The sequence below is a fragment of the Wandonia haliotis genome (assembly GCF_039523435.1).
Classification (GTDB): domain Bacteria; phylum Bacteroidota; class Bacteroidia; order Flavobacteriales_D; family Crocinitomicaceae; genus Wandonia; species Wandonia haliotis.
Genome location: NZ_BAAAFH010000003.1, coordinates 919138 through 976808 on the forward strand (window position 1 = coordinate 919138; position 57671 = coordinate 976808).

A 57671-nucleotide genomic window follows, 5' to 3' on the forward strand; every position below is an offset into this window, starting at 1 on the left:
CGAAGTACAAAAATATCTGCGAGTATATTCATCTTCCGGTTCAGTCGGGAAGCACGCGTGTTCTGGAGAAAATGAACAGAGGTTACTCCAGAGAATGGTACATTGACCGTATTGATGCTATTCGCAAGTATATGCCGAATTGTGCTATTTCTACAGATATTATTACCGGGTTTTGTACAGAAACAGATGAGGATCACCAGGATACATTATCCCTTATGGATTATGTACAGTACGAGTATGCCTATATGTTCAAATATTCGGAACGTCCTAAAACATTGGCCGAAAGAAAATATGAGGATGATGTTCCTGAAGAGGCTAAACAGAAGCGTTTACTGGAAGTAATTGATAAACAGCAGGCTCACTCCCTGATGCGAAATGAACAAGCTGTAGGTAAAGTATACGAAGTATTGATTGAAGGAACTTCAAAACGTTCTGATGATCAGCTATTCGGTCGTAATTCACAGAATGCGGTAATCATTTTCCCGAAAGGGGATTTGCAGAAAGGGCAATATGTGAATGTGAGAGTTGTGTCGTGTACAGCAGCTACCTTGTTAGGAGAGGTTGTGGTCGATTAATCAAAGAAATTACATGAATTTACAGCAGGTAAAACAACGATTTGGAATTATAGGAAACCACCCTGGTTTAAACAGGGCGTTGGAAGTAGCCATGCAGGTAGCACCTACCGATATCTCGGTTCTGGTAACAGGGGAAAGTGGTACGGGAAAAGAAATTATCCCGCAGGTTATTCACCAGTTAAGTTCACGAAAACACGGTGAATACATCGCTGTTAACTGCGGGGCGATCCCGGAGGGAACAATCGACTCAGAATTGTTTGGTCATGAAAAAGGTTCCTTTACAGGTGCTGCAGGTACCCGAAAAGGGTATTTTGAAGTTGCTGACGGTGGAACTATTTTTCTGGATGAAGTAGCTGAGTTACCTATGCAAACACAGGTTAGGTTGCTACGTGTGCTAGAAACCGGAGAATATATCCGGGTTGGATCTTCAAAGCCACTGAAAACAAATGTCCGTGTTGTTGCGGCTACAAATGAAAATATGATGCAGGCAATCCGCAAGGGGAAATTCCGGGAGGATTTATTGTATCGTTTGAGTACGGTCCCTATTCAGTTGCCCGCACTGCGTGAAAGAAAAGGAGATGTTCATTTGTTATTCCGAAAGTTTGCGAATGATTTTGGAGAGAAATATCGTATGCCTCCTATTCGCCTTACGGATGATGCGGTAGTGGTGCTTGAAAATTATTCATGGCCCGGGAACATTCGTCAGTTGAAGAATATTGTTGAGCAGATTTCTGTTATCGAAGAAAACCGGGATGTGGACGCTCATAAGTTAGTGTCTTACCTTCCGGCAGAGCAGGAAACACTTCCGGGAACGATCAGTACAAATTCAAAAGATGATTTTTCGGAAAGAGAATTGATGTATAAATTTCTCTTTGATATGAAAAATGACCTCAATGAATTGAAAAAGTTGGTGTATGAACTGGCACAGAGTAATGGAGAGGTACATCTTGATCAGGATCAGACGGCAATGCTGAATAAGCTTTATAAAACGATGTCACCGATTGACGAAGGACATATGTTGCAACCCGGAACGTCATATTCTCCTGAAGTTACTTCTTCACGGGATGTGTATTCTGGTAGTGAGGTGGAGGACGTTGAAGAGCATGAAGAGGTAGAAGAGTCTCTTTCGTTGGAAGATCGCGAAAAAGAGCTGATCAAAAAAGCATTGGAGAAACATAGGGGGAAGCGGAAATATGCAGCGAGAGAGTTGGGGATTTCTGAGCGGACTCTGTATCGAAAAATAAAGGAATACGATCTAAATTAACGGATATATGCGTTTTTACCTTAGTCTATTGACTGTTTTTGTTTTGGTAACATCTTGTTATCCTACCAGTATTAGTTTTAAGGATAATTCTATGGATCCGGAATTGAAAACGTTTACGGTGATTAACTTTGAACAATCTGCTCCGAATGCTCCGGTTAACTATCCGATTAGTTTTACGGAATTCCTGAAAGATGGTATACTTGGGAATACGAAATTGAAACTCGATCAATCGGGAACTTCTTCTGCACACCTTATTTTTTCAGGTGTAGTTACTGATTATTCTATTTCTCCGGTTTCTATACAAGGAGATAGTCAGGCTGCACTTACCCGTTTGACTATTTCTATGCGGATTGAAGTGGAGAATACGCTGAAACCGGAGAAAAGCTTTACAGTTAATCCCCGACGATTTGCTGATTTTGATAGTAATCAGGATTTGAATTCAGTAGAGAGCCAATTGTTGGAAGATATAAATCAACAGATTCTTCAGGATATTTTGAATAAATTGCAGTCTGACTGGTAATGAATCTTACAGAGTTAGCACATATTATTAAAGAACCTTTGTTGGTTGGAGGGAGTGTCGTCGCGGATTTAAAAGATTTGTGCGATCGATATCCGTATTGCGGAAGCTTTCATTTGTTGTATCTGAAAAGCCTTGCTGCGGATCAGTCCGTGAAGTTGGAGGAAGAATTACAGCAATATGCTTCTCATGTTTCTGATCGGACTACTCTTTATCAGTTGATTCATTTGTTGGATAATAACAGAAAAGAGGAGGTTATTATTTCTTCTGAGCAGGATGAGAGAACGGAGGGACTCGTTGAAGAAAAACGGGAAGAACCTATTGTCTTTCTTCCTGAGGTGAATTCCATTCAAGAAGAAGAAGAGAGCGGGGCTACTGAGATTGTTCAGGAGAGAGAGTCTGAAGAACAAAATACAGAGAAAGAACCTGAAGTAGAGGAGGGAAGAGAAGTAGAAAACGATCTTCTGGAGGAAGAAGTCCTTAGTACAGCTTTGAATGCTGTATTTGAGCTGAATGTGGATCGGGTTATTCCTGTTCCTGATGAAGAAGCTCCTGTTTCTCCGGATGTTGAAGATCGTAATGAAATATTACCGGTTCCGGAACAGGGGGGAGAAAAGCAAGACACAGGGGAAGCATATACTGATGAGACGGCAGGTGAGCTTACTTTTTCAGGGTGGTTAAAGAAAGGAACTAAGCTATCTTCTTCGTCAGAGCCTGACGAGAATACTGCTTCTGAAGAGGATCGGAAAGACCATGTGAGTAAACTTTTGGATAAGTTTATTGCGGCTGAACCGACGATTTCGAAGCCTCGTAAAGAGTTCTACTCTCCGGTCAGAAATGCCAAAGAAAGTGTCAATGAAGGAAGTGTGCCGGTTAGTGAAACACTGGCACGAATTATCGCATTGCAGGGGAACTATCCGAAAGCAATTGCAATTTATGAGCAATTAATTTTGAAAAATCCGGAAAAAAAGAGTTTCTTTGCAACTCAAATTGCAGAATTAAAGGAAAAGCTTAACAATAAGTAAGATGGAACTATTATTAACACTATTAATTATAATTGCGAGTGTATTGTTAGTCGCAGTAGTCTTGGTACAAAATCCAAAAGGTGGTGGTTTGGCGTCGAATTTTGGTGCTCCCAGCCAGCTTGGAGGTGTGAAAAGAGCAAATGATGTGATTGAGAAGGCTACCTGGACATTAGCAGGAGCAATTGCTGTGTTGACATTGGTTATGGTTATGATGAATAGTGGCGGTAACCCAACAATCCCTTCTAATGATGGTGGAGCAACACAAACAGAAACTCCAGCAGGAGGTCAGCAGCCTCAATAGGAAGAAAAAAATTAGAAAGTAATAAGGAATGCCGATATAGTTAATATATCGGCATTTTTGGTTAGTGATAACAAATATGCTACTACGTAAACATATCCTGCGGATTATAGGTCTTACTCTACTGATTCGGGTCGGGTACGTCGTATTCGCAATTACGGCTCAGAATATTTCGGATGAACTGGCATTTAATCCGACCTTTTCTGAGATCATAGGTCTTTTTAAGCGACACGACTCCTATTGGTACGAGAGAATTCATGACACCGGTTATCCGGAGGTGCATTCTGAAAAAGAATTGGGATGGAATGACGGGGAAAACTTCTATCAGTCTCCGTGGGGATTTATGCCTGGTTATCCGCTGGTTGTTAAAAGTGTTTCATTATTGACCGGATTAGATTTTACTTATTTGGCATTTATTATTTCTATTCTCTTTTCAGCTTTGGCGGCTATTCTTTTGTACTGGTTATCGATGATCTGGTGGCAGGATGCGGAAAAAGCCTATTTGACAACGTTGCTTTTTATTCTGATGCCCTTTCAATATTACTTGTTTATGTTGTATTCGGAATCGGTCTACTTAACCTTTTTATTGGGTGCTTTACTGGCTGTTCATTACCGAAAGTTATGGTTGATGGGGATTTTGCTGTCCGGATTAGTGGTTATGAGAGCCAATGGAATTGTTATGCTGATTCCTGTATTGTTTTACTTGTTGGAAAAGAATGCGCTAAAACTTTCTGATATCGTCTGTTTAAGAAAGGGATCTATTCGATTCCTGATGCCTTTTGTACTACCCCTGCTGACCATGTCTTTCTACCTGTTTTTTCAGTATAAGATGACCGGAGATCCATTTGCTTATTCCACAGCTCAAAAGGCCGGGTGGTACAGAGCGTTTACTTTTCCCTTGTTTTCACTGTTTAACCACGGGAGTTTTACTGTCCAGTTTAATTCTGTATACACGTTGTTATTTTTCTTTATCGCTTTCTTTTACAGGAAACAATTCTCCTTATCGTTTAATCTTATTATCTGGATCAGTTTACTACTTCCTTTGTCAGCAGGGACACCGGTTGCGATGACACGTTATATATCGGTTATTTTCCCTCTGTTTTTCATTTATACGAACTGGATGAAAGACATGCGAAATAAATGGGTCGTGTTCACTCTTGGTTTTGTAGTGCAGTTATGGACATTTTATTACTGGTTAATTTCAGATCCATTCAGTCAGTAAAATGTCAGGATGTCAGAAATGCTGACATTTTTTTACTCCGAATCTGCTTTTTTGGCAAATTTTAGAATTGGCATAAAATTCGTTTAAAGAGTAGCAGTTCAAAATGTAGTTTAAACACAAATAAAAGAGTTATGTCAACAGTATTAAAACCATTAGCCGACAGAGTGTTGGTGGAATCGGCACCGGCTGAAGAAAAAACTGCAAGTGGAATTATTATTCCGGACACAGCAAAGGAGAAACCGTTGAAAGGTACAGTTGTAGCCGCAGGTCCTGGAAAGACAGACGAGCCTATGACGGTCAAAGTTGGAGACTCTGTAATCTACGGACAGTACTCAGGAACGGAAATTAAATTAGATGGAAAGACTTACCTGATTATGCGTGAGTCTGATATTTACGGTATTGTTGAAGGTTAATTAAAAAACGAAAAAAATGGCAAAGGAAATTTTCTTTGATGTAGAAGCACGCGACAAACTGAAAAGAGGTGTTGATGCGTTAGCAGATGCGGTAAAAGTTACGTTGGGACCGAAAGGGAGAAACGTAGTTATTGATAAAAAATTCGGAGCTCCACATATTACCAAAGATGGAGTTTCTGTTGCAAAAGAGGTTGTGTTAAAGGATGTGGTTGAGAACCTGGGAGCGCAAATGGTGAAAGAAGTTGCTTCTAAAACAGCTGATATAGCTGGTGATGGAACAACAACAGCAACGGTTTTAGCTCAGGCGATGATCAATGCCGGGTTAAAAAATGTAGCGTCCGGAGCAAATCCGATGGATCTTAAGCGTGGAATGGACAAAGCAGTTATCGCTGTTGTTGAGAAGCTTAAAGAAATTTCACAAGGTTGTTCGGATAACGATCAGATTAAGCAGGTAGCTTCTATTTCTGCGAATAATGACGAAACTATCGGAGCTTTGATTGCTGAGGCAATGAAGGTGGTTGGTAATGACGGTGTGATCACGGTAGAAGAAGCAAAAGGTACGGAAACAGAAGTTAAAACTGTTGAAGGAATGCAGTTTGACAGAGGATACCTTTCTCCCTACTTTGTGACGAATACCGAGAAGATGATCGCTGAAATGGAGAACCCTTACATTCTGATCACAGATAAAAAGGTTTCTAATATGCGTGAGCTACTTCCTGTTCTTGAGCCTGCGGCTCAGTCCGGACGTCCGATGTTGATTATTGCTGAAGATGTAGATAGCGAAGCATTGGCTACACTTGTCGTAAACAGAATAAGAGGTTCTTTGAAAATTGCTGCTGTTAAAGCTCCCGGATTTGGAGACAGAAGAAAAGCAATGTTGGAAGATATCGCTGTTCTTACCGGTGGACAGGTAATTTCCGAAGAGCGTGGTCTGAAATTAGAAAATGCTACATTGGATATGTTAGGTTCTGCTGAAAAAGTAGAAATTGACAAGGATAATACGATAGTAGTAAACGGTAGCGGTCAGAAAGCTGATATTGATGCTCGGGTAGCACAGATTCGTGCGCAGATTGAAACGACTACTTCAGATTATGATAAGGAAAAACTACAGGAACGTCTGGCTAAATTGGCAGGTGGAGTTGCAGTATTGTATATCGGTGCAGCTACCGAAGTAGAAATGAAGGAGAAAAAAGATCGGGTAGATGATGCACTTGCTGCTACGAGAGCGGCTGTTGAAGAAGGTATCGTACCTGGAGGTGGTGTTGCTCTTATTCGTGCTATCGATATCCTTGAAGGAATGAAGGGCGAGAATGAAGACGAGACAACTGGAATAGCTATCGTAAAACGTGCTATTGAGGAACCGCTTCGCCAAATTATTGCTAATGCAGGTGGGGAAGGTGCAGTTATTGTACAAAAAGTGCGTGAAGGAAAAGATGATTTCGGATACAATGCACGTACGGAAACTTTTGAAAATCTGTTTGCTTCAGGAGTAATCGATCCTACAAAAGTGACGCGTATCGCTATCGAGAATGCATCCTCTATCGCAGGAATGTTGTTAACAACAGAATGTGTGATTGCGGATGAGCCGGAAGAAGCAGGAGCGGGAATGCCGGGTGGTATGCCAGGCGGAATGCCGGGAATGATGTAATCCTAAACAGGCATTTTCAAATCGGTATCCTATTTCCCGACTTGTTTCGGATAATATGGCCGACAATATATAGAGAAGCCGTTCGTCGTAAGATGAACGGCTTTTTCAGTTTTTAATGGGAAGCAAAGATTATCTTTGTACAAAATTTTAACCATGAGCGATAACGTAATCACAGTAACTATAATTGACAGAGAAGGGGCAGCACATCAACTGGAAGGACCTACGGACATGAATATGAATATCATGGAGCTATGCAAAGCTTATGAATTGCCTGTAGAAGGAGCTTGCGGAGGGATGGCAATGTGTGCCACTTGTCAGTGTTATCTTGAATCGGACATAGAACTTCCTGAACAAAGTGATGCTGAATTGGATATGCTGGATCAGGCCTTCTTTGTGAAAGATAATTCGCGTTTGGGATGTCAGATTCAATTAACAGATGAAATCGACGGTATCATTCTTCGATTGGCTCCTGAAGCTTGATTTAGAAAACAAAAACCAATCCCAGACGAAGCGAAAGTATACTGAACATTCCTTCATGTGCCAATGCATCCTGAAAATCTGCGTTCAGTATTCGTTCGGATATCCGTTCCATATCTGAGTTGGTATCAAATAATGTCTCATTAGCCATTCTTTTCCCCCGATTAGGGAAAGCGTAACCAACACGCATGTCGTAACCGAACTCAATCATCATAAAACGAGTGATCGGGTAGTTAATACTTGCTGAATAAAAGAAATCAAGACCCCAGTAGTTATTTTTAAACCCTTCGGGAGCTATAAGCTGATGTGTTTCAAGAGGCCCTGTCGCTCCATATTCTCCTGGAAGTATAGGACTTCCTGCAAAATAATACTCTTTATTCGTATTCATTTGCATTACCGAGAAACCTAGTCCAAATGTATGACTGATTCCCATAGGTAAAAGAGACTTCTTAGGTGATAGTGTAATCACTGGTCGAAGAGAAAATACATTAAACTTAGGTGAGCTAATTCTACTTGGGTTAATCGTATAATTACCATAATTATTCCCATAGTAGTCATAATCACTATAGGAATAATAAGCGGAGCCAAAGACATTACTACTTGCCTGATAAGTTGTGTATTGCCCCATAATACCGATTGCAAGATTCCTTTTAATCAGACGTTTGTAAGAAAAGTTAACATTCCATTTAAACAGATTTTTTTTCTCATCAAAACTATCATCGGATTCATTATACTTATTATAGTTAAGATTGTTAACTTCTCCTACTTCAGGTAAGATAATCGGAAGTACCCGAATTCCTCCTCCTGTGCTGATAGAGAACATATTCTTTTTCCCCAGAAATCCTGAATTTTGTGCATGCGTATTGGCAAGAACAACAAGTAGAAACAGGGATGTTAGCGTGTATTTATTGAAAGTAGTCATTGCTTTTATTGATCTGAGGTTTTATTAATTTGATTAAGGAAGTCATACATAAGTGCTTCCATTTCCATTTTAGAGGTGAATCCTGAAATCTGTTGATTGGTAAAGACGTTGAAAGCATAAGTTTCAAGATCAAAAACAGCCACACCAAAATTTGTGTAGAAAGATTTCATAAAAGTCACCGGTCCGGCGATTAGCCAAACGGGAGGGAAGATACTGTAGAATACAATTTTTCGGGGAGATAAGCGCTGGTGTACTGATTGAATAATAATAAACGCCACTTTTCCGGTACCGAAATCATTTATAATTTCTTTGTTAAGATTGTAATCAACCGGAAAAACACTTACCTCTTCGTATTCGATAAGGTGAGAAAGGCTGTTAACCAAAGCTGCTTTTTGATTGTACATATAGGTTCCGTGTGATTTGTATTCAAGTGATCCAACTTTGTATACACTTACGTTTGAATTTCCATGAAACCTCTCCACTACTTCACGCAGGTCTATTTCCAGTTCTTCTGACTTTTCGATATCGATATCATTCCCTTTTACCTGAATGGCGCGGGGCTCTAACAGGATAATCTCTTCAAGTCCCATCTGGATTTTTTCTTTGTCTTCCTGCTTTTTTAATTGTTTTCTTTCCGAGTAAGCAAGCTGACGTTTTTTCTCTTCCTCTTCTTCTTTCGCTTCCAGATCACTTTTGTGCGAGTCGTAGGATTGTTTGAAATGATCGTCTTTAATGATATCAGATAACGCATATAGATAAAAGTCATCCTCGTCGAATTTATCATCTTTAGAAGTTGCGACTTCTTTTGCCCCGGTACTTCTCTTTATTTTTTCGTATTTAGAGAGTTCTTTTTCCTCTTTTACAACTTCTGTAGTATCAGTGGAAGTAAGACTATCAGCTTTGTTTAACTCATCCAGACTTTTTTGGAAAGCATCGTAAGCTTCCTGAAAGCTAATTTCGTAATAATCACTGATCTTGAAATTCTTTTCACGGGCAAGGTGTTGTACAGCATATTGGTAGATCGCTTCAACTTCACCATCTTCAGGAAATTGTTGCTTTACATCTGCTACTTGTCGGAACGCAACGGTTACAAGTTGCTTCTTGTCCAGTTTTTTCAGGAGTTGATGAAGTTGGTGAGGGTCTCCCTGTACCTTTGACGGAGAAGTCGTTACTGAAGTGTATCGGCCTTCTACTTTAAAAGCAAGTAATCCTGCCCAGGCTTTTGCTTTGCAAACCTGCAGGTACTTATTATTCGGAAACTCCTGCTCAAGTAGGTAAATACTGTAAATAGCATCTCCGTAACGGAATGCGTACAGGTCATTACGAACGGTTTCAAATCTTGCAATGTTTCGTACATGATAAAAATCTTCTTCCGGAAGAAGGAATTGAGCTTCTCCCCAATTGTTAATATTCTCAACAATGTCAAGAATCATTTCACTTCTGGACTGAATGTTGGGGTGAGAACTCTTAGAGTCATCATAATCTTTTTCTACGGAGATGTCCGGAAACTCGGTTTCAAAGTAGCTCTCCGGAATAACCAGTTGATCCGTATTCCAGTAGGTTGAAGGAATAGATTTCAGATCAAAAGGCAAATAGGAGTACAATAATACATCGAATACATCAAAAAGTTCCTCTTTGGAATATCCAGCTGCATTGTATAGCTCAATTCCCACGCCATCCGCTTCGAACTCTTTTTCTTTGGAGTACTGGCTGAGTTGCTTAATCTTACTATCATTATTTACTCTTGATCGTGCAATTTCAACATTTTCCTTATACCCTTCAACAACGTGCTCTTTTTGGTAGTGAGCAATTTCGTGAGCGAGTACAAAAGCAAGTTGTGCTTCGTTGGAAAGCTGTGCTAAAAGTCCCTCTGTTACAAAGATGATTCCCTGTTTGGTTGAAAATGCATTTACTACATTTGAACGAAGAATATAGAAGCGGATATCAGAATTCTTTCCTGTAATTTTCTCTCCGACACGTGTGACATATTCTGTCATCTCATCACCGTAGATAACTCTTCCTGAACGTAGGATTTCATCAATACCATAATGAATTCCCTTGATAAACTCTTTACTTTCTTTCTTCCCCAGACCGTCAATTACGATGTCTTTTTCTTCATTGACTTTTTCGAAGGTCATTAAAGCAAAGTCATCCGGCATATCTCCTCTTGACTGTATCGGAGTGAAATTACTGAAGTCCGTTTTTTGGGCCGTAACAAATAAAGACAGTCCCAGGGTAAACAAAGGGATTAAAGTGAACTTTTTCATTCGAAGGTTATTTGAGTTGTTCCGGGATAAAACATACCGGAATTTCAACCATTTTGTGTTTATTAATAGTGTTGAGTTTTTTGTAGATATTCAGAACTTCTTTTTGTCTTTCTGAAAGGTTCATTGTTTGACCATTTTCGTTGAACTCCATAGCCCATTCCAGTTCCGGGTAGGTAGCTCCGATCTGATCTTCGTCTGTTCTGTCATCTTCCCACAGTCCATCCGTAGGCGGTGAATTGAGTATCGCATCGATAACTCCCATGTGCTCTCCCAGGGTATAAACCTGAGTTTTCATAAGGTCAGCAATAGGAGAAAGGTCGACACCTCCGTCACCATATTTGGTATAAAAGCCTACTCCGAAATCTTCTACTTTATTTCCAGTCCCCGCTACAAGAAGTCGGTTGGTTTGACCGATGGCATACAACGTCATCATTCGCAAGCGGGAGCGGGAGTTGGCCATAGATAATTGATCCGAAGCCACATCCTTTGGAAGTGCGTTTTCAAAGTGAGAAAAAACACTGGATAATTCAATCTCAAAGGAACTTACATTCGGAAATTTTTGTTCAAGATCACTGATGTGAGCAGCAGCTAAACGGTAGTGTTCCCGTTTTTGCCGGATAGGCATATTCAAACAAATTACCGGAGCTCCTGTTTTGGCACAAAGAGTAGAGGTGACTGCTGAGTCAATACCTCCCGATATTCCAATGATGAAACCTTGTAAACCTGATTGATTCAGATAATCTTTAAGCCAAGCGACTATATGCTCTTCAACTCCCTGGTAATTCAAATCGTACTGGTGTTTTTAGTTAGAATAGAATTCCTAATTTGAATTCTATCAGCATTTGACTGGCTTTAAAGGAACGATACGTCTTGGAAAGATCTGAGTTGATATTGTACAAAGAGCTTCCGTTTCTGTCTGACTTTCCGTTTCCGGAAAACAGAGGAGTGAAAGTATAGTAAAATCCGGCTTCAAGGAATAAACTGGTCGTTCCGATAAAGTTCCATTCTGCTCCGGCAGCCATTCCCCCGGCAGAACGGATGAAAAGCAAATCGTTTTTCGCTTTCATCTTTTCAATGGAGGCTCCTGTTTGTGGTAAAATTCCTTCGAAATTAGTTCCTTCATCATTCACTGTCTGATTGATAACAAAACTTGTTCTGAGTCCAAATTTACCATAGTAACGGAAGTAACCAATAAAGTTTGTTCTGAAGATCAACATCGTAGGAATAGTCAGGACAATAGGCTTTTGTTTCCTTGTAGCAATACGAAAAGTACCTTCTGCATTACTCTCGTCATCTTTGTTCAGATAGATTTCCCGATCGCTGTAATCGTAAAAGAAATTGTTTCCGGCAGTCGGAGAATAGGAGAAACTCTGGAAGTTAAATTCGAGCCCTGTATATAATGCGATATGTGGCTTGAAATTATAATGCAACCCCATTCCGACACCGAAAGAACTTCCCAGTCCATCACTTTCGATTTGATTCGTCTTAAAAGAAGTACTCAACATACCTCCATTAAACACAAAACCTGCCTGAACAACTTTTTCTTCAGCATCCTGAGCATGAAGTGAGGATAGACTTAAGGTCGCTCCCAAAAATAAAGAAACTATTCTTTTCATGTTTTGATGTTTCATTCCGTTAATAGGTTGCAAGAACTTTAGACTGCAATATTAGTGATTTTTTACCTTCGACTCTACCCAAAATACGTAAAATCGAGCGATAAATTGGCGCATTTGATGAAAACTGGCTGATCGAAATTGATTAGTTTTGCTAAAAACTGTGCTATGAGGTGGTATAAACAGGTAGGATTTTTGTGTATTTTACTGACAATAACGGCATGTAAATCCGATCGTCTGGACATTACAGTTCCTGAAAAAGAAGTTGCTATTGAGCTGGTTCGAATGGAGCAGGATTTTGTGAAAATTACTTCTGTAGAAGATGCTCAGATGAAACATAGACAATACGAAGGGTCATTTCCTGAGTTGTATGCGTATTATCTGGGAGCATGTCTTCAGGCGGGAAGGATGGAAGATTCTTTGGTGCATGAAAATTTGTATTTGTTTCTCCGGGATACTTTTATGAGCGGACTGAATTCAGAACTGGTGAATAGATTTTCTGATTTTCCTGAGTATGAATTAATAAAAAACGGATTCATGTATTATTCCTATTATTTCCCGGAGAGTACACTTCCTGAAAAGCTTGTGACCTATAATTCGGTGTTTTCGAATAGTGTTATATCCTCCCCGCATGAAATTGGGATTGGTCTGGAGCGCTATTTGGGAGCTGATGATCCTTTTATAAAAAAACTCCCTGAACAGGTATTCTTTCAGTACATAAAAAAGCAAATGGAGCGAAAGTTCATGGTTCGTGATGCAATGATGAGCTGGATAGGAAGTAATCATTTTCCGGAAGTAGATGATAACCTTGTGATAGCAGAGCAACTGGTACATTGGGGGAAGTTATTGTACCTTGTGGAGGCTACGCTTCCGCGTGAATCAAAAGCTGTTCTTCTTAGATATGACGAAGAGGAGTACAAGTGGGCAGAGGAAAATGAAATTGCTTTCTGGAAGTATTTGGTAGAGGAGAATTTCCTGTTTAAAAGAGAGCAAAAAGTAGCCAGAAATATTTTTTCAGATGGTCCCTTTACGCCCGGACTTCCGATTGAAGAAAAAGCGCCACCACGACTGGGGCAGTTTCTTGGTTGGAAAATTGTAAAACAGTACATGGACGAAAATAAGGAAGTAGAGCTGAAGGAAATGATAAGCGTAGATTATAAAACAATTCTAAAAACGTATAAACCGGAGTAAAGATGAGCAATCCTATAAAGAAAAAATCAGTGATAGAAATAGAGGTGGGAATTAATGAAAATAATGTTCCTCAGGAAATTCACTGGAGTGCGGAAGACGGGAAAGTGAACCGAGAAGAAGCCAGAGCTATGTTATTAGCCCTTTGGGATCCCCGTTCGCAAAACACAATGAAAATTGATTTGTGGACGACTGAGATGTCCGTTGAAGAAATGAAGGTATTTTTTCACCAGACCTTACTGACAATGGCTGATTCATTTCAGAAAGCGACAGGAGAACAGGCAATTGTAGAAGATCTTCGGGATTATTGCTATCATTTTGCTGATAAGATGGATATTATGCCGAAATAGAAACAGGAGCGGGCCGGATATTTATCCGGCCTTTTCTTTTGACCTTGCGATCTCAGGTTACAGTTGTGTAGCCTTCCAGGCGCGGTACAGGTCGAAATAACTCTTCGTTTCCATAACGACCACACCGCCTGTTGTATCTCCATATTTAGCCGGAATTCCGCCGGTGTATACTGAAACTCCTCCGATTGCCACTCCGGGTACTTTAGAAATGTCTCTTGTTTTCACTCCGTCAATAAGATAAACCATTTCTCCTTTTCGGGCTCCTCTGAAATATAATTCTCCATCCTCACTTTTCTGAATGTCAGAAGTCATATTTGAAATCAGGTCAGCCGGATTCTGAATGTTAACATTATGTTTCAGATCCAATGGGGTTAAGGTAATCATGTGTTCATTTCCCGGATCAAGCTTTATTTCGTTGGGATTGTTATAGATGAAAATTACAGTTGTTAGCATTTTAGGGTCAAAAATGACATCTGGTACTTTGCAATACCCATTCGGGCTGACGTAGTTATTCTGTAACCTCATGGTATCTCCCAGAAAAGAGATATTTACCTCATACGTTCCCGGAGGGACAGTAGAAATTCTAAAGCGTCCGTTGTGGTCTGAAACAGATCCTAATATAGCGGTTCCTGTATTTACCCACACGCGGGCTCCAATAATTGGTTCTTCCTCCGATTCAATGATTTTACCGACAATTTCACCGTAGTTCTCCTGTGCGTTGGCCATTACTCCCAATGTTAACGCTAAGCCAAAAATAATTCGTTTCATAACTTAGATTTTGGTATTGGGATGTATGGAGAGCCACTATTCCATAAATAAAACGGGAAAAAATAAGAAAAAAGTAATTATCCGTTTTCAGCGACAACTTCTGTGACCTCCGGAAGATGCTGTTTCAGAAGGTTTTCGATTCCCATTTTAAGCGTGGCAGTTGAGCTGGGACAACCGGAACAAGACCCTTTTAAAATTACAGTCACTACCCCGTTATCATACCCTCTGAAGTCAATTGCTCCTCCGTCACCTTCTACAGCAGGTCGTACATATTCATCTAAAAGCGTACGAATAGCATCATCATATTCGGAAGGTGCTATTTCTTTGCGTGGTTCATCTTCTTTCTCTTCTACTTCCCGTGGTGCAGGCATTTGGATAAGAATTTCTTTTCCGTCACCGATAAAATCACGGATAAATTCCCGCAATTCCATGGTTATATAATCCCACCCGATTGTATCCGTTTTAGTAACCGTGATAAAGTTTGCCGCAATAAAAACACTTTTAACGAAAGGAAAGTTGAATAATTCTTCAGCCAAAGGAGAATATCCTTTCGCTTCTGACTGACTCAGAAACTCTGCTGATTCACCTGATAATAGTATGTGTTTATTGGCAACAAATTTCATTGTTGACGGGTTAGGAGTCATTTCTGCATATATTGTTACGGGAACTTTCATTGTATTCAAATTTTATACAAAGTTAAGGATAATACGCTAAAAGATGGATTGATGATGGTAAAGATATAGCTGAAGTAGATTTCCAATAATCTGAATGCTTTTATTTTGAGGAAATCAAAATATTACTGATATTTGCTTTGTGAGAAGAGTGTATGCCATACTTGCGACTTTAATGGTACTTTTTGTTTTTACAGGAAGTATCGGGGTCAACTTATATCGTTCGTATTGCGATATGAGGGGAGAGGTGGAAACGTTTCTTACATCAGGTAATGATCTGTGCCTCATCATGGAGGAGCAAAGCCTTACGTCATGTTGTTCAGAAGTGTCTTCTGTTTGTAAAGTAGAAGAAGGGAAAAAAGGCGGATGTTGTAGTGAAGAAGAAATAACTATTCGGATAGATCTTCCTTTCAGTCAGCAGTATGCTGCTTTTGGCTTTACTGATATTGTATTCGCTCCCGTATCATTACCTGTAGTTGTTTCTTCGGTTACTTTGGCTGACTGTCCGGAGAAAAGTAGTATTCGCGTCAGACCACCCCCCCGCTATTTCGGAAAAAACTTACTTCCTGTAATTTCTGTTTGGAGAATCTAGAATTGACAGAACCTTATTAAGTTCAGTTGATTTTAGTATTTAAAAAACAGTAAAATGAAAAAATATTTTTTTGTACTTCTGTTAGTCTTGGCTTTCGGACAAACATCTTTCGGACAGGTTACCGGGGTGATTTATGGGGAGTCAGATGGCAGTAAAGAAGCATTAGTAGGAGCACAAGCCTACTTCTTAGGGGCTCAGTCAGGAGCCGTAACAGATGTTGAGGGAAAATTCAGTTTAGCTATTCCCAAACAGATCCCTGACACATTGGTATTTCAATTCACAGGTTTTGAAGCTGACACAATGATTATAACTTCGAAAGAGTCGGTTGAAATAGAAGTCACTTTATATTCAAATATATTTCTCAAAGAGATCGTTGCCGAAGGTAGACAGAAGCCTTCCGGAATTTTACGCATGGAGACCCTCCAGATTGAGCAATTGAATGAGGGAGAATTACGAAAAGCAGCTTGTTGTAATATTTCCGAATCTTTTGAGACAAATGCATCAGTAGATGTGAATTTCACGGATGCTGTATCCGGAGCCCGTCGTATACAAATGATGGGACTTGATGGAGTATATACGCAGGTGCAGCTGGAAAATGTGCCGGTATTCCGCGGACTTTCCAATACATTCGGACTAACAAGTATTCCTGGTACATGGGTCGAGTCTATCCAGATTACCAAAGGGACTGGAAGTGTAATGAACGGATATGAGTCGATGGCAGGATTGATTAATGTGGAGTTAAAGAAATCAGAGACAGCTGAGACTTTTTACTTTAACGCCTATGGAAATCGATTCGGAAGGGCAGAAGTAAACTTTCATGGAGGACATTATGTCGGGAAATCTCATAAGTGGTCAACAGGATGGTTTGTACATGGTTCCGGACTTTTTGCGGAGAATGATAACAACAAAGATGGATTCAGAGATATTCCTTTGAGTCAGACCGCCAGTGTCATGAATAGATGGAGTTATTCCGGAGAAAAAATGGAAATGAAGTTTATGATTACCGGTAGTTATGATCAGAAGTACGGTGGTCAGTTAGGTTACTCTCCGGGAAGCAACGACCTTTCCCGATACGGAGTGGATATTCTGAACCGAAATCTGGAAGCGTATTTGAAAACAGGTTTCTTCCTGAAAAAGCGACGCTTTGGTTCGATCGGACTTATTTACAATGCGAAGTTATTCGAAATGAATACGCGATTCGGAAATGAAAGTTATGACGGATTAGAGAAGCGGTTCTATTTTAATGCGATTTACTCAGACATTATTGGTAATACAAACAACACCATTAATGCCGGTTTGAGTTTTGTATATGTGGATATGGATGAAAAGTTTAACCAGGTTCCGATTACTCGTGAGGAAATTGTTCCGGGAGCTTTTGCTGAATATACTTATACCGGACAGCGTATTACAACTGTTTTGGGAGTACGGGGAGATTACCACAATTTATTTGGCTTTCAGACATCTCCCCGCGTTCATCTAAAATGGCGACTTTCGGAACACACAGATCTTCGTGTTACAGGAGGAAGAGGATGGCGTGTCCCGAACTATGTCGCGGATAATGTGTATATGATGGCTACCAACCGAATCTGGGTAAATAATGCAAACCTTCAGCCGGAAATAAGTTGGAATATGGGAGGTTCAGTTGTACAGGGATTCAAATTGTTCGGAAAAACAGCAGGTATAACGGTTGATTACTACCACACACGTTTTGTAGACCAGTTGATTATGGATCTGGAAGATCCGTACACAGTACAGTTTTACAATATGCAGGGGACATCTTATTCTAATACATTGCAGGCGGAATTCAACTATGAACCCTTTAATGGGTTTGATTTCAAAGTGATCTATAAACTTACTGATGTAAAAGCCAATTTTGGGGGAGAGTTCCAACAGAAAATGATGGTACCCGTACACCGTGGAATGGTAAACTTTGCTTACATAACCCGAAATAAAAAATGGGAATTTGATCTAACGGGAACATTGATGGGAATGATGCGTTTGAATCCGGTACCGGATGCCTATGCTGCTGATTTCCCGGAACGATCTGATGTTTTTGGCACGATTAATGCACAAATTACATACGTGTATAAGAAGTGGGATTTTTATCTGGGAGGTGAAAACCTGACCAATTATATTCAGAAGAATGCTATTGTTGGGGCAGACGATCCTTTCGGGAACTATTTTGATGCTACCCGTGTGTATGCTCCGATAGCTGGTGCTAATGTGTATATAGGTGTGCGCTATAAGATTAAAAGAAAAGATAAACATAAATAAGAATGAGAACATTAATGATTGTATTTGGTTTGTTGCTGACATCGTTAGCATACGGACAGGAAAAGAAACCACAGATAGTTATTCAAACATCTGCGGAATGTGGACAGTGTAAAGACAGAGTCGAAGAAAAACTGAATTATACTTCGGGAATTATTTTTGCGGAATTGGATGTGCCAACCAAACAGTTAACGGTTAAGTACAAAGCCAACAAGATTACGGCCGATGAAATCCGTAAAATTCTCTCTGATCTGGGGTACGATGCAGATGGTGTGAAAGCAGATCCGGAAGCGGTAGCCAAACTGCCTCTATGTTGCCAACCGGGAGGAATGGATGGACATGAACATTAATTATTGTTATTCTCCAGAGATAAGGCTTGCTCAACGATAGAGCAGCTGAGTTGATGGTCAAATTTCTGAACCGCGTTCCGGATAACATCTTTCGGAATGCGGTTTTTGTTTTCTAACCACTGTGAAATTGTAGCCGCCAGACTTTCTGCATTCATAGATTCAAACAAATAACCACTTTTTCCATATTCTAACAGCTCAGGGCTTCCACCTGCATTACTGGCAATAACAGGTTTGCCGGATGCCATTGCTTCTATGGTTACCATTCCGAATGTTTCGGCTTTGGATGCCATAACGAGAGCATCTATAGCATGATAGAAAACCTCAACATCTTGTCTGAACGGACGAATGAAAATACGATTCTCCAGATGGTTTTTCCGGATGAATTCGAGAAGTTCTTCATAGTATGTTTTCCCTTCAGATTCTCCATCACCTTTAGTGGGTTCACCTAGCAAACATACATAGAGATTAGGAGTAGATTGTAGCATATTAAAAGCCTTAAGTAAAAGATCTTGCCCTTTCCCCTGATCAAAACGTCCGATCAGGCCTAAGATAGTTCCTTCTGTTGGCAGATCCAGTTGTTTCCGGCAGTTGATCGGATCTTTTTCGATGTAGTCTGATAAAACAATTCCGTCCGGAATAACCTGTATCCGATCATGTGGCATACGAGTCCACACTTTTACCTGATTGGCGAGTCCCTCAAGTGGACATGACCAAAGATCTAATCCTTTGTATCTGATGGTGTGTAGCAAGTCACGTTTCGAAACACCAAGTTGCATAGCCATGAAGTAGGACAGATGAAAAGGACGAAAAGAGAGTCGTTTGGCAAGTACGGAAAGACTAATGTCTCTTGTATCCCTTAGTAATACATGGGTAATGCCCTCTTGCCTGATAATCCTCTTTAAGCGAATGGCAGCAGGAATGTCATAATATTTTTTGTGCTTTTTTATTGGAAGAACTTCAATACCGGCCTTTTTTGCTGTTGTGTACAAAGGAGATCCTTTTCGGCAAAGGATAACAACCGAATGTTGTCTTTCTTGCATCCAAAGTGCGCATTTGAGGTGGTTCATTTCTAATCCCCCCCAACTCATAGATCCGCATAGGTAGGCCAATTTTTGTTTCATACTACGAAGTTACTTTTTTGAATGGTTCCTTTATCTTTGTTTTATGGAAAAAGGATGGATTATTCCCTGTAACGGGAAAACGCCAAAAGTAGGCGAAAATTGCTGGATTGCTCCGAATGCAACCCTTGTTGGTGATTTTGAATGCGGGAGTGAGTGCTCATTTTGGTTCAACGCAGTGGTTCGGGGAGATGTAAACAGTATCCGGTTCGGAAATCGGGTCAACGTTCAGGATGGCGCAGTAATCCATTGTACGTATGAAAAGACGAAAACGATTATTGGAAATAACGTTTCTATCGGGCACAATGCTCTTGTACATGGATGTACAGTTGAAGACAACGTATTGATTGGAATGGGAGCGATTGTTATGGACAATTGTTATATCGAAGAGGGAAGTATTATTGCTGCCGGGGCTGTCTTAACAGAAGGGACTCACGTAAAAGCAGGAAGTTTATATGCAGGAGTTCCGGCAAAGTTCAGAAAAGAAGTGGATGAGCGATTGAGAGAAGGGGAGATAGAACGAATAGCCAGAAATTATGTGAAATATTCGGGGTGGTTTAAATAATCACTAAAGTTGAATCTTTGTCGCATTAATGGAGCAGTCCATGAAAATTTCGGCTTTTTCATCGAAATCCGCGGGGTTTTCTGTGGTGTAGTATTCGGTTTGTCCGGTTTTTCGCAATTTATTCTCCATCCATTGATGGCGATGCAGGTAATCTTTCAGGCTTAATGCAACAATTTCTCCCTGGGGAACCAGTTGAATATCCGGGGAAATAAACGATTCAATAACGGGTTGTACAATAGGATAATGTGTACAGCCTAAAAGTATTGTATCAATAGAAGGATCCTGACTAAGAAGTGTTTCAACATCCTGTTGTATGATCATTCGCCCCGGAACTGATTCGTGCATATTATTTTCAATCAGGGGAACCCAAAGCGGGCAGGCTAACTGCGTAACGGATAAATCGGGGTAGAATTTCTCCAATTCTATTAGATAGGAGCGGGATTTTATGGTTCCTTTAGTTCCTAATATTCCTACATGTCCTGATGAGGTGAATTTTCCTACAACTTCTGTTGTCGGTCGGATAACTCCGAGAACACGTTTGTCCATACCCAAAGTATGTAAATCATTTCGTTGTATAGAACGCAGCGCCTTTGCAGATGCAGTATTACAAGCCAAAATAACCAGATCACAATCCAACTCAAAGAGTTTCTTTACAGCTTCCAGTGTAAACCGGTACACGACTTCGAAGGAACGGTTTCCATAGGGAGTTCGGGCATTATCTCCCAGATAGATGTAATCGTAATCGGGAAGGATACGTTGCAATTCGGAAAGGACTGTCAGACCTCCGTAACCTGAATCAAAAACACCTATTTTTTTCTTCCTTTCCATCTTTTAAAGGTACAAAAAAGGTCTTCGTAACTACGAAGACCTCTCTAAATTATTTATGGAATAACTTATGGTTTTTTTGTCTCAGACTCTTTTTCAAGCTTTAACAATTCGACCATTACTTCGTTTGTGATATCCTCTCCGTTTGCATATAAAGCAGAAGAAACATCCAATACGTAATTCAATTTTTTACGATCAGAAACAATTTTTACAGCTTCCTGTACACGAGCCAGAATAGGCTCGTTGAAACGCTGCTGTAGGATTTGAAGATCCTGTTCAAGTGTCGCCTGACGTTCCTGGTAAGCCTGCTCTTTAGCCTGGATTTTCTTAGCTTTCATTTCAAGCATTAGCGGTGATTCTCCGTTAGTTTGAGCGGTTTCATATTCTTTGTATAGCTTACGAAGTTGCTCTTCCAGTTCCTGAAGTTCAGTCATTCCGTCTTGTTGGAATTTCTGAATCTCTTTTATAGCTTGTTTACGTGAAGGCATAGTATCCAAAAGTTGCTGCGAATTAACATGAGCAATTTTAGACTGAGCATTTACAGCTGTTCCACTGATCACAAGCATTAGGATAAAAAGTAACTTTTTCATTTTTTCTTTCTTTGGTTTTTATACTACTTATTTTGTTGAAATACCCAGTTCTCGAAGAACCCGGTCACTCAAATCATACTTCGAATCCGCGAATATAAGATTTGATTGGTTAGCTTTGTCAAAAACGAAGCTATAATTTCCTTTTGAGGCTACTTTTTCAAGCGCATCATAGATTTGGTCCTGAATTGGTTTGATAAGTTCCTGACGTTTCTGGAACAGTTCTCCTCCTACACCAAAATACCCGCGTTGAAGTGCCATAATCTCCTCTTCCAATACATCTATTTCCTCCTTTCTTTTTTCCCGAACCTCATCCGGAAGCAGTACTTCTTCGCGGGCAAAGGCATCTTTCTTTTTGTTTAGTACCTCGTACCGGTTGTCGATATCCTGTTGCCATCGTTCTGAAAACTTGTTAAGCTTTTCTTTGTTCTCAGCATACTCAGGCAAGTTGTCCAAAATGTATTTGGAATCGATATACCCGTACTTTTGACTAAGTGAAGCAAAAGTGATGCCAAAAATGAAAGTCAGAAATAAAATTGCTTTTTTCATACGATTATAAAGTTGATTATAACTCTCCTAAATTCATACCAATCGTGAAGTGTAATACTCCGTTAAATCCTTTTTGCTTAATTGTAGTATTATGGTTTGAGTAACCATTAGAATGTGGATCCAGTTTGTCAAATCCGAAACCATAATCAAGTCCTAACATACCAAACATAGGCAGGAATATGCGGACTCCCAAACCGGCACTCTTTTTTACACGGAATGGATTAAACTTATTGAATGAGGTATACGTATTACCGGCTTCAACAAAACCAAGAACATAGAATGTAGCACTTGGATTTAAGGAAATAGGATAACGTAACTCCATGGTATATTTCGCTACAATAGGATCTCCTAATGCAGAGGATACTCCCTGATTGTTTTGTGGGTCATTATAGCCTCTGAGCGCGATGATCTCCCGACCATCAAGCTGATTAATCCCCGTAAGACCGGAACCTCCGACATAATATCTCTCGAACGGAGAAATACCTTTCGCCTGGGAGTATGCCCCCATCATTCCAAAACCAAAACGCGGCATAAGTACGAGCTTTTTATCTTTTGAAAGAGGGAAGTAAAATTCTCCGGTAAACTTGATTTTATAATATTCTGTGTACTTAAAGCGCTCCTGAGACGTAAGCGATGAATAGTCATCAATTCCATCAAAGAATGAATACGGAAGCGTAGCTTTAGCGCTAAACGTTAATTTAGAACCTTCTTTCGGATAAATAGGATTGTCAATGGAGTTTCGGGATAACATAAACTTGTAGGCAATATTATTGGAGTATCCATCATCAAAAGCAAAAATGTTGGAGTAATTTTTCACATCATAATACTGATAGGACAATTCATGGTAAGAAGTGAAGTAATCATCCGGCCATTTCAATCTTCTTCCGAATCCTACACCAAAACCACTTATAGACACTCCCTGATAATCCGGATCTTTTCGTTTAAAGTTATTCCCGAACTGTGAGTGATTTAACCAGACAGATAGTGAATTTGGTTTTTTTCCTCCTAACCAGGGTTCTGTGAAAGAGAGGTTATAGGACTGATAAAAACGACCGTTGGTTTGAGCTCGTATTGCCAGTTGTTGTCCATCCCCGGAGGGAAGCGGTTGCCAGGCTCCTTTTTTGAAGAAGTTTTTCGTTGAGAAGTTATTGAAGGAAAGTCCTAATGTACCAATAATTCTCCCGGCTCCATAACCTCCGGATAGTTCGATCTGATCCGATGATTTTTCTTCAACAGTATATTCAATATCAACGGTACCGTCCTGTGGGTTCGGGATAGGGTTCACTTGGAAAGCTTCCGGGTTAAAATATCCCAACTGTGCCAATTCGCGCTGTGTACGAATGATATCATTTCGGTTGAATAAATCCCCCGGTTTGGTACGGATTTCTCTACGGATTACGTGTTCATTCGTTTTTGTATTTCCACGAATAATAATGTTCTTCACACGCGCTTCTTTACCTTCAACAATGCGCATCTGGTAATTGATATGATTGTTTTCGGTAATACTTATCTCAACAGGAGTCAGGTTGAAGAATAAATATCCCCTGTCCATGTATAATGATGTGATATCACGACCGTCTTCGCTCATGAAAAGGCGTTGCTCAAGTAAAGCTTTATTGTAAGGATCTCCTTTTTTTATACCTAAAATTGTATCCAAATAACCGGATCTGAATTTTGTATTACCAACCCATTCGATTTCTCCGAAATAATATTTACTTCCTTCCTCAACAACAATGTCAATTCCAAGATTTTTGTTATTAATCAGGTAAACAGAGTCTCTTACGATACGGGCATCACGGAAACCAAATTCATTGTACTTGTTCAATACATTGTTTTTGTCACGTTTAAATGCCGTACGATTGTATTTTGAATTCTTGAACAGACGCCAGATCGCTTTCGTCTTAGTGTCTTTCATTGCCCGGCGTAGTTTACCTGCTTTTATGGATTCGTTTCCGTAAAAGTTGATATCACGAATACGGACTTTATTTCCTTTGTTTACATCAATAAAAAAGTACTCCGAATTAGCAATTAATGTATCTTCCTTTCGCACAACATTTACAGTTGCGTTGTAGAATCCTTTCTCAATATAAAAAGCACGCACTTTGAATGCAGTGGTGTTTACCAGGTTTTCTGAAATTGTTTTTCCGGAGAAAAGATCAATCTCAGGTCGTATTTTGTCAGCTTCTTTTTTAGATACATTGTCACTGAACGTGAAGAAGGAAAGTTTAGGGCGGGGTTGCAGAGCTATTTTTAAGTAAACTACATCACCGATTATTTTGTCTGCGTAAATCTGAACATCACTAAAAAGTCCTTCCTCCCATAAGTTGCGGATAGCCTGTGTGATTTTTTCCCCGGGAATCATGATCTTATCACCTTGCCTAAGTCCGGCGATAGCTTTAATAGCCTGGGGGTCAAAATTGTCGGCACCATCAATGAAAATAGGTCCTATTTCGTATTCCTGAGGCTTAAGATAATCCTGGCTGAATGAAGTCAGAGTAATTAGTATACCGGCAACTATCAGGATATATTTGTTCAAATTCATTTAACTATTTTAATTGTTCGGATACCATTCCAAAACGACGTTCTCTGTTTTGGAAATTAAGAATGGCACTGTAGAAGTCTTCTTGTTGAAAATCAGGCCAGAGTTTATCACAAAAATAGAACTCCGAATAGGCAATTTGCCAAAGAAGAAAATTACTGATCCGGTGTTCTCCACTTGTCCTGATTAGTAGTTCCGGATCGGGGATTCCTTTTGTGGATAGATAATTTTCAAGGGTCTCTTCGTTAATCTCTTTCGGGGTGATTTTTCCCTCCGCAACGCAACCTGCAATTTCTCTGACGGCTTGTGTTATCTCCCACTTTGCACTGTAATTCAAAGCGAGAACCAGATTGACTTTTGAGTTGTGTGCAGTAGCTTCTTCAGCTTGTCTCAATTCATTCCGGCAGTCTTCGGGTAGTCCCTGAACATTCCCAATGCTCATCAGTTTAACTTCGTCCTTGTTGAGCGCTTCCACTTCGTTGGAAATTGTGCGAACCAACAAATCCATTAATCCATCAACTTCTTCTTTGGGACGACTCCAGTTTTCTGTGGAAAAAGCGTAGAGAGTTAAGTATTTAACACCCAGTTGAGCCGCAGCTTTAAGTGTCTCTCTGACAGCTTCAACACCTACTGCATGACCAAATAGTCTTTCATGACCTTGTTGTCGGGCCCATCTTCCATTCCCATCCATGATAATAGCGACATGGTTAGGAATATTATTCATATTAATTTGACTCAATACACTCATTTTACCTTAGCGGTCGTTCATTGGGGACAGCGAAATTAACACATCAAACGCACTCTTACAATGAATATTATATAAATGATGTTAAAAAAAAGAGGGATATGGCGAACCAAATCCCTCCCGAAACAAATATACAAATTTTTACTCTGCCAGAACAATAATCTTGTTATTCAGCATTTCAACCACTCCCCCTTTGATGTGAACAAGAAGTTGTTTATCTGATCCCGCTTTTTCAACGCGACCATTCGCCGAGTCAAACTTTGCTACAGGGCTTTTCAGATCAATTTTAATTTGTCCTTCAGCCAAAGCAGAAATGATAGGCGCGTGGTTGTTCAATATCTGAAACAGACCATCCTTTCCGGGAAGCTGAACTGCTTCAATTTCTCCGTTAAAGACTTTTGATTCCGGCGTGATTATCTCTAAAATCATTGCTTTTGTTGTTTTAGTCCGGTTAAAGACCGGTTAAAATTTAAGCCTCAGCAAGCATTTTATCTCCCGCTTCGACTACATCCTGAATACCACCTTTCAGGTTGAATGCTGCTTCAGGATACTTATCCAACTCTCCGTCAAGAATCATGTTGAATCCTTTGATCGTATCGTTGATGTCAACCAATACTCCCGGGATTCCCGTAAACTGCTCTGCTACGTGGAACGGCTGAGACAAGAAACGTTGTACACGACGTGCGCGGTGTACGATAAGCTTATCTTCCTCAGAAAGTTCATCCATACCAAGAATAGCAATGATATCCTGAAGTTCTTTATAACGTTGAAGTGTTTCTTTTACGCGTTGTGCACACTTGTAGTGCTCATTTCCTACGATTTCCGGAGTAAGGATTCGTGAAGTAGAATCCAATGGATCTACTGCTGGATAAATACCTAGCTCGGCAATCTTACGAGACAATACAGTTGTTGCATCCAGGTGAGCAAAGGTTGTCGCAGGAGCAGGGTCAGTAAGGTCATCCGCAGGTACATATACTGCCTGAACCGATGTAATCGAACCTCTTTTTGTTGAAGTAATACGTTCCTGCATGGCTCCCATCTCTGTTGCCAGAGTTGGCTGGTAACCTACCGCAGAAGGCATACGTCCAAGAAGTGCTGATACCTCAGAACCAGCCTGTGTGAATCGGAAGATGTTATCCACGAAGAAAAGAATATCTTTTCCTTGTCCATCACCTTCACCGTCACGATAGTACTCTGCCATTGTCAATCCTGAAAGAGCTACACGAGCACGTGCTCCGGGAGGCTCATTCATCTGACCGAATACGAAAGTAGCTTTTGAGTCTTTCAAAGCTGAAGTGTCAACTTTGGAAAGATCCCATCCACCTTCTTCCATAGAATGCATAAAGTCGTCACCATACTTAATAATACCTGACTCAAGCATCTCTCTCAAAAGGTCATTCCCTTCACGAGTTCGCTCACCAACACCGGCAAACACAGAAAGACCTCCGTGACCTTTTGCAATGTTGTTAATCAACTCCTGAATCAATACCGTTTTACCTACACCGGCACCACCGAACAAACCAATTTTACCTCCTTTTGCGTAAGGCTCGATAAGGTCAATTACTTTGATACCTGTAAAAAGAATTTCTGTCGAAGTAGACAGGTCTTCAAATTTAGGTGCTTCACGGTGAATAGGAAGTCCGTTAGCGTTATCAACAACGGATAGACCGTCAATAGATTCACCTACCACATTGAACAAACGACCTTTAATCTGGTCTCCTGTTGGCATTTTTATGGCATTTCCGGTAGCGATTACCTCCATCCCTCTTGTAAATCCGTCGGTAGAGTCCATCGAGATCGCACGAACCGTGTCTTGTCCAACATGCTGTTGAACCTCAAGAACTACACGTGTACCATCTGCTTTGAAAACCTCTAGCGCATCATAAATGTTTGGAAGCTCAACTCCCTTTTCAAAACTAACATCGATCACAGGTCCGATAACCTGTGCAACTTTACCTTTAATATTAGCCATTATGGTGACTTTTTAATATGAAATTCTAAATTCGCGGCAAAGATATACAATAAAATCTATCTGGGAAAAAATTATGTTTCATTCTTTTTGAACAATTTCCTTTCCCGTTGTTGATTTTTCCGCTCTGTTTCGTCCGCGGCGCAATTTTGTTACTTTTGTGTTTCAAAATGTCCGGCTAGTGAAAGTATTTAACGGTCTTGAAAAAGTATATTCGATTCCCAACCCGGTTCTGACAATAGGAACGTTCGACGGGGTTCATCTTGGGCATCAGAAAATTCTTGAAAAGATAAAACGAAGAGCAGAGGAAATTGGTGGAGAAACGGTACTGTTTACTTTTCATCCTCACCCGAGAACGGTTCTCTTTCCTGAACACCATAATTTAAAACTGATCCAGACACAGGAGGAGAAGCTGGATAAACTGCGACGTATCGGAGTGGATAATATTATTGTCTACCCGTTCAGTAAAGAATTTTCCCGTACACCGGCAACTTCATTTGTCAGGGATTATCTTGTTAATAAGATCAAGGTGCATACTATTGTTATTGGTTATGATCACCAGTTTGGGAAGAACCGCGAAGGAAGTCTGGAACACCTTCAGGAACTGGCACCGATGTTTGGGTTCGAAGTGATTGAAATTTCAGCCAGAGAAGTGGACGATGTCAATGTCAGTTCTACCAAGATCAGAAAAGCATTGGAGAGAGGAGATATTCAAACGGCTAATACCTTTCTGGGAGAGCCTTTTCAGTTGACCGGGAAAGTAGTGAAAGGAAAAGGGATAGGAAGAGGTATCGGTTACCCGACCGCTAATATAGAAGTGGCGGATGAACTGAAAATGATTCCTGCCAATGGTGTATATGCTGTGCGTTGTCAGGTGAAAGGTCGTATTGTAAGCGGGATGATGAATATTGGTGTTCGACCTACTTTGGATGATTCCGAGACGAGAACAATAGAAGTGAATCTGTTTGACTTCAGAGAAGATATTTATGATGAAAAAATTCTCGTTGAGGTGATACAATTTCTTCGTTCGGAAAAACGTTTTGAAAGTATAGATGAGCTAATTCTTCAGATACAGCATGATGAAAAAACTACTCGCAATATTTTGTCTGATATTTCTATGGAACTACATAGTTTATAGTCAGGATAACAGGGTTTTTAATCCTGATCTGAATTGGCTAACAATAGAAGAGGCAAGAAATGTGCCTCCGGATAGTGTTTTTCATTTAACACTAAAAAAAGAAAAACTGTCAGGTGAGGAATTACCGGAAGAGATTTTTCAGTACAGGAATCTAAAATCTCTTTCACTAAGAGGGACCAAAATTACTACGCTGGATGAGAAAATCGTTAATTTTACTCAGCTTACTTTTTTGGATCTCGGAAGAAATCGTTTACCGGTCTTTCCTGTAATTATTTGTCGTTTCCAATTTTTGGAAACATTGGTTCTACACCGGAATAGTTTGAATTATATTCCTGCAGCGGTTGAAAATTTACAACACTTAAAACATCTTGATCTTTGGGAGACGCCGGTAATGAATTTACCTGAAGAAATGGAGAAGTTACCGGAACTGGAATATGTCGATATGCGGGGGATCAATATGAACCCCGAAACACAAGAGCAATTAAAAAAGCGATTCCCACAGGTGAAACTGGAGCTGGATCCTCCTTGTAACTGTTTCCGTTGATTTAGGTTAAGTTATCCTGTGATTAACAAAATTTAAGGAAGCTGATATGTAATTTTCGTGGTAGTTTTTGTTATATTGTAAACGCAAAACTATGACACCCATGGAAAAACAGAACCGCAACTTTATTCGTTTCTGGGACAGGATTCGAAGAATCAATAAGTGGAGATTTATTATTCCCGTTGGCTTTTTTTCAGGACTGGGTATTTTCGGATTGTGGCAATTGATACGGATAGGAGAACAGGATATAGCACTGTTTTTACTTGAGTTGGTAGCAGCCATTTTACTGGGGGTATTCTGTTTAGGAAGGCTGGCGTGGTTGTATAACGAAAAGAAATTTATCCGCAAATTACGCCAATTAAATTCACCTCTTTTTAATTAATTTCCAACCCTTTTTTTAGTATTCCCGTCTGTAAAGGATAAAAGGGATGGTCTCCCAATTAATTTATTGTTAATCGGACAGGAATGGGAGTTTTGACTCCCATTTCTTTTAGCGGTTTACCATGTGTTGTGCAACAGCAGGGAAACAGTTATAAAGAGCTGTTTTCAGATCGTCGGAAATTTCTAATGTCTGAATGGCTTCTTTCATACATTTTAACCATTCTTCTTTTGCTTTTTCATCAATAGGATGGGGGAGGTGTCTCATACGCATCCGGGGGTGACCATATTTTTCATTGTAACGGGGAGGCCCACCCAGAAATTGGGATAGAAAACAAAATTGTTTATCCCGGATTCTGTCGAAATCATCTTTGAATAGAGGAGATAGTATAGGGTTCTTCTGGACAAGATCATAAAAATGTGTAACCAATTTCATGAGGTTATCATCTCCTAGGTGATCATATAAGGTTCGTATTTCAGACATAGAACAAAGTTACCAAAACAAAGGCAAACACTTGGAATGATTCTTGCTGTCTTTTTTGAGAAAAGGGAGTTTTTAACATCTGATTAATAAGGCAAATGTTTATATCTTAGTCGCATGAAACCACTTCAACCACCATATAACTTTGTCAACATACTTATGGCCGTATTTTTCGGGATAGTATCTTCTTTTGCTCAGGAAGAACTGCCGGTTGTAAATATTTCACAGGGAACGGCGAAGTGGAAGCTTACTCCGAAGCGTGGGGATGATTTTCTGAGTAATTATAAAGTGTTTGCATCTAACCCTGAGACAAATTCGGCCTGGTTTCTTTATATAGCTCCATTTGATGGAGAGTTTAACATGTCGGTTGATCCTGGAAATGAGAATAGTATTTCTTTTGCTCTGTTCAATGTTGCAGGAGGGGAGTATTCGAAAGATATATACAACGGAAAAGCAGAAATAATCAGGGTGATGGCTCATCCAAAACCCGGGATAACTGGCCTTTCGAAGGGCGATGAGATTGATTCCGGAAATCGACTATATCCGGTACAATTGAAGCAAGGTCAGGAAGTCTTAATCTATCTGAATACGCAAAACCTATCCCTTAGGAGCGTGATGATAAATATCTGGCAATTATCTGATGCACGGGAAAAGGAAGACATTGTCCTGGATAAAAAAGTGATTGATTTGAGAAGGGACGATTTTATGAATCAATTACACCTGGTCGTGAAAGATGCTGAAACAGGATTACCTCTGATTGCTTCGGTCAATATTTCGGGAATGAAAGGAATCAGTAATTACTACGTTGCTTCTGATTTGTTTTTTGATATCGACCGATCGCGAACAATTTCGGTAAAGTGTGATAAAGAAGGTTACTTCTTCTTTTATAAGGATTTTGAAGTGCTAGATGATGTTGATAATGAGATTGTGGTTTTACTTGAGCCCCTTTCAACCGGAAAGAAATTAGGGTTACCCGAAATTCAGTTTGAGATGGGAACTTCCAACCCAACACCAAATGCCTATCAGATTATGAATCGACTGGCAGAATTTTTACTTTCTAATCCTGAAATACGAATCGAAATCGGAGGTCATGTTAATGAAACGGGAGATAATTCGTTTGCTGCCCGGAAAATTTCCGAAGCAAGAGCAAAACGGGTTTATAATTTTTTGATCGAAAAAGGTGTCGAAAAACAACGACTGGAATACAAAGGATACGGCAATACAGAGATGATATACCCCATGCCGAAAAATCACCACGAAGAACAGGCTAACCGGAGAGTGGAGATTACCATTCTCTGATTAGAAAATGATAAGCATTGTAACGGAGTTGGTATAATTTCCCCATTTTTGTACCATGAAGTATATTGTCCATATAGAAACCAGTACAAAGATGTGTTCGGTAGCCCTGTCGGGAAACGGAAAGATTATTGATTACAGAAACTATATGGAGGACGGTTATGCGCATAGTGAGAAATTAACCGTTTTACTGGAGGAGTTACTTTCAGCCTGTAATGTAAAGTTTAAAGAACTTGCTGCAATTAGTATTTCCGGAGGCCCGGGAAGTTATACCGGCTTACGTATTGGAGTTTCGACAGCCAAGGGACTGTGTTATGCTTTGAAAATTCCTTTGTTGGCAATTGACTCTTTGAAATGCCTCGCATTGTGGAGTCAGATGAACGAAGAAACGCGAAAAGCAGACTATATCTGTTCGCTCATTGATGCCAGACGTATGGAAGTTTTTAGTGCTGTCTATGATAAACAATTATCGGTCTTAAAACCCATATCGGCAGATATTATTGAAGAGGACTCTTATAGTGAGCTGTTTGGAGATAAAACTGTTGTGTTATTAGGAGATGGTGCTGAAAAACTGAAGGAGAAGTGGGAAGGGAGAACTAATTTGATTTTTTCCGGTTGGATTGCTGATGCACGGGGACAGGCAGAAGAAGCTTTCAAAATGTTCGAAGCGGGAACATTTTCTGATTTGGCGTATTATGAGCCTTTTTACCTCAAAGACTTTATTGCCGGAAAGAAAAAAGGGTAGCTATGTGCCACCCTTCTAAGAAATTCAAGTTTAACCATGTTGTTAAACCTTCATAATATCAACTTCTTTAAGTTCAATTAATTCATCAACCTTAGAAACAAAAGAGTTTGTAAGATCCTGAATTTTAGCTTCTCCTACTTTTACAATATCCTCAGAGAGCCCATCATTTTTCAAATCCTTCATCATGTCCATTGCTTCCTTTCTGTTGTTTCGAATGGCAACTTTGGCATTTTCTCCTTCGGCTTTTGATTTCTTCACCAATTCCCGTCTTCTTTCTTCTGTAAGCGCAGGAACATTAATAATCAACATTTCTCCGTTATTCTGAGGGGCAAGCCCCAGGTTGGCGTTGATAATTCCTTTTGCTACTTCATCCAGTATATTTCGTTCCCAGGGCTGTACAGTAAGTGTACGTGCATCCATTGTGTTAATATTAGCTACCTGAGCAATCGGGGTAGGAGCTCCATAATAATCAACGGTTACACTGTCAAGCATTGATGGAGTTGCCTTTCCGGCACGAATCTTTTCAAGTTCACTTACCAGGTGAGCAACTGACTTTTCATTTGCTCCCTTGAACTCATCCATGACTAATTGAACTTCTTCTGTCATAATTCTAATTTGTACGCAAATATAAAAAGTTTAACCTTTTACGAGTGTTCCGACCTGATCTCCTTTTATAATTCGTTTAAGATTTCCTTTTGCATTCATATCAAAAACGATAATCGGAAGATCATTCTCTTTACACAGAGTAAAGGCTGTCATATCCATTACATTCAATCCTTTTTCATAGACTTCGTCAAATGAAATCGTCTCGTATTTTTCGGCAGAAGGATCTTTTTCAGGATCGGCCGTATAAATACCATCAACACGTGTCCCTTTAAGAATAACATCTGCATTGATTTCAATGGCTCGAAGTGATGCAGCTGAGTCGGTAGTGAAATAAGGATTTCCTGTTCCGGCTCCGAAAATAACGACGCGTCCTTTTTCGAGGTGACGTACTGCTCTTCTTCTCACAAAAGGCTCTGCTATTTCTTTCATCTCAATAGCTGATTGAAGACGGGTTTTTACACCTTTGGACTCAAGTGAAGCCTGTAAGGCCATACTATTGATCATAGTTGCGAGCATCCCCATATAGTCACCATGTGTACGATCCATTCCGCCTTGCTCTGCCTGAACTCCACGGAAGATATTTCCACCACCGATTACGATTGCAATCTCAACTCCTTTTTCATGGGCTTCTTTAATCTGTTCGGCATATTCGGATAGTCTTGTGTTATCGATCCCGAACTGTTTTTCTCCCATCAGGGCTTCACCACTTAGCTTTAATAAGATTCTTTTGTACTTCACGATGCAAATATTGGGCAAAAAAAAGAGAGAAACTAGTTTCTCTCTTTTTTATTTTTAATTATTTCTTAGCTCAACGCTACTCGTTTAAAATCTGTAACGGTTAATCCGCTTTCAGATTGATTGAGGAACTGCTCAACCGTAAGTTTGTTATCACGTACGAAAGGCTGGCTTAACAATGTATTCTCCTTGAAGAATTTTGCAAGACGACCCTGAGCAATCTTCTCAGCCATATCAGCTGGTTTACCTTCCTGAATAGCCAATTCTTTACCTACTTCGATCTCACGTTGGATAGTATTTTCATCAACACCATCTTTGTTAAGAGCGATAGGATTCATTGCAGCTACCTGCATAGCTACCTGCTTACCTGCGTCAGCAGCAGTATCTCCGGATTTGTTCAATCCTACTAAAGTAGCCAATTGGTTTCCTGGGTGGTTATAAGCTACTACATTCTCTGTACGAACAACTTCATACTTGGAAAGGTCAAGCTTTTCTCCAATTACACCGATTTGCTCAACGATTTTCTCATCAATTGTAAGTTTCTCGTCGTATTTCAAACCTTTCAATTCTTCGATAGAAGCAGGAAGGTTCTCTACAGCGATTTTTACGATTGACTCTACAAAAGCGCGGAAATCATCATTTTTAGCAACGAAGTCAGTTTCACAGTTTAATGCTAAAAGAACACCTGCTTTTCCGTCAGCAGTTGCCTCAGCAAAAACTAATCCTTCTTTTGCTTCGTTATCTCCACGTTTTGCTGCAATTTTTTGACCTTTCTTACGAAGGATGTCAATTGCTTGCTCCATATCTCCGTCCGCTTCAACAAGAGCTTTTTTGCAGTCCATCATTCCTGCTCCTGTTTTCTTGCGTAACTCGTTTACTTGTGCAGCTGTAATTGCCATTGTATTTTGATTCTTTAAGTGATTAATCGTTGTTTTCTACATTCTCCTCAGTAGCTTCAGCTTTTTTTGCTGTCTCTTTTGGAGCTTGTTCTTTCTCGTCCTTTGCTTTGTCTTTAGAAGCTTTACGCTCTTCAAGACCTTCTGCAACCGCAGCAACAACTACATCCATAATCTTAGCGATGGATTTTGTTGCATCGTCGTTAGCCGGGATCGGGAAATCAACTGCGCGAGGGTCAGAGTTTGTATCAACCATCGCAAAAGTTGGTATATTAAGACGTTTTGCTTCTCTTACTGTAATTGACTCTTTCAATACGTCAACTACAAAGATAGCTGCGGGAAGACGTGTCATATCCGCGATAGAACCGAAGTTCTTATCCAATTTTTCACGTTGACGTGTTTTGAAAAGACGCTCACGCTTGTTCAATGTTTCCCAGGTTCCGTCCGTCTTCATTTTATCAATCCCTGTCATTTTACGGATTGATTTACGAGTTGTAGCGAAGTTGGTAAGCATACCACCTGTCCAACGTTCTACTACGTAAGGCATGTTCACTGCTTTAGCACGTTCTGCAACGATTTCTTTTGCTTGCTTCTTAGTTGCAACAAAAAGAATTTTCTTACCGCTTTTTGCGATTTGTTTCATTGCAGCACCTGCTTGCTCAAGATGAGCGATAGTCTTATTTAAGTCAATGATGTGGATGCCTTTCTTCTCATCGAAGATGTAAGGAGCCATATTAGGGTTCCACTTTCTCTTAAGGTGTCCGAAGTGTACACCTGCGTCGAGCAATTCTTGAAAATCTACTTTTGACATTTTTTTTCTTTTTCTTGTTTACCTTCTTTTTAGTTCAGTACATCAGGAGATGTTTATAATTCCTGATAACTTAGATACTAAACAATCGCCAAAAAAGGAATTAACGTTTACTAAACTGGAATTTCTTACGAGCTTTTGGCTGACCTGGTTTCTTACGCTCTACCATTCTTGGGTCACGTGTCATCAAACCTTCTGCTTTCAGAAGAGGCTTGAACTCAGGATCTAACTCAACCAATGCTCTGGAGATACCCAAACGGATTGCTTCTGCCTGTCCGTTGATACCACCTCCATCAACACTTACTTTAATGTCATATTGACCTACAGTATTTGTTAATTCGAATGGCTGCTGGATTTTGGCGTGAAGCACTTCAATCGGGAAGAACTCCTTATAATCTTTCTTGTTCACAACAACTTGTCCCGTACCTTTAGAAAGGTAAACACGGGCAACCGCTGTTTTTCTTCTTCCTAACGCGTTGATTACGTCCATATCGTTATTTAATTGAATCCAAATTAATTACTTGAGGTTTTTGAGCCTCATGCTTGTGTTCTGTACCTACATAAACCTTAAGGTTTGTGTACAATGTTCTTCCAAGACGGTTTTTAGGAAGCATTCCTTTTACAGCCTTTTCAACAAGGCGCTCAGGGTGCTTTTCCATTACCTCTTTGGCAAGGAGTGTACGCTGTCCTCCAGGATAACCTGTGTGGCGGATGTACTCTTTCGTATCCATTTTAGATCCGGAAAGAGCTACTTTTTCAGCGTTGATGACAATAACATTGTCACCGCAGTCAACATGTGGCGTGAAGTTTGGCTTGTGTTTACCACGAATCAACTTCGCCACTTTAGAAGCCAAACGTCCCAACGTTTGCCCTTCTGCGTCTACAATAACCCATTGCTTATCAGCAGTTTCAGAGTTAGCAGACTGTGTTCTGTAACTTAGTGTATTCACGTCATTAACTTTTTTAAATAAGACTATTTTCCCAATTTGGGGTCGCAAAGATAAGGTGTTTAATTTTTATTAACAACATTCTTGTGAAAAAACCTTGATATTTAGCTTGTAGTGTAGTAGGCATGATCAGATGTATTTGGATGCTTCTCGTGCAGCTAACCCTTCGATCTTAAGATCGTGTAATAGTTGACGGACATAATCAGGGTTTGTCTTCGAGTATTCCCGGAGCGACCAGCCAATTGCTTTTTGAATGAAAAACTGCCGGTCATGCATAAGATTCCGGATACAGTTACTAAGTAGCTTTGTGTCGGTTTCTTGTTTGTATTTTAACTGAAATAACAGGGCTGTACGTTGGAGCCATATATTTTCGGAGGTAATCCACTTTTCGGTACAATTTTCCCACAGCTCTCTGTGCGGTTGTAATAGATTTCCAACAATTTTTGCCGCCAGAGCGTCCACGGTATCCCACCAACTTTTGGACAAAATGAGTTCCTCAATGTCGGTAAGATGTTTGTGCTTCAATTTCTTGTTATGTTTATCTAACAGATCAATAGCCGTGTATTGAAACTCTCTTTCTTCTTCCTCGAATAATGAAGCAGATAACGCAATAACTTCATCACCGGATAGTGTTTGGGGGAGTGTCTTGAACCAGTCTCGTTGGATTACTTTTCTGGGAGTAGATTTAACTCCCAGAAAAGTAAACTGGTTTTTCATATAAGTTTCCATCGGAAGAACATCTTCAGAGACAGCTACCTGTTCGAAATACTTTCGAAGCTCTGCGATATGTCCTTTGGAATTCATTTAGTGTTTTTAGTGTCCTGTTAGCTTAACTACAGGGATGTTTATTGTTGAGAGTTCAATGTTCTTTTGGATAGCATTGAATTGTCTGAATTCCTCAATGGCTTCAAGTACGTCGTAATTAATATCCTGACATTTGCTACCGTCAAGAACAACTTTCGAGTTTTCAGGAAGATTGTCGAGTGTCTGAATAATACTTCCCTTGTTTAGGAAGGTTACTTCTTCAGACAGGGAGATGTGTATTACTTCTTTTTCTCCCTCCTGAATCACTTTTCGGTTGTAATCGTTTTTGTAATTTTTTCTGAGAATAAAGAAAATAGCTACGATCATACCTGCACCAATTCCTTTAAGAAGATCAGTCGCTAATACTACTCCGATGGTAACAATAAACGGAAGGAATTGTTCCCAACCCAGTTTATACATGCTTTTGAATAAACTTACTTTGGCTAGTTTGTATCCGACCATAAGTAGGATTGCTCCCAAAGATGCCAGGGGAATCATATTTAGAACTCCGGGTATAAGTAGCACGGATATAATTAGGATAACACCATGTGTGATAGCTGAGAGTTTTGATTTGGCTCCTGAGTTGATATTGGCAGAACTTCTTACAATTACCTGAGTAATAGGAAGTCCTCCGATAAGCCCGGATACCATGTTTCCGACTCCTTGCGCTTTTAGCTCGCGATTGGTTGGGGTAACATTTTTCATCGGGTCAAGCTTATCTGTCGCTTCAACACTTAACAAACTTTCAAGACTTCCTACGATAGCAAGTGTGAAGGCAATGATGTATACGTTAGGGTTGGACAGAAGGCTGAAATCCGGTGTGTTGAAAATGTGGATTACTTCATCAAATGACTTGGCAATCGGGAGTAGTACAAGGTGTTCTCCTGTAAGCTGTAGCTCCGGAGCGTACCATCCGAAAAGTTGATTAATGACAATTCCTGTAACAACCACGAATAGTGCTCCTGGTAAATACTTGAACAAAGCAATTCGTTTCATAAATGGGCGTTCGAACAGGATTAAGATTCCCAAAGAAAGAATACCTATGATAACAGCACCCATCGTAAAGTGTTCGTATGCGTAGAGAATGTCTGAAAAAGTATTGTGTCCGTCAGCATGGTTGATATCCATATCTCCCATAGGTTCTTTGTCATACCCCAGAATGTGCGGGATTTCTTTCAAGATAAGCGTTAAACCAATAGCTGCTAACATTCCTTTGATAACTGACGAGGGAAAGTAATGACCGATTACTCCAAGTTTAAGGTATCCGGCAATAAGCTGAATAAGACCGGAAAGGAAAACGGCAAGAATAAGACCTTCGAAACTACCAAGTGTAGCGAGAGCTCCTGCCACAATAGTGATAAGTCCGGCAGCAGGTCCGGAAACTCCCAGTCTTGAACCACTTAAGGCTCCGACAACAATACCTCCGACAAACCCTGCGATGATACCGGAGAAGATGTTTGGCATACCGTCAACTCCGTCAACATCGGTAGAGGCAAAAGCGACTCCGAGACACAGGGGTAAGGCAACAAGGTAAACAACTAAACTTGCTGGAAGATCGTTCTTCCATGTAGAAAAAATAGATTTCTTTTTCATATTGATTTTGAACATTAAAACATAATAACCTTAAGTGTAGTCAGGTAGAATTATGCTGTATGTTCTGGTGGAGGGACAATTACGTTCTCCTCAATCTGAAAAAGTGAATAGATGTATCGGAACAAAGTGGCGTTTTTTCGTTTGCTTTCAAGAGGTTGGAAGCAAGAAAGAGAAAAATTCACAAAAAGTTTGTGAGGTTCTTCTTCGAAAATATTTGTCCGCCCGGAATTTGGATTTTCCTCCTCAAAAAACTCAACATCTACATTTCCCTGAAGATTTAGGGAATAGCTGATGGTGGTGTTGAAACAAAGCAGCAACATCATGAGTAAGAAAAAATAAATCTGTATGTTTCTTGGCGGGTTCACTCTGCAAAAATACGGAATGTTCACCACTCACTTCTCATATTTTTGTTAAAATATATTTCGGTTTTGTTAAATCAAAACTCTCGTTATGGTGTCCAGTACACCTGTTTTAGGGTGGATAAGGGTTATTTATTGAAATGATTTAAGTGTTTAACAATGAGAGTGTAAATAGTATTTCGAGAGCTATCTTTCTTGATGTTATCTCATATTGATCTTTTTCAACAGGGGTTTTATCAAATTGTTTAGGATCTTCGTAAGGAGTGGAGATTCGAAGATCAGCTCCGGGTACAACGGGGCAGCTTTCGTTGGCTTCTGAACAGGTCATAATTGCGATAAAGCCTTTTTTTGGGTTCTTCTCATGGTTGATAGTTTTGGAGAAGCATGTAACGGATAAATCGTCGGTGTACTTCACTTTGTAAACGGGGTTGTCTCCTGAAAAATCTCCTGAAATAGAATAACCGACGTTTAGTAGTGTTGTGATAGCGGTGGGGTTAATTAATGTGGCTTCTGTTCCGGCAGAGTATGTTTTTATTGATGAAAGTCCGTAAAATTCAGCTGCTACGGCTGCCCATACCTGCCCGAAAAAACTCCTTCGCGAGTTGTGCGTGCAAATATAGACAAGGTGGATATCCTGTTCCTGATTTATCTTATTTGTGATGTGTGAAGCAAGATGTTTTAGTGTTTGTTTGCGTTCTTCCGGTATTTCTGAAAAGTGTGAAGTGAGTTCCTGACAATAATGATAAAGAGACGTGTAGAGCATTTTACTTAGTATTTCCATTTGTTTGCAAGTGACACCAGGGATAGCATGACGGGTACTTCTATTAGTACACCTACTACTGTAGTGAGTGATGCACCTGAATCCAGTCCGAATAAAACAATGGCTACGGCAACAGCAAGTTCAAAGAAATTACTGGCGCCAATCATTGCGGACGGGGCGCAGATGTTATGTGGTAGTTTGAGATATTTACCGGCAATCCAACTCGTAAAAAAGATGATATAAGTTTGGAGGGTTAGTGGAATTGCGATTAGTAAAATGGTGAAAGGCTTTTCAATGATTTTTGTTCCTTGAAAAGCAAACAAGAGAATAAGTGTCGTTAATAAAGCGATGATGGATAGGGGACGGAGTGCTTTTAGGAAAGTGTTTTTAAACCAGATTTCTCCTTTTCGTTTTAGTAAGAAGGTGTTTGAAACATATCCTGCGGCAAGGGGGAGTACTACAAAGGTGACAACAGACGTGAAAAGTGCTTGAAAAGGAATTCCTATTTCCGATTGGTCTCCGACAGTCTGGATGCCAAACAGACTAAACAGCCCTCCTACTATCGGGATAAACAAAACCAGAAGAATCAAGTCGTTCACGGAGACCTGAACCAGAGTGTAGTTGGGGTCACCTTTAGTAAGGTAAGACCAGACAAATACCATGGCGGTACAAGGGGCTGCTCCCAGCAGAATTGCTCCGGCAAGATATTGTTCTGCTTCTTCAGGAGAAAGCCAGGCTTCGTAGATGTGATAGAAAAACAGCCAGGCAAAAAATGCCATGGTAAAAGGTTTAACCAACCAGTTGATAATAACTGTTAGTGTTAGTCCTTTGCTGTTTTTTGAGATAAAGCGAAGGCTGGAGAAGTCTATTTGTACCATCATCGGATAGATCATAAACCAGACGAGCACAGCCACCGGAATATTGACGGTAGAAATACTCCAATTGCTCAAAACTTGTATGGAGTCGCCCAATACATGTCCTAAACCAATTCCGGCAATGATACAAATGAGTACCCAAATGGTAAGGTACCGTTCAAAAAATCCCATGCTTCAGAAGTTGATTTAACAGCAATTTCCTCCCGGAGTGCAGGATGTTCCTTCACCGGATGTAAAATCACTCATCTTAATCTTTGGTTTTTCCTGTGGGATACCACATTTATCTTCTGCTAAACAGGCTGTCTGAGTGTTCAGTAACCGGAACGATTCGCCATCGAACGAAAGAGCATATTTTCCAATGGTTCCTGCCTGGTATTCAACTTCTACTTCCAGGTCGTCCAAATGAAGTTTTTCCTCAGATAGGGAAATGATTTGTAATAGCTTCTGCGGTGCAAGTCGATGATCGAAGTCATTAGCTTCCCATAATTGGAAATTGATAATCTTTTCGATGCGTTCGGTTCCTCCGCAGTCAATAAAATGTCGGGTGATGGCTCCTATTTCAGTTATATGAAAGTGGATAGGAACTAAATTACCATCAGGTAGTACGAAACGAACCTGATTAAGGTTGTGTAAGGCTGTTTTTATTTCTGATAATCTCATCGTGTTTTATTTTAGAATTAACAACAAGTCGAGTTAGTTGTACGGATTTGGTCGGTTATATCAGTGATCAATTCAGATAGCTTATCAAAAGTGGTGAGATCAAGGCAATAACAAATTGAGTTGCCCTCTATACTCCCTTTGATTATCCCTGCGTTTTTCAATTCTTTCAAATGCTGAGATATTGTTGCTTGAGCCAGAGGTAGTTGATCGACAATATCACCACAAATACAGCTTTTGGCTTGCAAAAGATATTCTATGATAGCAATTCTGGCGGGATGTCCCAGTGCTTTGAAGAGCAGAGCGGTCTCGTTCTGTTCGTTCGAAAAGGACGCTGACTTTGTTATTCCCATTTTTGATTTATTTTAATATTGCAATATTACGATAATGTTTTGGATTATGCAACCTTTGTATGTGAAGAGGTAATTAAGCTTCTATTAACTTCTAGTGAATAGGATAGCTGGAGGATAGATATGTGGCATTTTTGTCTGCAAAGAGGCAGGTATGAAGGTTTTTTTTGTTTTTCTATGTTTTTTCAGTTCGGTCGGCTTGCAGGCGCAACATAAAAAAGTCGAGAAAGAATACCCGGTGGCGGAAGAGAGGGTGCCTGAGAATGCGATCGTTTGTCTAAACTATTTCTCAGGTGTTCAATCGGGGAAATGGTTGATTGAGGAGAATGAGACGGGGCAACACTTTGAATTCAAAGGTAGGATCAATAGTCATTTTACCAGTGTGGAATTTACCGGGGAAGGCGATTTTCTGGATGTTGAAGTGGAAGTGAGGCTGAGTGAAATTCCGGATAGCATCGGGATAGCTATTAAAAAGCTGTTAGATGAAAGATATGATAAAATCAGGATTCGTAAGATTCAGATACAGTATTCGGGAAAATGCTCAGAAGTTGCTTTGAAAATAAGAAGGAAGGGGCTTCCTGTTGATTCGGATACGAAGTTTGAAGTGGTTGCCAGGGTGAAGAAAAAAGGAGTGCCAACTGCAGAGTATGAATTTCTTTTTTCGGCAGAAGGAGCGTTGGAAAGGTGCGCTGTTATTGTGCCGCGTAATACTGATATTCTGGATTACTGATATGAGAAGAGAACTGTGTTGGATATTAGTTTTCTGCTCAATTGGTTTTGCAGGAAAAAGTCAGGTTACGTTGGAGTCAGGAGTTTTGCCTGTACTTAATGTTAATTATAAAGTAAATACGAACTGGCGCTTGAATCTAAAGTCAGAGAACAGATTTGCTATCTGGCAGGTAAAACCAACTGCTTTTTCTCCGGCGTATGAATTATCAGATCTTTCTGTTGTGGTATCCCGGAAAGTCGGAGTTACGTCTTCAGCTGTGGGTGGATATTTGTTACGTTACCGTTCCGGTGAATTGTATCATCGATTTATTGTCCAGTTTTCTATAGTTAGAAAGTATCGGGGGATACGTCTTGGGCATCGGGTGAGTATGGATCATACACTGGCTTCCGTCGAGCGGTCAGTTTTTCGGTTGCGTTATCGGCTGACAGGAGAAATTGCATTAGAAGGATATGAGCTGGATCAGAAAGAGTGGTATCTAAAGCCGGGGATTGAATTTCTTCAGTCTCTACAGGCAGGTGGTTATGACCTGGAGGGGCGATTGACAACAAATCTGGGGTATTACTTTTCGGATTCCAATAAACTGGAATTCGGAGTCGATTATCGTTTAGGGGATTGGTTGACTACCGGAGGGCAGAGTCAAAATCTTTGGATAAAACTGGAATGGTATTATCAGTTTGGAAAGCGAAAATGAGATTAGCTTCCCGCAGGGACTACCATAACCGTAAGACGGCCGATACAAACTTTCTTTCCTGTTTCTTTCTCCGTCAGTACAGCATTCCAAACATGGGTTTTTGATCCTTTGTGAATGATCTCCGCACGGGCTACAACCGTTCCGCTTTTCATCCCTCTCAGATGATTGGCGTTGATTTCAAGACCTACAGGGACTTCCTTTTCCAGATCCAGAAGTAGTGCAGAACCTAGTGAACCAATAGATTCTATTAGGGCTGCGCTTGCCCCGCCATGAAGTAATCCAAGGGGTTGATGAGTTCTGTTGTCAACAGGCATTTCTGCTACAAGGTAATTTTCTCCTATTTCTGTAAAAACGATAGCAAGGTGCTCCATCAGGGTTCCCTTGTTCATCTCGTTAATCTTTTCCAGTGGAACTTGTTTTATCATGGTATTACGAAGCATTTTCTACAAATGTAAGGATAAAATCAGGGAGAATTTATGCGTGCATGAATCTAAAGATAGAGGAGGTGAAAAGTGAATTCTGAAAGAAAGAAAAAGAATAGTATTTCCATTCATCTTTTGACGATTCCATTTATCACATTTTTTAACAGGAAAAGTATCCGATTGTTACATTTGCTTTATCAAAACGTAATTAGATGAAACCAAGACATTTCGTTATCATAGGAAGTATTCTTGTTGTATTAGGCCTGATCTTTTTTCGGGTAAATTCAGGAGAGAAAGCCGAAAGTAAAAAAGCTACTGCTTCGAGTATTGTTTACCTGCCCGTTATGGAGGTAAATAATAAAGTGCGAAGCTTTTCGCTTGAAGCCTACGGACAAATTAATTCAAATCTGCAAATAGATCTGGCTTTTGAAGTTTCGGGACGACTGAAAAAAGGAGAAGTACAACTGAAACCAGGAGTTCGTTTTCGGCGTGGTCAGATACTTGCCGCTGTTGATAATAGTGAAACTGTTTTTACTTTAAGTGCCCGAAAAAGTTCATTTTTAACCTTGTTGGCGAATGTCATGGCAGATGTTAAACTGGATTATCCGGAGGAAGTCGGTAAGTGGACAAAATTCATGAATACAATTTCTATTGACAGTTATCTGCCGCCCCTTCCAAAGTTCAATTCAAAAAAGGAAGAGCTTTTTTTCACTACGCGAAACATTATAGCTGAGTTTAATACAATCCGAAGCCAGGAATTAAGACTGGAAAAGTATTTTTTTGTAGCTCCCTTTGATGGAACTATCACAGAAGTAGCAGCAGAACCAGGAGCTATTGTTAATCCGGGTACACCTGTAGCATCCATTATAAAAACCGGAGATTATGAAGTGAAAATTCCGATAATGCTTAAAGATATCACCTTCTTTGAAGAAAAAGGAACCATTGAGGTGACTGATGCTTCAGGAATACAAATCGGTAAGGGTAGACTTAGTCGTATTTCTAATGTAATCAACCGGAATACTCAATCTGTTGATGCTTACTTCAGTATTGAACCTTTACCGGGTAAAAAGATATTCAATGGAATGTACGTAAACGCGAAGATGAACAAAGAATCGATAGCGGAAGCAATGGCAGTACCGTTTTTGTGTGTTAAGGAAAATACAGTGAACATAATAAAAGATAGTGCTATCGTATCGGTTCCGGTCCAGGTATTGGCTTCTGTTCCGGATACACTTCTTGTAGCAGGATTAAAAAACGGGGACTTTGTCATTACCGATCAGGTAGCAAATGTTCCGGATTCAATGCGTATCGTTGGAATCAAAAAAATGTAAGGAATGAAGAATCTAGTTCAGTTTTTTATTAAGCGTCCGATATGGACCAATGCGTTTATTGTAATAACGACGCTTTTTGGTTTGTATACGCTGAGCATTTACAGCAGTTCTTTTTTTCCTGAGCTGGACCCGAAAACGATTACGGTAAATGTTATGTATCCGGGAGCTTCTCCTCTGGAGATGGAAGAAGGTATTACGATTAAGGTGGAGCAGGCTATCAAAGGGCTGAAAGATATTGAGCATATTAATAGCACTTCTTCGGAAAATGTAGCTTCCATTACTATTTCGGCAGAACAGGATGCTGATATGGATGAGTTGCTCTCTGATGTAGAGAATGCTGTAAACTCGATTAACTCATTTCCGCAGGGAGCTGAAAAACCGGTAATCACCCGTTTGAAAACCGGTGGGATGTCCAGTCGTGTTGCTATTGTTGGTATTAGTGCCAAGTCACCGGATATGCCGTTGATGCAACTCCGGGATAAAGCGATACAGGTCGAAAATGATTTATTGGATACCAAAGTAATCACGCAAATAGAGAAAACAGGTTTTCCAACAGCGGAAATCACCGTAAATGTTCGTGAAAATGATTTGTTGCGTTATGGGTTAACGTTTGAACAGATCTCTCTGGCTATTTCGACAAAAAATATTGACATAACGGCAGGACAAATCAGGGGGACAGATAAAGATCTGATTATTCGGAGTCAGAACCGAACCACGAAACCTGCAGAGATTGGCGAAATTATTGTTCGGACTTCACTAACAGGGGAAACGGTATTCTTGCGGGATGTGGCAGATATTTCGTATCAGTTTTCGGAAGATTCGGAACTGGCTAAATTTAACGGACAACCGGCCATTGTCTTAAATATTGATAAAACAACGGATGAGAGTCTGACTGAAATAGCTGAAGCAGTAAAAACATTTCAGAAAAAATTTAATGAAGCCAATCCGGATTATCATTTTCAGATTTTTTACGAATTCAGTGAAATGTTGTCGGCACGGATTGATCTGCTGAGCGAAAATGGAATTTTCGGATTAATCCTTGTACTGGTGGCTCTCGGTTTGTTTTTGAACCTGAAACTGTCCGCCTGGGTAGCCTTCGGAATTCCTTTCTCCTTTCTGGGGATGTTTATTATTGGGTATTGGTACGGAATGTCTATTAATATGATTTCCCTTTTTGGTATGATTCTCGTTGTCGGAATTCTGGTTGATGATGGAATTGTAATTGCGGAAAATATCTACACCCATTTTGAACGGGGGAAAAGTGCTCCAAGAGCGGCTTTGGATGGAACTATGGAAGTATTACCGTCTGTTTTTACGTCTGTTATTACCACAATGGTTGCCTTCTCAATGCTGTTATTCATCGAGGGGATGGAAATGATGCGGGAAATGGCTGTAGTAGTTATTGCCTGTCTTTTATTTTCGCTATTTGAGGCATTTTTTATTCTTCCTTCCCATCTCTCCAGTAAATCTATTTTGTCCGAAGAGAAAAACTATAAACTGAAGGTCTGGCAAGGGATACTCTTTACTATTGCAGGTATAGGGCTTATTTTTATTGCTACCCGTATGTTTGGGGATTATGTCTCGTCATTTATGGCAGCTTTATTCCCTTTTTCGCTACTGGTTGTGGGCGGAGCGATGATCTTTACAGGTTTTTCTGCTTCTCCGGTAGAGCATCATGTACGTAAAGGAGCTGATAAATTCATCGCGTATATCCGGGATAAAGTATTAGAAGATATACTGCGGTTTGCGAATAAAAAATGGAGCTATCGGATCGTAGTATTTGTTCCGTTAGTATTAATCATCTTTACTCGGGAAAGTCTGATTTCCGGTAAGATCGGAGCAACCTTTTTTCCCAATATTGAACCGGATATGTTTTTCGTTGAAGTAGCGTATAAGCCGGGGGAAAATAAACGTTCTGTGGAAGACTTTATTACCGTTGCCACACAAGTTGTAAAGGAAGAAAATCAGCGATTGATTGATGAAACAGGAGACACATTGTTGTCTTATTATTCCAGTAATGTCGGAGCTGCCGGTCAGCTAGGTCAGGTAGGGATGCACACAGGATCCGTGATGGTTTTTTGTGATGCCGAAGATAAAAAAGCATCTGTGGGGGAATTTATGAACCGGGTGCTGAAACGCATGGAAGAGCGCAAAGAAGCGAAACTGGCAAGTGATTTTGTTGTAATCGGGATGAACCGATGGGGAAAACCGGTTGAATTCGGGCTTTCTTCAGCTAACAATGAGTCGTTGGATCAGGCGCGTCTGTTTTTCAAAAATGAGATTGCACTGCTGGATCAGACAAAAAATGTGGTTGATAATATGCCTCCCGGAAAAAATGAGATTTATCTCAATATGCGCCCTCAGGCAGATATGTATAACATTGGTGAAGCAGAAGTGCTGCGACAGGTCCGGCAAGGTTTTTTCGGAGCAGAAGCACAGCGCGTAATCATTGGTACGGATGAGGTGAAAGTCTGGGTTCGTTACCCGAAGGAAGACCGTAATTCTGTCGCGCATCTTCAGAATATGCGGATCAAAACAGTTTCCGGTGCGGAGGTGCCGTTGCACGAGCTGGCTGATTTCACGATTGGAAACGGATACGAGAGTCTGAAACGACGTGACGGAAAGAGACAGGTAGAGGTTGAGGCCGACGTGATCGACCCGGACAAGACAGCAGAAGTAAACGGGAAGATAAGTAAGGAGATTATTCCTAAATTACAAAGTATGTTTCCCGATGTGGAAGTATTTCATCTGGGGCAGGCAGAACGAAGCTCAAAAACGAGTAATTCGATGCAGTACATGACGTTGATTGTATTGGTGGTAATGATAACAATTATTACACTTCATTTCCAGTCGTTGTACCAGGGATTGATGATTATACTTGTTTTACCGGCCGGATTGGCAGGAGCTATTTTAGGACACGGTATTGTCGGTATCCCGGTTTCTTTATTAAGTGTCTTTGGGATGATTGCCCTGATTGGTGTACTGGTAAATGATGCCGTTGTATTCCTGGATCGTTATAACGACCTGATCCGGGAAGGATACTCTTCTTTTGAAGCAGCGGTTGAAGCTTCCCGTTCCCGTTTCCGTCCGATTTTACTCACGACGGTGACAACGGTGGCAGGTTTACTTCCTTTGATTGCCGAAAAATCCATGCAGGCGCAGTTTCTTATTCCTATGGCGGTCTCCATTGCTTTTGGTGTTCTGTTCGGAACCATTATGATCTTACTGTTTTTCCCATCTGCACTGCTCTTTGGAAATGATGTCAAGCGATTCTTTACATGGCTCTGGACCGGGAAAAAACCTTCTCATGCAGAAGTGGAGACAAGTACAAAAATTCAGAAAAAAATTCATGAAGTTGAAAGCACAAATTAAATTCTATTTAGTCTTTGCTGCTGTTCTGATTGCAGTTGGTGGTAATGCACAAAATGAGATTACCGTTAGAGAAGCTATTGAGCTTGCACTGGAACGCAATTTTCAGATCCGGATAGCTGACAAGAATAATGAAATAGCGGAGAAGAATAACACCTGGTCAGAAGCAGGCGCATTTCCGACCCTGTCGGTGAGTCTTACTTCGGCCAATGGTTTACAAGACAACACCAAGAACCCTTTTACTTTTACTCCGGGGATGATTCTCTCGCAAAGTCTGCAACCGGCATTGAGTCTGGACTGGAATATTTTTTCAGGGATGGGGGTAATCATGTCCAAAAGACGATTGGAGCAACTGGAAGAGCAGTCAAAAGGAAATGCGACAGTTATTATTGAAACCACGGTGTCTGACATTATCAAAGGGTATTATTCGGCAGTAATGCACAAGGAACGACTGGAATTGCTTCGTGAGCTGACCGCTTTTTCCCGGGAACAGGTGAAGTACTATGAGTTAAAAGAAGAATATGCGGGAGCCAGTTCGTTGGAGTTGATGCAGTTTAAGAACCAGTACCTTTCGGATTCAACTAATCTGTTAATGCAGGAAATTTCATACAGAAACGCATTGAGAAATCTGAACCTGTTAATGAATTTACCATTGGATAGCCTGTTGAACCCAACAGATCAGTTGGATTTCATTCTTCCGGAGATTAACGGAATTGAAGCAAAACGCCAACTGGTTGAGAATAATAACAACCTGAAAAACCAGATGATTAATATCCGGTTATCAGAAATTCAGACTAAATACCAGCGATCTTTTTTATTCCCGACGTTGACTTTTCAGGGAGGGATTCAACCCGGTTTCTCGTGGATTCGGGAGGTGAAAAATGATCTGTTTGAAGCAGAAACACAGACGCTTATGTATTCGGCTAATTTGACCCTGCGCTACAATGTTTTCAATAACTGGAAATCAAAAAGGGCTGTAGAAGTTTCAAAAATTCAGGAAGAGATCAGCCAGTTGAATTATGACGAAATGAAAAATTCGCTCATGAACAGTATGGAAGGGTTGTTGGAAATGTTCGAAGCCCGGAATCGTTTGGTTGCTGTATCGTCGCAAAATATTGAATACGCAGGACGTGTATGGGAAATCGGACAGGAACGCCTGCGTTTGGGAACGATCAACTCTATAGAACTCCAAACCCTCAGAAATAGCTACATTAATGCTCGTCTGACGCATCTGGACAATCTGTACAATCGGGTAGAGGTATTCTTCGAGATTTTCCGACTCACGGGTAATATTGGTTTGTATCATTCGCAGGTAGTTGAGTAAAGTAAGCGTACGGGAAGGTTTTGTCTTTATTGTCAAGTGGATATCTCCTTTGGAAAAGGTCGTGACGGATGGTGTAAACACATTAAGGATAATTAAAAGTGAGTGACGCAAAGGCAATAACGAAAGATAGTTTTACTATAACCGGTATAGGAATAATCCTTGAATTGCAACATTCAGAAAACGGACTCTTGAAAGATACAAAACTGATCTCTGAAAAATCAGGACGGACCTGGATGGTTATTGCAAGGATACTTTTTGACCACGCAATAGCTGAACAAACAATATTTGACAATGAATCGGTGGAGTATATGCTAATGAGATTTGAGTCTGACCAAAAACGACAAAAATCTATAAACGAGATTAAGGAAAGAGAATCTAATACTATTTTTCAATATATGCTAAAACCCCTCGGACATTCAGAAAAACCAGAAAAGGAAGAAAGATTAAAAATTGACTACCCGCAACAACGCTTGTAATTCAGTAACTTAGTTGCCCAACCATACAACGAAATAATACATGAATCGTTGTTCGGAATTGTAAATAGACTGTAATTCAGAAAATAAGCATGATACAAAAACCAAATCCAGATACCATTTATCCTGTTCCAAATGTCAAGACAGTTACGTATGTGAAACCAACGATTAAATCAAAAAATATTATCGTTGGAGACTTTACTTATTTCAGTGATGTCGACTTTGAAAAACACGTCACACACCATTATGACTTTTATGGAGATAAACTGATAATAGGAAAATTTTGTCAAATCGCTGCCGGTATTGAAATTATCATGAACGGGGCGAATCACCAGATGAATGCCGCTTCGACATTTCCTTTTTATATTTTTGAAGGATGGGAACAGTCTATTCCTCCCATAGAGAAGATGTCAGTAAAAGGAGATACTGTAATCGGGAACGACGTATGGATCGGACAAAATACAACCATTTTGCCGGGAGTACATATTGGAGATGGAGTTATTATCGGTGCAAATAGTGTTGTCGGAAGTACTATTGCGCCATATTCTATAGTAGCAGGAAATCCGGCACGATTGATTAGAAAAAGGTTTGATGATGAGTTAATCTCTCTACTACTCAAATTGAAATGGTGGGACTTACCTACTGAACAGATAAATCAACTTATTCCTATTTTAAGCTGTGATGACTTGGAAAAGACGAAAATTGATTTGAAAAAATGGGTAAAGTGATTGGGAACAATTTGCAAATGAAAGAGTTACAGGGTGAACTGATTGATGAACTTGAGCATTTGATTACTCATTTAAAAAAATATGATGAGGAAAATTGGGCATCTATATTTTCCCAAACGCAAAAAATGATTGATAACGGAGATATTCGCGGACTTGAAGCACTAAAAAAGATGCGAGGAGGAATGGGAAGTTTTATTGATTTAGTAATCTGCCAGATAAATGGACATCGGATTGAAAAAAGTGAAGAGGACTTTGCCAATACTGAATTAATTAGATTAGGAAATTGTGTGTTCGCTGCAGCGGACAAATTAAATCGGGAAATACATAAAGATAGTGTCTGATAAAGTGTGTAAATTGTTGGGTGTAATCGAATAAAATAATTTTTTGGGTAAAGATGAAAAACTGATATTCTCCCATTTAGCAGACAATGACATTTGAAATGATTAAATCCCCACAACATCAAATAAAAAACGTAGAGGTTATATGAAATGGAGGCGAACTAGAATAACCATGAAGAGTATCACTATTCTCATTTGCGGAATTATATTTACAAACTGTAATTACGCGCAAAAGACTGAAACTTTATCTAATTCAGGTAGCACCCAGGTACGGCAGAATACAGAAAATATTTTGGATGCCTATCAATATGTTGATTCTTACAAAGAAGGTTTAGCGACCGTAACCAAAAATAAAAAAAAGGGATTTATCGACAAAAGAGGAAAGGAGGTCATTGCATGTAAGTACGATGTTGCTTATGATTTCAAAAACGGATTTTCTAAAGTAGTACTCCATGATCAACCAGGATACAATGAAAAATACGGAGTGATCAATCGTTCAGGAAAAGAAATCACAGCAATAAAATATGATTTTATTATGGACTTTCAGAATGGATATGCAATGGTCAAACTAGACCGAAAGTGGGGTTTTATCGATACTACGGGAAAAGAGGTGATTCCCCTGCAATATGAAGCAGCTTCAGACTTTGAAGACGATGTAACCACTGTAAAGGAGAACGAACAGTGGTTTATCATTGATAAAATGAATAACAAAAAAACAGCCCTTACAAATGTAGAATCGGCATCTTCTTTTATTGAGGGATTGGCACCTGTTACAATATCCGGAAAGGTAGGTTATATTGACAAACAAGGAAAAGTTGTCGTCGAACCTTTATATGATATCGGATATTATTTCAGAGAAGGTTTAGCACTTGTTGAAATAAATGATAAGTACGGTTTCATCAATAAGCAAGGAAAAGAAGTTATTCCGTTGCAATACGATGGCTATCCGAATTTCAGATGTGGGTTAGCAGCAGTAAAACGAAACGGAAAATATGGTTTTATTGATACTACAGGCAAAGAAGTCATTTCTTTTAAATATAGCAATGTATATGACTTTTGGGATGGAGTTGCAAGAGTCTGTTTAAATTCAGGGTCAAAATGGGGGTGTATAGATACTTCCGGAAAAGAAATAATTCCGGCTATTTATGATGTGATAGGTACCGGAGAAGGGATTTTGAATGTACTGAAGGACGGAAAATGGCAGTTTTTAGATCTCACAGGAAAGGAAGTATTTCCTGAAAAATTTGAGAATGTTTATCCCTTCAGTGACGGTGTAGCACTAGTCAAGAAAGAGGGTAATTGGTTTTTTATCGATAAAGAAGGGAAAAGACTATTTTGAGGATGAGAAAATAATTTGAACAGTTCCTTTGTTTAAACCTTAAACGATAGATACAGAATATATATTAAAAAGAGTGAAAGTCTCACAAGCCTTTCCCATCGTAGCCTATTTTACGACCAATCACATTTTATCAAAGATTTCAGGGCATTAACTAAAACAAATTCGGGTTTGTTTTTTAAAAATGTAACTATCGAAAAAGAAAACGTCTGGTTATTTATCTAGCTGGTTACATTTTTACAATTTTGAATGCAATACCCTTACTACTTTTGCGTAGTGATTTTAAAGTATTTCAAATGAAAAATATATTGTACCTCGTTCTTCTGTTTGCAGTGAATTCATTATTTGGGCAAGATATCTGTAATTGTGACAAGGCTCTAAATAATTTAATTGCTAAAATAGAAAGCGATTATCCCGGGTTTAAAGAAAAAACAAAAGCACATACTGAGTTATACAACCACCAGAAAACAGCTGCTATCACAATCTCCAAAACCGTCAATAACCAGGACTGTATAACTGTATTGAATGGCTATATTTCCTTTTTTAAAGATGAGCATATTTTTATAGAAGCGGTTACTAAAAATGAAGTAGAAGTCACTAACTCGAATAACAAAGAGACTGAACCAGAGGTTGAAGTACGGGTATTAACTCACGATATTTTCTATCTGAAAATTTCCAGTTTCAGGTATGAAAATATTACTCTAGTAAAAGAATTGGTAGAAAAAAACAAAAAGCAGATAGCGAAATCAAAGGCTTTGATTATCGACGTTAGAGATAATTTTGGAGGCACCGATGATGTGTACCAACCTCTATTGCCTTATATCTTAACTAATCCTTTACGGATTATGAATGTTGAATTTTTATCGACGCCTACATTGATAAATGGTTTGCGGGATTATGCTTTGCAAAATGAGCATAAAGACTCGCTAAATGCCATACGTGACATTGAAGAAGGCTTAAAAGAATATAATGAAAACCTGGGTGAATTTGTGCTGTATAATGGGCAAAAGGTAACGATTGATACGATTCCGTTAAACGCAAAAAGCCCGGAACAAATCATTATTTTAGCCAATGAAAATGTTGCCAGTGCGGGCGAAAACTTTTTGTTTTCATCACGTCAGAGTAAAAAAGTGAAGATCCTGGGGACGCCATCTATGGGTGTTTTAGATTATGGTTCCATACGAGAATTTAAGTTTGGCTGCGACAATTTTATATTGTATCTGCCTACATACCGCTCATCAAGACTTCCGCAATATCCTATTGACAACATAGGTATTCAGCCGGATGTTTATTTAGATGAAACAGTTGAAGATTGGTTGGATTTTGCCATAAGATACATCAACGAATAAGACCGTAAAGTGGTTTAATACCAAATCCAGAAGTAAAAATGAAAAAGAGTTCCATCATCATACTGTTAATCAATTTCATTATTGGTACATCACTATCTGCCCAACAACAATTAGACAAGTATTTTGAACATCTTTTCCAGAACAGAAAAATGATGGGAAGTGTTGCCATCTCTTTTAACGATAGCATCATTTATACAAAGACGGTAGGATTAGCTAATGCTGATACAAAAATAGCAATTGATACTGACACAAAAATTCGTATCGGTTCGGTAACGAAAACCTATACAGCTGTTTTAGTTTTGAAAGCCGTAGAAGAAGGAAAGTTAAGGTTGGATGATACATTACATTCCTTTTACCCTCAAATAAAAAATGCAGAAAAAATAAGCATTGAACAATTGCTAAAACACCGTTCGGGGATTATCAATTTCACAGAAATTCCCGGAGAAAACAGCTGGGAACAAGCCTTTCATACAGAAGAAGAATTTATTGAATTTTTTGTTCATGAAAAGAGCAATTTTGAACCCGGCACCGATTTTGAGTACAGTAACACGAACTATGCATTATTAGGCTTCATTCTGGAGAAAGTTTACGATCAATCCTTTGCTGAAATTTTAAAAGAAAAAATATGCCGTCCGCTCAATTTGAAAAATACATATTTCACTACGGAAACAGATGAAACAAAGAAGGAAGCTTTGTCTTATAACATCCAAAATAGATACATCCAAAATGCAAAAGTGAATTTTTCCAATCATCCGGCAAGTGGAGGAATGGTTTCTACAGCGGTCGAGTTGAATCTATTTCTTTCTGCATTATTCAACAAAAAGCTGATTTCAGAAGAAAGCCTGGAGATAATGCTTCCCAAAAACGGAGGCGAATACGGAATGGGGATTGAAAAACTTCCTTTTAGTAGTCCCGAAGGTTATACACACGGTGGAAGGATTGAAAATTACTTTTCGGAATACTGGTATTTCCCCAAAGAAAAATTGGGAATTGTGACTTTGGCAAACGCTATCAACATTTATTCCGAGGACATTCAAATGGCAATGCTTCAATATGCCTATGGAACTAGTCCTGAATTACCCAACTTTAATAAAATCAATAAATTATCAGAAAAGGAATTTGGAAAAATAGCGGGCACTTATGTCGAGAAGAAAAGAGGATTTACCGTAACTGTTTCATCAGACGGTAAAAACGCAATATTTCAAAATGCAAGCTCAGGGCAAATGTTCTTTCCTATTGATTATAAAGAGAACCATATTTTTCAATACGAAAATGAAATACAATTAGAATTTTTTCCTGCTAAAAAAGAAATGAAATTAACACAGGGAAATATTCAGGAGTATTATACGAAATTGCCAAAGTAAGAGTTTTATAGGATAGTAAAAGAGGGGAGTAGATGAAATGAAAATGCTGATAAAGAGATATTATTATCCGATTGGCAGTAGGATTTCTTTTTCAGCCCTTTCAGTTATTGAAATAAAAATTAGAAATGCTTGTCTGGGTGCGGTAAATCTGAAATTTCAGTGTTTCAAGTCTACCTTATTGCCCCCGCATAGAACGTTGTAAGTAAATTGAAGAGTGGTTTTTTGATTTAAAAATAATGTGTAGTTTAGTAGAAAACCCCGTACTATTATTTATACAAATACAAAATCGTTGGTATTAATTTAAAATGAAGAGTCTAATCTATATTATTCTACTGATTTCAATTTTGGCCTGTAACTCCGAACAGACGAATGAAAAGAGAGTGATTAAACCTGAAGACAAAATCATAACTGTTTCTGAGGTAGAAGAAACCGACTTGATTATTGGTGAAAGAATCGATGGTCCGGCAAATATTCGGAACAAACCGAATGGTGACATTCTATTTGAGTTAAACGATAATGCGCTTGTTGAAGTAACCACAAAACCTGAAAATAATTGGTATAAAATTTTAGTTTATGCAGACATTGGATACAATGAATTTGGTATAGATACAATCTTAAAAGGAAGGTCAATCATTGTAAATGATGACACTATCGGCAGAGTTATTAAATCTCATTTTGTAAGCACAGGACGAGGCGGAGACTTTGCCTATGCTATGCTTTATGGTTATACTCACAGGAATAACATCAAACCCATGACGGTAATCGAGACTGTTTTCAAAAATAATTTAGAACAAAAGGGGAGGGGGATTTCGGGTTGGAAAGAGTTTATTAAGTCTTTTCAATTAGAAGATAATGCTGTTGAATATGGAACATTTGAAACCTATTATAATTACGAAAACTCTATAGAAGACCCATCGCCAGGATTTAGAATTGTTTTGCTTTTTGAAAAGCAGCATTTAATCGGACTGGTCCATTCTAGACAACTTCAACTTGAATATACGGATACTCATAAATTAAATTGGGGTTATTATGTAACCTTTTTTGACGATTATCCTGAAAAAGAACAGTCAAAATTTGTAGACTATATGAATGAATGGATACAGGGAGTGGATTAAAAATAGAAAAACTACAGCTATTAGAATATGTAATCAAGTATGTTTAAAGTGATAGAAAACAAAGGTCAGTATCAAACTGAAAGATTGGTGAGTAGAAAATCACTATTATTTACATACCATTAGCGATAATTAAATGAAAATTCAAAGAATAATCTTACTAATAATTAGTGGTGCACTTTTAGCAAGTTGTAGTGCATTAATATACTCTATAAGGGGACCGAAGTATGAAGGTAAATTCCAGGAAAAATATTATTTACCTTTTTTAGAAGATCAATATTTTTATATTCATTACGATAGATCTGCCGATTTCAATGATTCGGTTAGGGTTATTGATAATGATACGACGGTTATAACACTGAATTACTCAAAGCACTCGTATTTTTTTTTGAAATACGATAAGGATGGTAAAATTCGCGTAAAAGGAATTCAACAGGATAGTCCATTAGAACACCTCCCTTCAAACGGTGAAGTAGATAACCTTCCTGTTTTGAATGAAATATTTTACGTAATAAAAGATAGCCTTATCAGGTATGAAGTATACCATGATTCATTCAATGGCTTTAATTTATATAAAACGAAGGTATATAAAGACTCGCTGGTTGACTGGCAAGTCGGTATTTCAAAAATGTATTTAAAGACATATAAACGACTAAAAGAATGAAAAATCAGTTGATTTTACATGAAAACAGAGCTTTTTTCGGACTTCGAAGCATAAGAAGTATCTTTAGCTGAGCTAAAGAATGCTATATAGCAAAATGTTACAGACCCTTGAAGAACAGAAAATGGGGTACTCATAAATTAATGAACTCAATGAAAGCGGCCAGAAATATACTTCTAATCGAATTAGGTTTTCTTGGATTGGGAGCCATTGCAGGAGGTGGGGCTTTGATCATTTCTCCAACCGGAGAGTTGCTCGGAATGCCTTTGTCAATGCTTGAAAAATCCCCTTTTAGTAATTTTTTTATCCCCGGAATCATTTTATTTCTGGTACTTGGTGTTTTCCCTATGCTACTCGTATTTGCATTGCTGAAAAAACCGAAATCCGGAATCGCAGAGAAAGTCAATTTCTTTAAAGACATGCATTGGACCTGGACTTTCAGCATATACACAGGGTTTGCTCTCATCAGTTGGATTCAACTTCAAATGGTGTTCATCCAGGGGGTACATTGGTTACATACATTTTATATTTTTTTGGCCATCCTCATTCTTTTTATTGCCTTACTACCACAGGTTCGGAACTTGTATAAAAAATAGAGGCGTGTAAGTATGGCTCAACACCTAAAAACGATCTGTACCAACCTATAAAAAGTAGTAAAACAACTTAGTATATTAACGATTTTGTAAAAAAGAATCTATAATGAAAAAGCTATCAGATTTTAAAAAACGGGAGAGATGCATATTTTCTATATCTGATAAAGAAATTGTAGCAACAATCAATCCTGCACCGGAAGATTGCTTGAAAGAAAATGAACTTTATGATAACGAATACTTATATCCTTTTTTCTCCGTAGACGGCGAGGTAATCAAAGAGAGATACAAGGGGTTAAAATTCCACGCGATTTCATGTCCTGTTTTTTTAGATTATGTTGACTATCGACTTACAGAAGACAATTTGTATCAGTTTTTAGGTACAAATAAATTAAAAATTTCTGATTATCAAGATTTTTCATTGGCTTTGGAAAAACTTCTTGACGGGTATCGAGATAATGAGCATTTTGATTGGGGAAAAACACCTGAAAATGTATCTGTATCAAAAGAAGAGCACGGAAGGTTCGTGAACCATACAGATTTTATTGAATTAGAA

Annotated in this window: 63 protein-coding genes (2 of these 63 only partly in view); 35 read left to right on the forward strand and 28 right to left on the reverse strand. The window is 39.4% G+C overall.

Features of this window, described 5'->3' with window-relative positions; genetic code table 11:
- From miaB to ABDZ97_RS04690, 9 genes are all read left to right on the forward strand, one after another.
- On the forward strand, positions 1-575 hold the end of the coding sequence (gene miaB / locus ABDZ97_RS04650; protein WP_343785397.1) for a tRNA (N6-isopentenyl adenosine(37)-C2)-methylthiotransferase MiaB. 868 nt of this gene lie to the left of the window's left edge; the window shows 575 of its 1443 coding nt (coding positions 869-1443); its start codon lies off the left edge, out of view; it ends in the stop codon at positions 573-575.
- Positions 576-588: 13 nt separating this feature from the next.
- On the forward strand, positions 589-1839 hold the full coding sequence (locus tag ABDZ97_RS04655) for a sigma-54 interaction domain-containing protein (protein ID WP_343785398.1): 1251 nt from the start codon (positions 589-591) through the stop codon (positions 1837-1839).
- 7 nt (positions 1840-1846) lie between these two features.
- Complete coding sequence (gene lptE, locus ABDZ97_RS04660; protein ID WP_343785399.1) at positions 1847-2359, forward strand: LPS assembly lipoprotein LptE; 513 nt, start codon at positions 1847-1849, stop codon at positions 2357-2359.
- A complete protein-coding gene (locus ABDZ97_RS04665) occupies positions 2359-3381 on the forward strand; it encodes a hypothetical protein (protein WP_343785400.1) in 1023 nt (340 codons plus the stop codon). Before lptE ends, ABDZ97_RS04665 begins: the two co-directional genes overlap by 1 nt.
- A gap of 1 nt (position 3382) precedes the next feature.
- Complete coding sequence (gene secG / locus ABDZ97_RS04670; protein WP_343785402.1) at positions 3383-3682, forward strand: preprotein translocase subunit SecG; 300 nt, start codon at positions 3383-3385, stop codon at positions 3680-3682.
- A gap of 76 nt (positions 3683-3758) precedes the next feature.
- Positions 3759-4901, forward strand: coding sequence for a glycosyltransferase family protein (locus ABDZ97_RS04675; protein WP_343785403.1), 1143 nt, complete (start codon positions 3759-3761; stop codon positions 4899-4901).
- Between the two features lie 131 nt (positions 4902-5032).
- Positions 5033-5314, forward strand: coding sequence for a co-chaperone GroES (locus ABDZ97_RS04680; RefSeq protein ID WP_343785404.1), 282 nt, complete (start codon positions 5033-5035; stop codon positions 5312-5314).
- A gap of 16 nt (positions 5315-5330) precedes the next feature.
- Positions 5331-6962 (forward strand): chaperonin GroEL, encoded by a 1632-nt coding sequence (groL, locus tag ABDZ97_RS04685; protein WP_343785405.1) that lies wholly within the window; start codon positions 5331-5333, stop codon positions 6960-6962.
- 153 nt (positions 6963-7115) lie between these two features.
- Positions 7116-7442 carry a 2Fe-2S iron-sulfur cluster-binding protein gene (locus ABDZ97_RS04690; RefSeq protein ID WP_343785406.1) on the forward strand — a complete coding sequence of 109 codons (327 nt, stop codon included), beginning with the start codon at positions 7116-7118 and terminating at the stop codon, positions 7440-7442.
- Position 7443: 1 nt separating this feature from the next.
- Here ABDZ97_RS04690 and ABDZ97_RS04695 read toward each other — a convergent pair whose 3' ends face one another.
- Genes ABDZ97_RS04695 through ABDZ97_RS04710 form a run of 4 tightly spaced genes read right to left on the reverse strand, consistent with a single transcriptional unit; the run spans position 7444 to position 12244 of the window.
- The gene (locus ABDZ97_RS04695) at positions 7444-8361 is read right to left on the reverse strand and encodes a hypothetical protein (protein WP_343785407.1); all 918 of its coding nucleotides are present in this window, start codon (positions 8359-8361) and stop codon (positions 7444-7446) included.
- A 5-nt stretch (positions 8362-8366) separates the two neighbouring features.
- Positions 8367-10628: a M48 family metallopeptidase gene (locus ABDZ97_RS04700; RefSeq protein ID WP_343785408.1), complete on the reverse strand. Its 2262-nt coding sequence runs from the start codon at positions 10626-10628 to the stop codon at positions 8367-8369.
- 7 nt (positions 10629-10635) lie between these two features.
- Positions 10636-11415: an NAD(+) synthase gene (gene nadE, locus ABDZ97_RS04705; RefSeq protein ID WP_343785409.1), complete on the reverse strand. Its 780-nt coding sequence runs from the start codon at positions 11413-11415 to the stop codon at positions 10636-10638.
- Between the two features lie 19 nt (positions 11416-11434).
- Complete coding sequence (locus tag ABDZ97_RS04710) at positions 11435-12244, reverse strand: outer membrane beta-barrel protein (protein ID WP_343785410.1); 810 nt, start codon at positions 12242-12244, stop codon at positions 11435-11437.
- Positions 12245-12409: 165 nt separating this feature from the next.
- Between ABDZ97_RS04710 and gldB the strand changes: the two genes are divergently transcribed.
- Both gldB and gldC read left to right on the forward strand, forming a co-directional pair.
- Positions 12410-13432 carry a gliding motility lipoprotein GldB gene (gene gldB, locus ABDZ97_RS04715; RefSeq protein ID WP_343785411.1) on the forward strand — a complete coding sequence of 341 codons (1023 nt, stop codon included), beginning with the start codon at positions 12410-12412 and terminating at the stop codon, positions 13430-13432.
- Positions 13433-13434: 2 nt separating this feature from the next.
- Positions 13435-13779 carry a gliding motility protein GldC gene (gene gldC, locus ABDZ97_RS04720; RefSeq protein ID WP_343785412.1) on the forward strand — a complete coding sequence of 115 codons (345 nt, stop codon included), beginning with the start codon at positions 13435-13437 and terminating at the stop codon, positions 13777-13779.
- A 57-nt stretch (positions 13780-13836) separates the two neighbouring features.
- Here gldC and ABDZ97_RS04725 read toward each other — a convergent pair whose 3' ends face one another.
- Both ABDZ97_RS04725 and ABDZ97_RS04730 read right to left on the reverse strand, forming a co-directional pair.
- Complete coding sequence (locus ABDZ97_RS04725; protein ID WP_343785413.1) at positions 13837-14547, reverse strand: carboxypeptidase regulatory-like domain-containing protein; 711 nt, start codon at positions 14545-14547, stop codon at positions 13837-13839.
- Positions 14548-14624: 77 nt separating this feature from the next.
- Positions 14625-15221, reverse strand: a complete 597-nt coding sequence (locus ABDZ97_RS04730; protein ID WP_343785414.1) for a NifU family protein — start codon at positions 15219-15221, stop codon at positions 14625-14627.
- Positions 15222-15360: 139 nt separating this feature from the next.
- Here ABDZ97_RS04730 and ABDZ97_RS04735 point away from each other — a divergent pair, with 139 nt between their 5' ends.
- From ABDZ97_RS04735 to ABDZ97_RS04745, 3 genes are read left to right on the forward strand one after another with little or no spacing between them, the layout of a single operon-like run.
- On the forward strand, positions 15361-15810 hold the full coding sequence (locus ABDZ97_RS04735; RefSeq protein ID WP_343785415.1) for a hypothetical protein: 450 nt from the start codon (positions 15361-15363) through the stop codon (positions 15808-15810).
- 54 nt (positions 15811-15864) lie between these two features.
- A complete protein-coding gene (locus ABDZ97_RS04740) occupies positions 15865-18084 on the forward strand; it encodes a TonB-dependent receptor (protein WP_343785416.1) in 2220 nt (739 codons plus the stop codon).
- Between the two features lie 2 nt (positions 18085-18086).
- Positions 18087-18431, forward strand: coding sequence for a cation transporter (locus ABDZ97_RS04745; protein WP_343785417.1), 345 nt, complete (start codon positions 18087-18089; stop codon positions 18429-18431).
- Here ABDZ97_RS04745 and ABDZ97_RS04750 read toward each other — a convergent pair.
- On the reverse strand, positions 18428-19552 hold the full coding sequence (locus tag ABDZ97_RS04750; protein WP_343785418.1) for a glycosyltransferase family 4 protein: 1125 nt from the start codon (positions 19550-19552) through the stop codon (positions 18428-18430). The two genes, ABDZ97_RS04745 and ABDZ97_RS04750, sit on opposite strands and share 4 nt — an antisense overlap.
- 43 nt (positions 19553-19595) lie before the next feature.
- Between ABDZ97_RS04750 and ABDZ97_RS04755 the strand changes: the two genes are divergently transcribed.
- Positions 19596-20114 (forward strand): gamma carbonic anhydrase family protein, encoded by a 519-nt coding sequence (locus ABDZ97_RS04755; protein ID WP_343785419.1) that lies wholly within the window; start codon positions 19596-19598, stop codon positions 20112-20114.
- Positions 20115-20117: 3 nt separating this feature from the next.
- Here the strand turns inward: ABDZ97_RS04755 and murI are convergent, their stop codons facing one another.
- The 7 genes from murI to atpD form a co-directional block, all read right to left on the reverse strand.
- Positions 20118-20942, reverse strand: a complete 825-nt coding sequence (gene murI, locus ABDZ97_RS04760) for a glutamate racemase (protein WP_343785420.1) — start codon at positions 20940-20942, stop codon at positions 20118-20120.
- A gap of 65 nt (positions 20943-21007) precedes the next feature.
- Complete coding sequence (locus tag ABDZ97_RS04765) at positions 21008-21529, reverse strand: OmpH/Skp family outer membrane protein (protein WP_343785421.1); 522 nt, start codon at positions 21527-21529, stop codon at positions 21008-21010.
- Between the two features lie 27 nt (positions 21530-21556).
- On the reverse strand, positions 21557-22075 hold the full coding sequence (locus tag ABDZ97_RS04770; protein WP_343785422.1) for an OmpH/Skp family outer membrane protein: 519 nt from the start codon (positions 22073-22075) through the stop codon (positions 21557-21559).
- A gap of 16 nt (positions 22076-22091) precedes the next feature.
- Positions 22092-24617, reverse strand: coding sequence for an outer membrane protein assembly factor BamA (bamA, locus tag ABDZ97_RS04775; RefSeq protein ID WP_343785423.1), 2526 nt, complete (start codon positions 24615-24617; stop codon positions 22092-22094).
- A gap of 4 nt (positions 24618-24621) precedes the next feature.
- Positions 24622-25362, reverse strand: coding sequence for an undecaprenyl pyrophosphate synthase (gene uppS, locus ABDZ97_RS04780; RefSeq protein ID WP_343785424.1), 741 nt, complete (start codon positions 25360-25362; stop codon positions 24622-24624).
- A 138-nt stretch (positions 25363-25500) separates the two neighbouring features.
- Positions 25501-25788: a FoF1 ATP synthase subunit delta/epsilon gene (locus tag ABDZ97_RS04785; protein WP_343785425.1), complete on the reverse strand. Its 288-nt coding sequence runs from the start codon at positions 25786-25788 to the stop codon at positions 25501-25503.
- Between the two features lie 40 nt (positions 25789-25828).
- Positions 25829-27331 carry a F0F1 ATP synthase subunit beta gene (atpD, locus tag ABDZ97_RS04790; RefSeq protein ID WP_343785426.1) on the reverse strand — a complete coding sequence of 501 codons (1503 nt, stop codon included), beginning with the start codon at positions 27329-27331 and terminating at the stop codon, positions 25829-25831.
- Positions 27332-27509: 178 nt separating this feature from the next.
- On the opposite strand from atpD, the gene ABDZ97_RS04795 reads away from it, so the two are divergent.
- From ABDZ97_RS04795 to ABDZ97_RS04805, 3 genes are all read left to right on the forward strand, one after another.
- Positions 27510-28466 carry a bifunctional riboflavin kinase/FAD synthetase gene (locus tag ABDZ97_RS04795; RefSeq protein ID WP_343785427.1) on the forward strand — a complete coding sequence of 319 codons (957 nt, stop codon included), beginning with the start codon at positions 27510-27512 and terminating at the stop codon, positions 28464-28466.
- The gene (locus tag ABDZ97_RS04800; RefSeq protein WP_343785428.1) at positions 28405-29010 is read left to right on the forward strand and encodes a leucine-rich repeat domain-containing protein; all 606 of its coding nucleotides are present in this window, start codon (positions 28405-28407) and stop codon (positions 29008-29010) included. Before ABDZ97_RS04795 ends, ABDZ97_RS04800 begins: the two co-directional genes overlap by 62 nt.
- 100 nt (positions 29011-29110) lie before the next feature.
- Positions 29111-29389 carry a hypothetical protein gene (locus ABDZ97_RS04805; RefSeq protein ID WP_343785429.1) on the forward strand — a complete coding sequence of 93 codons (279 nt, stop codon included), beginning with the start codon at positions 29111-29113 and terminating at the stop codon, positions 29387-29389.
- A gap of 108 nt (positions 29390-29497) precedes the next feature.
- Here ABDZ97_RS04805 and ABDZ97_RS04810 read toward each other — a convergent pair whose 3' ends face one another.
- A complete protein-coding gene (locus tag ABDZ97_RS04810; RefSeq protein WP_343785430.1) occupies positions 29498-29869 on the reverse strand; it encodes a globin domain-containing protein in 372 nt (123 codons plus the stop codon).
- Between the two features lie 114 nt (positions 29870-29983).
- Between ABDZ97_RS04810 and ABDZ97_RS04815 the strand changes: the two genes are divergently transcribed.
- Together ABDZ97_RS04815 and tsaB are read left to right on the forward strand one after the other, a co-directional pair.
- Positions 29984-31165 carry an OmpA family protein gene (locus tag ABDZ97_RS04815; RefSeq protein ID WP_343785431.1) on the forward strand — a complete coding sequence of 394 codons (1182 nt, stop codon included), beginning with the start codon at positions 29984-29986 and terminating at the stop codon, positions 31163-31165.
- Between the two features lie 55 nt (positions 31166-31220).
- Positions 31221-31907 (forward strand): tRNA (adenosine(37)-N6)-threonylcarbamoyltransferase complex dimerization subunit type 1 TsaB, encoded by a 687-nt coding sequence (gene tsaB, locus ABDZ97_RS04820; RefSeq protein WP_343785432.1) that lies wholly within the window; start codon positions 31221-31223, stop codon positions 31905-31907.
- Between the two features lie 42 nt (positions 31908-31949).
- On the opposite strand, the gene frr is transcribed toward tsaB, so the two are convergent.
- The 12 genes from frr to ABDZ97_RS04880 all read right to left on the reverse strand — a co-directional run bounded on the left by frr (position 31950) and on the right by ABDZ97_RS04880 (position 41300).
- Complete coding sequence (gene frr / locus ABDZ97_RS04825) at positions 31950-32513, reverse strand: ribosome recycling factor (protein WP_343785433.1); 564 nt, start codon at positions 32511-32513, stop codon at positions 31950-31952.
- A gap of 30 nt (positions 32514-32543) precedes the next feature.
- Positions 32544-33251, reverse strand: coding sequence for a UMP kinase (gene pyrH, locus ABDZ97_RS04830; protein WP_343785434.1), 708 nt, complete (start codon positions 33249-33251; stop codon positions 32544-32546).
- Between the two features lie 65 nt (positions 33252-33316).
- Positions 33317-34147, reverse strand: coding sequence for a translation elongation factor Ts (gene tsf, locus ABDZ97_RS04835; RefSeq protein WP_343785435.1), 831 nt, complete (start codon positions 34145-34147; stop codon positions 33317-33319).
- Between the two features lie 22 nt (positions 34148-34169).
- Positions 34170-34955 (reverse strand): 30S ribosomal protein S2, encoded by a 786-nt coding sequence (rpsB, locus tag ABDZ97_RS04840; protein ID WP_343785436.1) that lies wholly within the window; start codon positions 34953-34955, stop codon positions 34170-34172.
- A 100-nt stretch (positions 34956-35055) separates the two neighbouring features.
- Positions 35056-35442 (reverse strand): 30S ribosomal protein S9, encoded by a 387-nt coding sequence (rpsI, locus tag ABDZ97_RS04845; protein WP_343785437.1) that lies wholly within the window; start codon positions 35440-35442, stop codon positions 35056-35058.
- Between the two features lie 4 nt (positions 35443-35446).
- The gene (gene rplM / locus ABDZ97_RS04850) at positions 35447-35902 is read right to left on the reverse strand and encodes a 50S ribosomal protein L13 (protein ID WP_343785438.1); all 456 of its coding nucleotides are present in this window, start codon (positions 35900-35902) and stop codon (positions 35447-35449) included.
- Between the two features lie 126 nt (positions 35903-36028).
- Positions 36029-36703, reverse strand: coding sequence for a DNA alkylation repair protein (locus ABDZ97_RS04855; protein ID WP_343785439.1), 675 nt, complete (start codon positions 36701-36703; stop codon positions 36029-36031).
- A 9-nt stretch (positions 36704-36712) separates the two neighbouring features.
- Positions 36713-38296: a SulP family inorganic anion transporter gene (locus ABDZ97_RS04860; RefSeq protein WP_343785440.1), complete on the reverse strand. Its 1584-nt coding sequence runs from the start codon at positions 38294-38296 to the stop codon at positions 36713-36715.
- Positions 38297-38800: 504 nt separating this feature from the next.
- Complete coding sequence (locus ABDZ97_RS04865) at positions 38801-39436, reverse strand: low molecular weight phosphatase family protein (protein WP_343785441.1); 636 nt, start codon at positions 39434-39436, stop codon at positions 38801-38803.
- Positions 39424-40461: an ACR3 family arsenite efflux transporter gene (gene arsB / locus ABDZ97_RS04870; RefSeq protein ID WP_343785442.1), complete on the reverse strand. Its 1038-nt coding sequence runs from the start codon at positions 40459-40461 to the stop codon at positions 39424-39426. Before arsB ends, ABDZ97_RS04865 begins: the two co-directional genes overlap by 13 nt.
- 15 nt (positions 40462-40476) lie before the next feature.
- Positions 40477-40950: a DUF6428 family protein gene (locus ABDZ97_RS04875; RefSeq protein WP_343785443.1), complete on the reverse strand. Its 474-nt coding sequence runs from the start codon at positions 40948-40950 to the stop codon at positions 40477-40479.
- A 17-nt stretch (positions 40951-40967) separates the two neighbouring features.
- On the reverse strand, positions 40968-41300 hold the full coding sequence (locus ABDZ97_RS04880) for an ArsR/SmtB family transcription factor (protein ID WP_343785444.1): 333 nt from the start codon (positions 41298-41300) through the stop codon (positions 40968-40970).
- Positions 41301-41451: 151 nt separating this feature from the next.
- Here ABDZ97_RS04880 and ABDZ97_RS04885 point away from each other — a divergent pair, with 151 nt between their 5' ends.
- Positions 41452-42027 (forward strand): hypothetical protein, encoded by a 576-nt coding sequence (locus ABDZ97_RS04885; protein ID WP_343785445.1) that lies wholly within the window; start codon positions 41452-41454, stop codon positions 42025-42027.
- A gap of 1 nt (position 42028) precedes the next feature.
- The gene (locus ABDZ97_RS04890; RefSeq protein ID WP_343785447.1) at positions 42029-42718 is read left to right on the forward strand and encodes a DUF2490 domain-containing protein; all 690 of its coding nucleotides are present in this window, start codon (positions 42029-42031) and stop codon (positions 42716-42718) included.
- Between the two features lie 2 nt (positions 42719-42720).
- Here the strand turns inward: ABDZ97_RS04890 and ABDZ97_RS04895 are convergent, their stop codons facing one another.
- Positions 42721-43143, reverse strand: a complete 423-nt coding sequence (locus tag ABDZ97_RS04895; RefSeq protein WP_343785448.1) for a hotdog fold thioesterase — start codon at positions 43141-43143, stop codon at positions 42721-42723.
- Between the two features lie 209 nt (positions 43144-43352).
- Between ABDZ97_RS04895 and ABDZ97_RS04900 the strand changes: the two genes are divergently transcribed.
- The 13 genes from ABDZ97_RS04900 to ABDZ97_RS04960 form a co-directional block, all read left to right on the forward strand.
- Positions 43353-44471, forward strand: coding sequence for an efflux RND transporter periplasmic adaptor subunit (locus tag ABDZ97_RS04900; protein WP_343785449.1), 1119 nt, complete (start codon positions 43353-43355; stop codon positions 44469-44471).
- A gap of 3 nt (positions 44472-44474) precedes the next feature.
- Positions 44475-47843 carry an efflux RND transporter permease subunit gene (locus tag ABDZ97_RS04905; protein WP_343785450.1) on the forward strand — a complete coding sequence of 1123 codons (3369 nt, stop codon included), beginning with the start codon at positions 44475-44477 and terminating at the stop codon, positions 47841-47843.
- Positions 47821-49164 (forward strand): TolC family protein, encoded by a 1344-nt coding sequence (locus ABDZ97_RS04910; RefSeq protein WP_343785451.1) that lies wholly within the window; start codon positions 47821-47823, stop codon positions 49162-49164. The genes ABDZ97_RS04905 and ABDZ97_RS04910 overlap by 23 nt, the downstream gene beginning before the upstream one ends.
- A gap of 188 nt (positions 49165-49352) precedes the next feature.
- Entirely contained in the window at positions 49353-49640 is a 288-nt protein-coding gene (locus ABDZ97_RS04915; RefSeq protein ID WP_343785452.1) for a hypothetical protein, read from the forward strand.
- An 89-nt stretch (positions 49641-49729) separates the two neighbouring features.
- Positions 49730-50365 (forward strand): CatB-related O-acetyltransferase, encoded by a 636-nt coding sequence (locus tag ABDZ97_RS04920; protein ID WP_343785453.1) that lies wholly within the window; start codon positions 49730-49732, stop codon positions 50363-50365.
- Positions 50366-50382: 17 nt separating this feature from the next.
- On the forward strand, positions 50383-50706 hold the full coding sequence (locus tag ABDZ97_RS04925) for a DUF6966 domain-containing protein (protein ID WP_343785454.1): 324 nt from the start codon (positions 50383-50385) through the stop codon (positions 50704-50706).
- A 169-nt stretch (positions 50707-50875) separates the two neighbouring features.
- A complete protein-coding gene (locus tag ABDZ97_RS04930) occupies positions 50876-52042 on the forward strand; it encodes a WG repeat-containing protein (RefSeq protein WP_343785455.1) in 1167 nt (388 codons plus the stop codon).
- Between the two features lie 293 nt (positions 52043-52335).
- Positions 52336-53388, forward strand: coding sequence for a S41 family peptidase (locus ABDZ97_RS04935; protein WP_343785457.1), 1053 nt, complete (start codon positions 52336-52338; stop codon positions 53386-53388).
- 38 nt (positions 53389-53426) lie between these two features.
- Positions 53427-54752 (forward strand): serine hydrolase domain-containing protein, encoded by a 1326-nt coding sequence (locus ABDZ97_RS04940; protein WP_343785458.1) that lies wholly within the window; start codon positions 53427-53429, stop codon positions 54750-54752.
- Between the two features lie 305 nt (positions 54753-55057).
- Positions 55058-55867, forward strand: coding sequence for an SH3 domain-containing protein (locus ABDZ97_RS04945; protein ID WP_343785459.1), 810 nt, complete (start codon positions 55058-55060; stop codon positions 55865-55867).
- Positions 55868-56252: 385 nt separating this feature from the next.
- Positions 56253-56528, forward strand: coding sequence for a hypothetical protein (locus ABDZ97_RS04950; RefSeq protein ID WP_343785460.1), 276 nt, complete (start codon positions 56253-56255; stop codon positions 56526-56528).
- 149 nt (positions 56529-56677) lie between these two features.
- Positions 56678-57121, forward strand: a complete 444-nt coding sequence (locus ABDZ97_RS04955; protein ID WP_343785461.1) for a hypothetical protein — start codon at positions 56678-56680, stop codon at positions 57119-57121.
- Between the two features lie 103 nt (positions 57122-57224).
- Positions 57225-57671, forward strand: partial view of a hypothetical protein gene (locus ABDZ97_RS04960; RefSeq protein WP_343785462.1) — the 5' portion only. The gene runs 306 nt beyond the window's last position; the window shows 447 of its 753 coding nt (coding positions 1-447); it begins with the start codon at positions 57225-57227; its stop codon lies off the right edge, out of view.

Bases quoted from the DNA above. Each gene is read 5' to 3' on its own strand.
- ABDZ97_RS04745 (WP_343785417.1), top strand. From the start codon at position 18,087: ATGAGAACATTAATGATTGTATTTGGTTTGTTGCTGACATCGTTAGCA.
- bamA (WP_343785423.1), bottom strand. From the start codon at position 24,617: ATGAATTTGAACAAATATATCCTGATAGTTGCCGGTATACTAATTACT.
- ABDZ97_RS04890 (WP_343785447.1), top strand. From the start codon at position 42,029: ATGAGAAGAGAACTGTGTTGGATATTAGTTTTCTGCTCAATTGGTTTT.
- ABDZ97_RS04810 (WP_343785430.1), bottom strand. From the start codon at position 29,869: ATGTCTGAAATACGAACCTTATATGATCACCTAGGAGATGATAACCTC.
- lptE (WP_343785399.1), top strand. From the start codon at position 1,847: ATGCGTTTTTACCTTAGTCTATTGACTGTTTTTGTTTTGGTAACATCT.
- ABDZ97_RS04900 (WP_343785449.1), top strand. From the start codon at position 43,353: ATGAAACCAAGACATTTCGTTATCATAGGAAGTATTCTTGTTGTATTA.
- gldB (WP_343785411.1), top strand. From the start codon at position 12,410: ATGAGGTGGTATAAACAGGTAGGATTTTTGTGTATTTTACTGACAATA.
- ABDZ97_RS04940 (WP_343785458.1), top strand. From the start codon at position 53,427: ATGAAAAAGAGTTCCATCATCATACTGTTAATCAATTTCATTATTGGT.
- ABDZ97_RS04785 (WP_343785425.1), bottom strand. From the start codon at position 25,788: ATGATTTTAGAGATAATCACGCCGGAATCAAAAGTCTTTAACGGAGAA.
- ABDZ97_RS04690 (WP_343785406.1), top strand. From the start codon at position 7,116: ATGAGCGATAACGTAATCACAGTAACTATAATTGACAGAGAAGGGGCA.
- ABDZ97_RS04815 (WP_343785431.1), top strand. From the start codon at position 29,984: ATGAAACCACTTCAACCACCATATAACTTTGTCAACATACTTATGGCC.
- ABDZ97_RS04920 (WP_343785453.1), top strand. From the start codon at position 49,730: ATGATACAAAAACCAAATCCAGATACCATTTATCCTGTTCCAAATGTC.
- rpsI (WP_343785437.1), bottom strand. From the start codon at position 35,442: ATGGACGTAATCAACGCGTTAGGAAGAAGAAAAACAGCGGTTGCCCGT.
- ABDZ97_RS04875 (WP_343785443.1), bottom strand. From the start codon at position 40,950: ATGAGATTATCAGAAATAAAAACAGCCTTACACAACCTTAATCAGGTT.
- ABDZ97_RS04665 (WP_343785400.1), top strand. From the start codon at position 2,359: ATGAATCTTACAGAGTTAGCACATATTATTAAAGAACCTTTGTTGGTT.
- uppS (WP_343785424.1), bottom strand. From the start codon at position 25,362: ATGAGTGTATTGAGTCAAATTAATATGAATAATATTCCTAACCATGTC.
- ABDZ97_RS04865 (WP_343785441.1), bottom strand. From the start codon at position 39,436: ATGGAAATACTAAGTAAAATGCTCTACACGTCTCTTTATCATTATTGT.
- ABDZ97_RS04895 (WP_343785448.1), bottom strand. From the start codon at position 43,143: ATGATAAAACAAGTTCCACTGGAAAAGATTAACGAGATGAACAAGGGA.
- ABDZ97_RS04770 (WP_343785422.1), bottom strand. From the start codon at position 22,075: ATGAAAAAAGCAATTTTATTTCTGACTTTCATTTTTGGCATCACTTTT.
- ABDZ97_RS04680 (WP_343785404.1), top strand. From the start codon at position 5,033: ATGTCAACAGTATTAAAACCATTAGCCGACAGAGTGTTGGTGGAATCG.
- ABDZ97_RS04860 (WP_343785440.1), bottom strand. From the start codon at position 38,296: ATGAAAAAGAAATCTATTTTTTCTACATGGAAGAACGATCTTCCAGCA.
- ABDZ97_RS04800 (WP_343785428.1), top strand. From the start codon at position 28,405: ATGATGAAAAAACTACTCGCAATATTTTGTCTGATATTTCTATGGAAC.
- ABDZ97_RS04725 (WP_343785413.1), bottom strand. From the start codon at position 14,547: ATGAAACGAATTATTTTTGGCTTAGCGTTAACATTGGGAGTAATGGCC.
- frr (WP_343785433.1), bottom strand. From the start codon at position 32,513: ATGACAGAAGAAGTTCAATTAGTCATGGATGAGTTCAAGGGAGCAAAT.
- atpD (WP_343785426.1), bottom strand. From the start codon at position 27,331: ATGGCTAATATTAAAGGTAAAGTTGCACAGGTTATCGGACCTGTGATC.
- ABDZ97_RS04925 (WP_343785454.1), top strand. From the start codon at position 50,383: ATGAAAGAGTTACAGGGTGAACTGATTGATGAACTTGAGCATTTGATT.
- tsf (WP_343785435.1), bottom strand. From the start codon at position 34,147: ATGGCAATTACAGCTGCACAAGTAAACGAGTTACGCAAGAAAACAGGA.
- ABDZ97_RS04755 (WP_343785419.1), top strand. From the start codon at position 19,596: ATGGAAAAAGGATGGATTATTCCCTGTAACGGGAAAACGCCAAAAGTA.
- gldC (WP_343785412.1), top strand. From the start codon at position 13,435: ATGAGCAATCCTATAAAGAAAAAATCAGTGATAGAAATAGAGGTGGGA.
- groL (WP_343785405.1), top strand. From the start codon at position 5,331: ATGGCAAAGGAAATTTTCTTTGATGTAGAAGCACGCGACAAACTGAAA.
- ABDZ97_RS04905 (WP_343785450.1), top strand. From the start codon at position 44,475: ATGAAGAATCTAGTTCAGTTTTTTATTAAGCGTCCGATATGGACCAAT.
- ABDZ97_RS04885 (WP_343785445.1), top strand. From the start codon at position 41,452: ATGAAGGTTTTTTTTGTTTTTCTATGTTTTTTCAGTTCGGTCGGCTTG.
- ABDZ97_RS04955 (WP_343785461.1), top strand. From the start codon at position 56,678: ATGAAAGCGGCCAGAAATATACTTCTAATCGAATTAGGTTTTCTTGGA.
- ABDZ97_RS04945 (WP_343785459.1), top strand. From the start codon at position 55,058: ATGAAGAGTCTAATCTATATTATTCTACTGATTTCAATTTTGGCCTGT.
- ABDZ97_RS04655 (WP_343785398.1), top strand. From the start codon at position 589: ATGAATTTACAGCAGGTAAAACAACGATTTGGAATTATAGGAAACCAC.
- ABDZ97_RS04765 (WP_343785421.1), bottom strand. From the start codon at position 21,529: ATGAAAAAGTTACTTTTTATCCTAATGCTTGTGATCAGTGGAACAGCT.
- ABDZ97_RS04805 (WP_343785429.1), top strand. From the start codon at position 29,111: ATGGAAAAACAGAACCGCAACTTTATTCGTTTCTGGGACAGGATTCGA.
- rpsB (WP_343785436.1), bottom strand. From the start codon at position 34,955: ATGTCAAAAGTAGATTTTCAAGAATTGCTCGACGCAGGTGTACACTTC.
- ABDZ97_RS04880 (WP_343785444.1), bottom strand. From the start codon at position 41,300: ATGGGAATAACAAAGTCAGCGTCCTTTTCGAACGAACAGAACGAGACC.
- ABDZ97_RS04935 (WP_343785457.1), top strand. From the start codon at position 52,336: ATGAAAAATATATTGTACCTCGTTCTTCTGTTTGCAGTGAATTCATTA.
- ABDZ97_RS04675 (WP_343785403.1), top strand. From the start codon at position 3,759: ATGCTACTACGTAAACATATCCTGCGGATTATAGGTCTTACTCTACTG.
- ABDZ97_RS04740 (WP_343785416.1), top strand. From the start codon at position 15,865: ATGAAAAAATATTTTTTTGTACTTCTGTTAGTCTTGGCTTTCGGACAA.
- ABDZ97_RS04855 (WP_343785439.1), bottom strand. From the start codon at position 36,703: ATGAATTCCAAAGGACATATCGCAGAGCTTCGAAAGTATTTCGAACAG.
- ABDZ97_RS04750 (WP_343785418.1), bottom strand. From the start codon at position 19,552: ATGAAACAAAAATTGGCCTACCTATGCGGATCTATGAGTTGGGGGGGA.
- ABDZ97_RS04910 (WP_343785451.1), top strand. From the start codon at position 47,821: ATGAAGTTGAAAGCACAAATTAAATTCTATTTAGTCTTTGCTGCTGTT.
- secG (WP_343785402.1), top strand. From the start codon at position 3,383: ATGGAACTATTATTAACACTATTAATTATAATTGCGAGTGTATTGTTA.
- arsB (WP_343785442.1), bottom strand. From the start codon at position 40,461: ATGGGATTTTTTGAACGGTACCTTACCATTTGGGTACTCATTTGTATC.
- ABDZ97_RS04700 (WP_343785408.1), bottom strand. From the start codon at position 10,628: ATGAAAAAGTTCACTTTAATCCCTTTGTTTACCCTGGGACTGTCTTTA.
- ABDZ97_RS04695 (WP_343785407.1), bottom strand. From the start codon at position 8,361: ATGACTACTTTCAATAAATACACGCTAACATCCCTGTTTCTACTTGTT.
- ABDZ97_RS04930 (WP_343785455.1), top strand. From the start codon at position 50,876: ATGAAGAGTATCACTATTCTCATTTGCGGAATTATATTTACAAACTGT.
- murI (WP_343785420.1), bottom strand. From the start codon at position 20,942: ATGGAAAGGAAGAAAAAAATAGGTGTTTTTGATTCAGGTTACGGAGGT.
- ABDZ97_RS04730 (WP_343785414.1), bottom strand. From the start codon at position 15,221: ATGAAAGTTCCCGTAACAATATATGCAGAAATGACTCCTAACCCGTCA.
- tsaB (WP_343785432.1), top strand. From the start codon at position 31,221: ATGAAGTATATTGTCCATATAGAAACCAGTACAAAGATGTGTTCGGTA.
- ABDZ97_RS04710 (WP_343785410.1), bottom strand. From the start codon at position 12,244: ATGAAAAGAATAGTTTCTTTATTTTTGGGAGCGACCTTAAGTCTATCC.